Raw genomic sequence first — 57,671 nt, 5'->3', positions numbered from 1 at the left:
GTGTATTACGGACTGTCGCTTCAGATGCTGACGTATTTAGATGTGGCGCTCGAACACGCAGAGGATTGGCTCGGTGTCCATGCGGATCCGGCGGGCGTGCTCTATATGTATGTGCACAATCCGATGCTGCGCTTGACGAAAGAGCTCGCCGAGGATGCAGTGGAAAAAGAGTTGATGAAATCGTACAAAATGCAAGGGTATATCGTGGAAGATGCCGAAGTGGCGCTTGCAATGGATGACAATATTGAGAGTGAATCGCTCATTATCCCGGCACGGCTGAAAAAAGACGGCTCCTTTTATTCCACGTCGAAAGTGGTACCTACGGAAGACTTAAATATGATGCGTTCATTCGTCCGCAAACGGCATCAACAGGCGGGAGATGGCATGCTTGCAGGGGATACGCGAGTGTACCCGTACCGCCTGAAAGAGCATATGCCATGTCAATTTTGCTCGTATCAATCGATTTGCCAGTTTGATCGGACCGATCCGACACAGCCGGCACGAAACTATACGGCGTTTAAGCCTGAAGAATCATTAGATAAAATGCGGAAGGAGATAGGCTGCGATGAAAATTCCCGTTAAACCGCCACATGAGACGTTCACGGATGAACAGTGGAAAGCCATTTATGCATCCGGCAAAGACCTTCTCGTGTCAGCCGCGGCAGGTTCAGGAAAAACAAAAGTCCTCATTACGAGGATGATTGAAAAAGTGTTGAATACAGAACAGCCGATTGACGTCGACCAGCTGCTTGTCGTGACGTTCACGAATGCAGCTGCGGCAGAAATGCGTCATCGTATGGCCAGTGCGCTGGAAGAAGCTATTTTGAACGATCCAACTTCGGTGCATTTGCGCAGACAGTTGAATTTGCTGAATAAAGCTCAAATATCTTCGTTGCACTCCTTCTGCCTGCAAGTCGTCCGGCAATACTCCTACGTGCTCGACATCGATCCCGGATTCCGTATTGCAGATCCAACAGAAGCTGCGGTATTGCGTGATGATACGATTGCATTGGTGCTTGAGGATGCCTATGGCCAGCCGGACCCGGAAGCGATCTATCGACTGAGTGATAGTTTTACCGCGGACCGTAACGACCAGGCGATCGAGACATTGATTGACCGGTTATATGATTATTCACGCGTTCATCCGAATCCTGCTGAATGGCTCCAGATGATTCCGCAACAATATGAAATCGGAGATAACGCAACGATTGATGAATTATCATTTATCGAGCCGCTAAAATTGGCTATCCGACATACGTTGGAAGAAGCGAAGACAGTGGCGCAGGATTTGCAGCGACTTGCTGAGATGAATGACGGTCCGCTGCCGCTTCTTGACACGGCGAAAGCAGATGAGGCATGGATTGATGATGCACTGGAATACGTCATCAACGGTAATTGGGAAGATGTCTATGCCTATTTCCAGACACTTAAATGGATGAAAGCAGGGATGATCAAGAAAGATTCCTGCGATGAAGAACTGGCGAAGCGTGGTAAGGCGATGCGCGAGTCGGTCAAAAAAATTGTTAACGCATTGAAAGAGACCTATTTTACGCGGACACCGGAGAGATTGCTGGAAGAAATCCGTCTGATGGCTCCATTGATGCAAACACTCGTCGAGTTGGTCGAAGATTTTGCGGTTCGTTATCAGGCGCTGAAAGAAGAACGAGGGCTTGTGGATTTCTCTGACTTGGAACATTATGCGCTGCAAATCTTATCGGATGAAAAAGACGGAAAACTTGTACCTTCCGATATTGCGATGGATTATCAAAATCGCTTTGCTGAAGTATTGGTTGATGAGTATCAAGACGTGAATTTTTTGCAGGAAGCAATTCTTCAATTGATCAAGCAAGGCGGAGAAGCGGACGGCAATTTGTTTATGGTGGGCGATGTCAAACAGTCAATCTATCGATTCCGACTTGCAGAACCTGGTCTGTTCTTGGGCAAATACGAACGCTTTACGGCAGAACCGCTCGATCAAGGACTGAAAATTGATCTGAATGCGAATTTCCGGAGCCGTACGGAAGTGCTTAATGCGACGAACTTCATTTTCAAACAGATTATGGGTGTGCGTGTCGGGGAAATCGAATACGATGACGCAGCGGCATTGAAATATGGTGCGCAATATCCAGAGAAAGAAGTGGCGGCCGGGCTAACGATTCTTTATGAGAATGAAGAGGACGCGGATTTATCGGAAGAGCAGGAAGCACAGCAAGAGTTGAAGAAGTCACAGGCTGAAGCGCGTTTCATTGCACAGAAAATCAAGCAGTGGCAGGCTAATAAGGAGCAAGTGGCGGATGCATTCAGCGGCAAGAAACGGCCGCTTGAGTATCGCGATATTGTCATTTTGATGCGCTCGATGACGTGGTCCAGTGAGATAGCGGATGAATTGAAAGCAGCCGGCATTCCGGTCTATGTGGAATTGTCTTCCGGTTATTTCGATGCGATTGAAGTGATGATTATGCTCAACACATTGCGGGTCATCGATAATCCGTATCAAGACATTCCGCTCGTATCGGTTTTGCGTGCACCGTTTGTCGGTATGACCGAAAATGAACTGGCACAAATCCGCCTGGCGAAACCGAATGCTCCGTTTTACGAAGCGGTTCAAACGTTCATTCAGACAGGCGGGGCTGGCGTGGAGCCGGTAACACAGGAGAAGCTTCAGCGTTTCTTCCTGCGACTCGAGGACTGGCGTAATATGGCGCGCCATGGATCGCTGTCGGACTTGATTTGGAAAGTATATCAGGATACGTTTTATTATGAAATGGTCGGAATTCTGCCGAATGGTAAACAGCGTCAGGCCAATTTGCGTGCGCTGCATGATCGAGCGATGGCATATGAGAAGACGTCTTTCCGAGGATTGTTCCGATTCCTGCGTTTCATCGATCGCATGCAAAAACGAGGAGACGATCTCGGGGAAGCGCGTTTCATGAGTGAGAAAGAAAATGTCGTGCGAATTATGACAATTCATTCGTCGAAAGGTCTGGAATTCCCTTATGTATTTTTAGCTGGGATGGGACGTCCGTTCAATAAAATGGACTTTCATCAGCCGTATTTATTCGACCAGCATTTTGGGTTGGCCGTCAAAGCGATTGATCCCGAAAAACGCATCACTTTCACTTCGCTGCCGTTCCTAGCTGTGAAAGAGAAGAAGGAGCTGGAGATGCGGGCGGAAGAAATGCGGGTGCTCTACGTGGCGATGACGCGGGCGAAAGAGCATCTGGAATTGATCGCTTCTGTGAAGGATATCGAAAAGGCTGTCAGTCAATGGCAGGAAGCACAGCTGCTCGATCCATCTGCTCCGCTGCCTGAGTATAAGCGTTCCCGGGCGGCCGGTTATCTAGACTGGATTGGTCCTGCGATTGCACGCCATATCGATTTTGGCAAGTTCGGCAAGGCGGTTGGTGGTGAATTGATGGACGATCCGTCATCTTGGGACGTCAATGCCTATCCGTTTTCCGCATTTCACAGTTCAGATGCAGTAGAAGTCGATGACTGGATTCCGTTGGATAGTGAAGCTTCGTTTACTGCTGATTCACAGTTAGTGGAAACGATTCAACATCGGTTTGAGGCGCGTTATCCTTACGAGCATGCTGTAGAGATGCCTTCCAAGCAGTCTGTCAGTGAATTGAAACGGATTGCCCTACTGGAGTTAGAACGGGGAGATGCCGATCCGTTTGAAGAGAGATCACCTGAGATAACGAATAAACCGTCCTTCCTGCATGATCGACCGTCCTTTTTGCAGCAGCGTTCCTTGACGAAAGCGGAAGTCGGAACGGCCATGCATACCGTCATGCAGCATATTGATCTGAAGCGCCCTTTAAATGTAACGCAAGCTAGCGAGTTTGTAGAGGAACTAGAGAAACGTGAGTTGCTGACGAAAGAAGAGGTGGCTGCTGTTGATGCCGATGCAATTGTGCGGTTTTATGGAACATCTTTAGGCAAACGCCTGCAACAAGCCGATCAAGTATTGCGTGAAATGCCATTCACCTATGCGCTGCCTGCTGAACAAGGAGAGTTCCAACTCTTGCAAGGGATCGCGGATTGCTTGTTCCATGAAGATGGGGAATGGGTACTCGTCGATTATAAAACGGACCAAGTAAGCGGTTTTCATTCGGAAAAAGCTTTGTCGAATGAAATGCAGAAACGCTATGGTACGCAGTTGAATTTATATAAAAATGTACTGCAATCCATTTTGGCTATTGAAATAAAAGAAATGCTCCTCTACTTATTTGATGGAGCGAAAACAATTAGACTACAGGAGGAATTGGTTTGAAGTTGACTCCTACTTCCCTAACGGAGCGAGTTGAAGGACTCGATTTTCTAAGGGGAATTGCTTTATTAGGAATTATCATCGCAAATATGCTGCACTTTCATTCGCCTTATGCGTATATGGATCCCTATACATGGTTTTCAACGCCGGGTGAACAGTCGGCATTTCATTTTATTGATGTGTTTGTCGAAGCGAGTTTCTATCCGCTGTTTGCGATGCTGTTCGGTTACGGATTAAATATGCAGTATGAGAAATCGTTGAAGAACCATACACCGTTTGCACCGTTCATGGCACGCCGCATGAGTTGGCTGCTCTTATTCGGAATTCTGCATGCGTTGCTGATCTGGTTTGGAGATATTTTATTTACGTATGCCATCATGGGCTTTGTAATGATCGCTCTTGTTAGGATACCGAAGAAATGGCTGTTTTCATTGGCACTTGTCTTATATATCGTGCCTTCGGTGTTGGTGTATATCTTGCTCGTCTTCAGCCGGAAAATTAATCCGAATTCTTTGCTCGACGGCTTTGTGGATATCCATCAGATCGAGCTTGCCATCTCGGCTTATGCACACGGTTCATTTGGAGAAATCTTCATGTTTCGGCTGGGTGAATGGTTCACGTTCGGAGTAGTCGGTGTGTTCACGTCATTTTTCGCTGTTTTGCCGCTCATGATGCTCGGTGCTGCGTTTTCGAAGTGGAAAGTCGTCGAGAAGATGTATGCAATGAAAGGGAAATTGGTCGTCACCATGATCGTCGGTATTACATTGGGTGTTTTATTGAAGAATGTACCATACATCGACGGACCGAAATTTGAAAATATCATAATTGTACAGTCAACATTTGGCGGGCCGATTCTAGCGATAGGACACGCTGCTCTGTTGATGTTGTTATGGCAAATTCCATTCCTGAAAATCGTGACGAAACCGTTCGCAACGCTCGGGAGAATGGCATTCACGACGTATATCATGCAATCGATCATTGCGACGCTGATTTTCTATTCATACGGAGCTGGTCTCTATGGTAAAGTAGATATAGTGACAGGTACGTGGCTGGCGATCGGAATATTTGTGATCCAATTGATCGCAGCACAAATTTGGCTGTCGAAATTCCGCATCGGACCTCTTGAATATGTATGGAGAAAGTTGTCTTATGGGAAGAATTTTAGTAATAAAGAGGAAAAAGTATAGATTTTGTCGTAACATAGTAGTATGTGAATACACATGGAAAGGGTTGGGCATACACATGAAATTATTGTCATTCCGTTACGAAGGGCAAACTTTATTCGGACCGAAAGTGAAACGTGAGGAAGCAGTTTGGGATGTGCTCGCTATGGCGCAAGCACAGCAGCAAGCAGATTTTCCGAAGACGATGATCGAGGCCGTGTCCCTTGGCATGGATTTTGTGGAAATGGTTCGTAAATTAGTAGAGGAAACTGAAGCGGGTGAAAATGCGGCGCAATTTAAATATGCATTTACTGATGTTGAATGGCTATCACCGATTCCTCGTACGCCTAAGAATGTAATGTGCGTAGGCAAGAACTATGCAGAGCATGCGCAGGAAATGGGAGCAGAAGCACCGCCTGAAAAGGTCATGATATTTACAAAGGCTCCGACAGCAATTGCCGGAGATGAGCAGACGCTGCCAATTCATAGTGATGTGACAGATTCCCTAGATTACGAGGGAGAGCTTGCCGTCGTCATCAGTAAAACAGGGAAAAACATTCCAAAACAATTAGCGTATGACTATGTATTCGGCTACACGATCGGTAACGATATTACTGCACGAAATGTCCAAGCTGACCATAAACAATTTTTCCTTGGTAAGAGTCTAGACGGCACATGTCCAATGGGGCCTTATGTTGTAACGAAAGACGAGATTCCAAACCCACAGAATTTATCAGTCGTCACAAAAGTGAACGATGAAGTACGTCAAAATGGCAATACGTCATCCATGATGTTTAAAATTGATGAATTAATTGCAGAAATCTCCAAATATGTAACGCTTGAACCGGGTGATGTCATTTTAACAGGCACTCCAGCTGGCGTAGGGAAGGGCATGACGCCGCCTACTTTCTTAAAGCAAGGCGATACGGTGAAAGTTTCAATTGAAGGAATCGGGACATTGGTGAATCGTTTCGAATAAAATTTATTTACAGTTTCGATAATATGAGCAATAGAATAGTAGTCGATTGGAAAACATGGTAAAGTATCATTCGACTACATAATAAAATGAGGTGTCAGGATTGGGATTCTTAACAGATACGACCCACTTTCATATATTTACTTGGGTAGTGGGTATCATTCTCTTTCTAGCTTCAGCTAGTATGGCTGCAGGAACGAAAGGGAAAAAGATTACACATATGATTTTGCGTTTGTTTTATATTTTAATTATCGTGTCTGGTGCTGCATTGTTTTTCAAATACCAGACGAATGATTCGATGCTATACGGCATTAAATTCTTATTAGGTCTTTTGACGATCGGATTCATGGAGATGACATTGGTCCGAGGAAGCAAGGGGAAGAACACAGGTCTTATGTGGATTTTATTCGTTGTGTTCTTGCTGGCTACTCTATTCATCGGATTCAAACTGCCGCTCGGTTTCGACTTTTTTGCATAATACCGAACGATTAGAACAAAAGGAGATGGGCAAATGTCAACACAGACTGGATGGATCTTCTTAGCAGTAGTCCTCTTGTTGATGGCGCTGTTTGCAGTCTCCGTTTTCGTTAGTTCGCGTAAACAGCAAGATCCGGATTTTTTTTCGGAAGATGACAATTAAATGACCGGAAAGAGCTAACAGAGGAGGAATTCATAACATTCCACCCTCTGTTTTTTGTTTGATTGCACCTAGCTGCAATTCACAAGATTGCCGTATTTACAATGAGCATTCACCCTTTTATGAAGAAAGAATGGCGTCACCTTCAGCCGTTTGATAAACTAATAAAAGAGTTTGCGTAAGGAGGATTTACTACAGTGAAACGAATCACCGGACTACTGGCAGCATGCATGCTTGCCCTATCCATAGCACAACCGATCACATACGCTGATACGAAGCAATCCTTCAGTGATGAAAGTATCTATGATCTGCTCGTTGACCGTTTCAATAACGGCTTGGGATCGAATGATATAGAAGTCAATGCAAGGGACCCTCATGCTTTCAATGGCGGGGACTTTGCTGGGATCAGCAACAGATTGCAACATTTGCTCGATATGCATTTTACAATGATTTCCGTTGGCCCTGTTTTCAGCACAGCAACGTATGATGGGAATCAAGTACTCGATTATTCAGAGATCGAACCGCATTTCGGAACGAAAAAGGAATTTACTGAACTGATCAAAGAATTGCATGACAATAAATTGAAAGTCATGGCGGATTTTCCACTTGGAAACGTTAGTTCCGACCATGTCTGGGCAAGTCAGCTCCCGACAATCCCTGCTGAAGAAGGAACGATTGATTGGGATTTAAGTAAACCGAAAGCGCAAGATCAAATCATTAGTGCAGTTGTGCAATTTGTCGAGGATTATAAAATTGACGGAATCCGTCTGACGCATCTTGAGCAGGCAGACACAGAGTTTCTTGATAAGATGATCAATGCGCTGAAAGAGATGCGCGAAGGATTATACGTCATTACCAACGAGCCTAGCGAAGCCGCATTCGACAGTGTACCGGCTGAAGAGCGCAGTCAGGCAATTCAAAAGTCGTTTGTACAGGTGAATCCTGATTCTTCTGCATTGGATATTTTCACCAATGAGGATGCGGACAAACTTCTGCAATTTGATGATTTGACAGGACCGCGTTTCACTTATGAAATGGTGGAATTGCGCCAATTCCCGCCCACTCGTTGGAAGGTAGCAACAACTGCGCAATTCATGTTGCCGGGCGTTCCGTTAGTTCCGTATGCGACAGAAATTGCAGTGAACGGAAAAGAAGCACCAGAATCACATCCATTCTTTAACTTTAAGACAGATATGGAATTACATGAGTGGATTGGTGACCTTAACACGCTGCGTAATGATTCCGAAACATTGCGATCCGGTGATTTCAAGATTTTGCACAATAAAGATGGATTTATCGTGTTCGAACGTTCTTCTGAAAAGGAAAAATGGATCATCGCGATCAATAACACATCTGAAGTACAAAGCTTAGAGATTGATCCTTCAGAAATTGGGGAAAAGAAAAAGCTGCGTGGTGTATTAGGTCAAGATTTAGTCAAGGAAACGAAAGACAATAAATTTCACATCGTTCTGGACCGTGAATTAGCTGAAGTTTATATCGTAGAGGATGATAAAGGATTCAATACACCTTATCTGATTGCTTCGATATTAGTGTATGTCTTCTTCCTGGCATTCTTGTTTTCGGTGATTCGCAAGGGAAGACAGCGCAGGAGAGATGAAGCGTCGAAAGAAGAACAAGCGAAGGAATAACATAAGAACCGGAGTTGTCCAGGAAGTCATTTTTAACTGACTTTTCGGATGGCTCCTTTTTTATGTATGAAAATTATTCTAAATAATTGCCAGGGGAAGGAAAGGTGTGGTGAGCCGGCTGTTTGGATCGCTTGATGGCTGGTTTGGTGCGGTACTACTAGACTAATGTTTGGAGCCGAAGAGTTTTGGTTCGGTTTGTCGGCACTTTGGTTCGGTTTCCCGGTATTTTAGTGCGTACCCCTGATTCTACTCCCTGCTAACGAGAAAAAAGGCAATCACTGAAGGACGTTTTTGACTTCAGGATTGCCTATTTGCTATTGGTTAGGTAGAACTTACTTTATTAAGGAAGAAAAGTGCGATAGTTCCAGGTCCTGCATGGGAACCGATGACCGAGCCGATTTGGTGGATTTCGATTGCTTTTGGCTGGATTACTTCTTCGATCATCGCTTTGAATTCATTTGCGGTGGCCAGATCGTCTCCGTGGCTGATCGCAATGGTTTGTTCTTCTAAGTTACTGCCGCGTTCTTCCATTATTTCGATCATGCGCCGGAAGACTTTTTTACGGCCGCGGTGTTTTTCAATTGGTACCAGTTTTCCGCCTTCTACGTGCAGTAAAGGTTTGATATTGAGAAGGCCGCCGAAAAATGCGCTCGCTTTGGACACTCGACCACCCTTTGCTAAATAATCTAAGTCTTCTACTGTGAATAAGTGTTCCATATGAGAAGCCATAGCACGGATTTTTCGTTCAATTTCTCGAACATCCAGCCCTTCCTTGCGCAATCTAACAGCTTCCTTGACGAGCAGGCCGTAACCGAGCGAAGCGCAACGTGAGTCGATGAGTACTAAATTCATAGAAGGGTTGCCTTCTTTTACTTGGTCGCTGGCCATGACGGCTGTTTGGTAGGTGCCGGAAAGCTGGGAAGAGAAGGCGATGTAGATGCCGTCTTCTCCAGAGGCAGCCAAGTCTTTCCATGTTTTTATCATTGTGTCCAGCGAAACTTGAGATGTTTTTGGTTGCTGTCCTTTACGGATTGCATCGAATATTTCTTTCGAGTTAATTTCTACGATATCCTCGTATTCATTTCCATTCAGCAAGACGCTTAGCGGGAATAATTCAACTTCGTTTTCTTCAAAAAAGGATATAGGCAGATCACATGCACTGTCAGCAAAGATTTTCATTGGAATTCCCCCTGAACTTATATATTTACGATCAATTACTGCTGTTCGTCTTAAGTTTTACTTTCCCTAAAGAGAGCCGATCTTTCAGGATATGCGAGATGCCGTCTTCATTATTAGAGTCGGTTACTTCGTCTGCAATGGTTTTTAGGCGGTCGATGGCATTGCCCATTGCGACGCCCACTCCTGCGTAATCAATCATTTCCAGGTCGTTGTCTTCGTCGCCGAAAGCGATGATACGGTCTTGTGGGACATTCAGCCATTTTGAGACTGCATCTATGCCGACAGCTTTATTTAAACCGTGGCGTACAATTTCCACGATATTAAAAGGTGCGCCCCAGCGGCGATGGTCGATTACTTCCGCATGAATATCTTCAAGGTGCTGACGGATTGGATCCACTGTTTGTTCGTTTGCTTGGATCAATAAACTGGTCGGATCCGTTTTTAAGGATCTTCGGATATCGCCTTCTGTAATTCGTGGATTACCGAAGCTTAGGATATCCAAAAAGCGCTCATCATGATACTGAGCATACACATCGTCCATCACTTCTGCAACGATATTCTCAACCGGAAACTGCTGCATCGCTTCCACTACTTCGTTGACGATAGGAAGGGCAATCGTTTCGTGAATAGTCTTCCAGGAAGTATCTGATGGGTGATGGACGAAGGCGCCATTAAAATTGACGATCGGTGTAGTCAGTCCAAGCTGGCGGTAATACACTTCGCTAGCCCGGTATGGACGACCTGTCGCAATCATGACATAGTGCCCCTCAGAAGCCGCAAGTTGCAATGTTTCTTCAGTCTTTGGAGAAATTACTTTTTCATCAGTCAATAACGTTCCGTCTAAGTCTAAAACAATTAAATGTGGTTTCAACGTATCCTCTCCTACTATAGTGATATGATTAAGTCTACTCATTATATCTTCATAGTTTATCGTTAATGGAGCAAGTAAGTCAAAAAATCAAGGGCAAGGCGAAGTTTTTGTCTTCTATCGTAATTGTTGTTATCCTAAAATAACAGTACACATTTGTCAGAAAAGAGGAATTTGAATGATCATTCGTTCGGAACAGTGGCAACATATCCCTGTACTACATATCGTAGACCAATCCAAAGAGCAAGAACATATTCCTACGGTCATCTTTTTTCATGGATTCATGAGCGCTAAAGAGCATAACTTGCATTATGCTTACAATTTAGCGAAGCAAGGAATCCGGGTAATTTTGCCGGATGCGAAGTTGCATGGAGCACGTTCAGAATCGAACGATGAATTTCAACTGCAACTGCGGTTTTGGGAAATTGTCTTAACTTCAATTAAGGAAGCAGACGTGATTCATCAAGAGTTGAAAGCGAAAGATCTAATAGAGAACAGCACGTCAATCGGTGTCGGTGGTACGTCTATGGGCGGCATCACGACATTCGGCTGCCTCGCGAGCTATGACTGGATAGACGCAGCTTCCGTTATGATGGGTTCTCCAGCTTTTACACGACTTGCCAAAGGACAGATCGCTTACGCGGAACGAGCCGGCAAAGAATTACCGGTTACCCCAGCTGAACGCGAACAACTTTTCGCTGCATTGGAGCAAGTAGATTTGTCGAAAAATCCAAACAGACTGAATCGTCGCCCGCTTTTCATGTGGCACGGCGAGCAGGATACACTTGTGCCGTTTGAACTTACAAATGAATTTTATTCTGAAATTCAGCAAGACTATAAAGACCATCCGGAACGTTTGGGCTGGATGCCGGAAGAGGAATCAGGTCATGCTGTTTCGCGTCCCGGTATGCTCGCGTCAGTCGATTGGCTTGCACAGCATTTGATTGCAAGGTAGTATGTTGGTAAGATGAAGATAGCACACAACAGAGAGGAGTATTCCGATGAGCAAAGATGAAATCAAAGATTACCTGTTTGGCGCGTTGGAGAACGTCATTGACCCGGAGTTAGGTGTCGATATTGTCAACTTAGGGTTAGTGTATAACGCCGAGCTGCTCGATGAAGGTCTGGCAAAAATCACGATGACATTGACTTCCATGGGCTGTCCGATGGGGCCGCAAATCGTAGCCAACATCAAACAGGAGTTAATGGAACTTCCTGAAGTAAAAGATACAGAAGTTGACATTGTCTGGAACCCGCCATGGTCCCGAGATAATATGTCCCGTTACGCTAAGATGGCACTGGGCGTACGCTAATATGCATCACCGAACCATACTCTTTGTGGTATGGTTTTTTTGTGCTGTTTAAAATAAAAACAGACGGGGTGAGTGGAACGGGATTTACGCTTCAGACGGTATGCTTTCCGGGGGGCGTGGCCTTGAGCCTCCTCGTTCGCTACGCTTCCTGCGGGGTCTCAAGACGCACGCCCCACGGTAAGCGTCCACCCAGAGCGCAAATCCCCGGACCGCCATCCCTCGGACTACTCGCCCTGTAATCTTTTATTTCAGTCTATGAAAAAGAAGGAATTGCAAAATTTTGTCGAATATGAAGGATGTAGCGTTAAACAGTATCTATTAGGGGGAATAGGGAAATGTCAGTAAAAACAGCAGATTTATGCGATGACTTCATCGATGAACTACAAGTATGCACCGTGGAATTCAACTCGTATGGCAAACACAAACGATTCTCGGGGCCGATTTCCACAGTTAAAGTCTTCGAAGACAATGTCTTGGTAAAAGAAGCACTGCAAACGATTCCTGAAGGCAATGTACTCGTTGTTGACGGAGGAGGCTCAAAGCGCTGCGCATTAATGGGGGACATGCTTGGCGAAATTGCGCAAAATCGAAAACTGGCTGGCGTTATCATCTATGGATGTGCACGCGATACGGCAGATCTCGGCACACAAGAAATCGGAGTCATGGCAATCGGCAGCATGCCAGTGAAAAGTATTAAACGAGGCGAAGGTCAAATTGGAGAAGTCCTTCATTTCGGAAATGTCGAATGGATTCCCGGACACTATGTCTACGCAGATGAAGATGGGGTTGTCGTGGCGCCGCGGAAATTGGTGTAAAAATTATATTGGCCGTTTGCATAATGCAAACGGTTTTTTTATGGGAAATAACCACATAATAAAGTAACTCTTAACTAAGCAAATCAATTTACTTCTCGTAGAAAAGAGACTATAATTAAATTAATCAAAGATAGTCAAAGTCAAACAAACGAAAGGTGGATGTTTATGCGTATGGATGGTGTACAAGAAGACCAGCGCTCACCACTTGAGCAATTTGGTCGTAATCTTGTTGATGAAGTGAAAAATGGAAAAATGGATCCGGTCATTGGCCGGGATGAAGAAATACGAAATGTGATCCGAATTTTGTCTAGAAAAACAAAAAATAATCCTGTGCTAATCGGGGAACCAGGTGTTGGTAAAACTGCAATCGTTGAAGGGTTGGCACAGCGAATTGTCAAAGGTGACGTGCCGGAAGATTTGAAGGACCGTAAAATCTTTGAACTGGATATGAGTGCGCTCATTGCAGGTGCCAAGTATCGGGGAGAATTTGAAGAACGTCTTAAAGGTGTCCTCAAGCAGGTGAAAGACAGCGATGGCGAAATAATCTTATTTATTGATGAAATTCATACGATTGTCGGCGCGGGGAAAACGGAGGGCGCGATGGATGCAGGGAATATGCTGAAACCGATGCTTGCTAGAGGTGAGCTGTACTGTATCGGTGCGACAACGCTTGATGAGTATCGTATGTATATCGAGAAAGATCCAGCATTAGAACGTCGTTTCCAACAAGTGATGGTGCGCGAGCCATCTGTTGAAGATACCGTTTCAATTTTGCGAGGATTGAAAGAACGTTTTGAACTGCATCACGGTGTACGGATACATGACCGTGCTTTGGTCGCTGCCGCCACGTTATCGGATCGTTATTTAACCGAGCGTTTCATGCCCGACAAAGCGATCGATTTGATTGACGAAGCTAGCGCGATGATTCGGACAGAAATCGATTCGATGCCGCAAGAATTAGATGCAGTAACTCGCCGAATCATGCAACTCGAGATTGAAGAGCAGGCTTTGCGGAAAGAAAAAGATTCCATGAGTCAATCTCGATTGGTTACGCTGCGAGAAGAGTTGCAGCAACTGAAAGATTCATCTAAAGATATGCGTGAGCAGTGGGATTCTGAAAAAACAGCACTGAAGGAAGTTCAGAGCAAGCGGGAAGAACTCGATCGCTATCGAAGAGAACTGGAAGATGCGCAAGCTCGTTTTGATTTGAATAAAGCTGCTGAATTGCAGTATGGTAAAATTCCTGAATTGGAAAAAGAATTAAAAGCGCTTGAGAGTCCATTGGAAGGAAGTCAGGACCTTCGTTTGTTGCGTGAAGAAGTGACGGAAGAAGAAATTGCTTCCATCGTAGCCCGTTGGACAGGCATTCCTGTGACGAAACTTGTGGAAGGTGAGCGGGAGAAGTTACTTCGTTTGCATGAAACATTGAAAGAACGCGTTATTGGTCAAGATAACGCGGTGCAGCTCGTGACGGAAGCTGTTTGGCGTGCACGTGCAGGAATTCAAGATCCGAATAAGCCGATTGGATCGTTCTTATTCTTAGGTCCGACTGGTGTCGGGAAAACGGAATTGGCGAAGACGCTGGCTGCCACTTTATTTGATTCTGAAGATCATTTCGTCCGGATCGACATGTCTGAATATATGGAGAAGCATAGTGTGTCACGTCTTGTTGGGGCACCTCCAGGATATATCGGCTACGAAGAAGGCGGTCAATTAACGGAGGCTGTTCGACGAAACCCGTATGCTGTCGTGCTGCTGGATGAAATCGAGAAGGCGCATCCAGATGTGGCGAACATTTTGCTGCAGATTTTGGATGACGGTCGGATAACAGACAGTCAAGGGCGGTTGGTCAACTTTACGAATACCGTTGTGATTATGACATCCAATATCGGCTCTGCTTATTTATTAGAAGGCAACTTAGAAGACGGAGATCATGCAAAAGAAGACTTGATTATGGCAGAGTTACGCCGCCATTTTAAACCCGAGTTGTTGAACCGGATGGATGACATCATTATCTTTCACTCGTTAACGGCGGACTCGTTCAAGTCGATTACCCGCAAAATGTTGGGTGATTTAGTGGAACGTTTGGCAATGCAGGATGCGACGTTAAGCTACGATGAAGACGTCGTGAACTGGATTGTGGCGGAAGGTGCAGATGCGGATTTTGGTGCACGGCCGTTGAAGCGATTTATTCAGCGTCATGTGGAAACGAAGGTCGCTAAAGAAGTGATTAGAGGTAGTCTGCAGGAAGACGAACAAATTCAATTGTCGATGGAAGATGGACAATTAGTTGTTCAGCTCATCAAGAAAGATTAATCTGTGAAATTTTAAAAAGCGTAAGAACTGTCAATAGTTCTTACGCTTTTTATGTGTTATACGTCTGCTGGAGCTTCATCAGGGATAATTGCTGTGATAATAAGTACAACAACAGCCATAACGATAGAGACGATTACACCTGTCATGAAGTCAAATGGTGCCTCGACAATTGAACCTGCAACATAGTTCAACATGGCAACTAATAGGAATGACCAAACAAATGTCATAATATATTGCATGATTTTCACCTCGACTAGTCTATTTCAAACTTCATCATACCATAGCCGATCAAAACGATGAAATAATAAATAAATTTAATTTTGACGAAAAAGTGTCCTTGTATTGAAAAGTGAGCGATTTTCTTCTATAATTAACACCAGGTACTAATAATAGATGATAAGAAACGGGGTAGATGAAATGAGAGCAGGGCTGCTGGGTATGGGGAAATACAACCCGCCACATGTTTTGACGAATGAAGATTTGGAAAAACGAATAGATACTTCAGATGAATGGATTCGTACACGCACAGGTATCGAAGAACGCAGGATTGCAGATGATGATACGAATACATCAGACATGGCTTTTGAAGCGGCGAAAGAAGCGCTCGCATCGGCAGAAATTCGCCCTGATCAGATAGGTCTTATCCTAGTGGCGACAGTGACACCGGATTATACGTTTCCTTCCGTTTCAACAATGATTCAAGAACGTTTGGGTGCAAAAAATGCGGCTGCAATGGATGTTTCGGCAGCATGTGCAGGATTTATATATGGTGTGGTGACTGCAAAGCAATTTGTCGAAGCAGGCACGTACGATTATGTCTTAGTTGTCGGGGTGGAAAAGCTGTCTAAAATTACAGACTGGGAAGATCGCAACACAGCTGTTTTGTTTGGAGATGGTGCAGGTGCTACAGTTGTAGGGAAAGTGAGTGAAGGAAGAGGAATTCTTTCATTTGAACTAGGTGCGGATGGTTCTGGAGGTAAACACCTATGCCATAGAGAGTTCATCGAAATGAACGGTCGCGAAGTATTTAAGTTCGCAGTCCGTCAGATGGGCGAATCTGCGCTCTCAGTCACTGAAAAAGCAGGACTTACTAAAGATGATGTGGATTATCTGGTTCCTCATCAAGCAAATATACGCATTATGGAGGCTTCGCGTGAGCGCTTAGGATTGCCGATTGAAAAGATGTCGAAGTCCGTTCATAAATACGGCAATACTTCCGCAGCTTCTATTCCAATTTCATTGACGGATGATTTAGCGGAAGGTCGCGTCAAAGATGATGACGTGATTGTATTGGTTGGATTTGGTGGCGGCTTGACATGGGGCGCCTTATGTATAAAATGGGGTAAGTAAAACATTAAAAAGAACGAACAAGTTGATCTTTATTCAGCAGAAAACTCTCACCTTTACAGTTGGTCACATGAATACGATTTTGTTTCCTGTTCAGTGGCTGTTCAAACGCCTGCTGAACAAAAATCATGCCTCCGGCGGATGTCACAGATTTTGAGAGGAGTGAATTGTGCATGCACAATTCAAAATCTGGACGCAATTACGCCAAGGCGTAATTGATTATAGAAAGGAAGTTTAGAATTGGAAAAACGACGTGTAGTGATTACGGGAATCGGTGGCGTTTCACCAGTAGGAAATACCGCAGAAGACTCATGGAAAGCAGTTGTGGAAGGAAAATCCGGCATTGATATTATGACGCGACTGGATCAGGAAAAATTCCCGGTCCGTGTGATGGCGGAAGTTAAAGATTTCGATATCGAACAATTTGTTTCACGTAAAGACGCACGTAAGATGGATCGTTTCACACACTATGCCGTCGCTTCTGCCATGATGGCAATGAAGGATGCGGATCTTGAGCTGGATGATGAACTGGCGCTTCGCACAGGCGTGTGGATCGGGTCGGGGATCGGCGGTATGGAATCGCATGAAACCCAATTCAATACATTCCTTGAAAAAGGCTATCGACGTGTCAGTCCATTTTTTGTCCCCATGATGATACCGGATATGGCGGCAGGACAAGTATCAATTTTCACTGGAGCAAAAGGCATCAACTCCTGTTCGGTAACAGCTTGTGCTTCCGGCACGAACTCGATCGGAGATGCGTTTGAAGTTATACTTCGCGGAGATGCAGACGTCATGATCACTGGAGGAACAGAAGCGCCGATTACGTCACTTGCAGTAGCAGGTTTCATTGCAAGCACGGCACTCTCCTTGAATGAAGACCCTGAAAAAGCATCTCGTCCGTTCGATAAGAATCGTGATGGATTCGTAATGGGAGAGGGAGCAGGAATTCTGATCTTGGAAGAGTATGAACATGCGGTCAAACGTGGCGCAAAAATTTATGCGGAAATCGTCGGCTATGGTTCTACTGGAGATGCACACCATATCACGGCTCCAGCACCAGGCGGAGAAGGTGGCGCACGTGCAATGGTACAGGCGCTGGAAAAAGCGGAGATTGATCCTACGCAAATTGATTATATTAACGCGCATGGGACGAGTACGCCGTATAATGATTTATTCGAAACGATGGCTGCCAAAACAGTGTTTGGTGAACATGCCTATAAGTTGGCAATGAGTTCGACAAAATCCATGACGGGCCATTTACTCGGCGCGGCTGGCGGTATTGAAGCGATCTTTACCGTAAAGGCTTTGCAGGAGGGCATCATTCCTCCGACAATGAATTACGAAACTCCGGATCCAGAATGTGATTTAGATTACGTGGTCAATGAAGCACGTAAAGCAAACATCACCTATGCAATGAGCAACTCTCTAGGCTTCGGCGGTCACAACGCTTCGCTGGTATTTAAGAAAATATAATGAAAAAGGAAAGAGCACAGTAGCTCTTTCCTTTTTTTGACTTTTAATAAACGATGAAATGATAAAGTGAATTAACGTTGGAGGGGAAAGCTCGGATAGGGCACATGGGCTTGTGGTCGCTCTGTTCATTCTCTTCATGATCCATGCATCTACTCTTAATACTTTCCGTGCAAGCAAGTTGAAAGTACTCGTCTAAAAGGCATGTACTTATACATAAGATGAAAGAAAACGATAAAGGGCGAGGATCCGTTTGACGCGTTTTCTAGTTTTCCTATTCAGCTATTCTATTATCGTCATCTGTGTTGCCAATTTACTCTTCTACTTGAACTACGCAGCACTCGGTTACGATTATAAGCAAATTACTTTGTTTATGTTGCAGTCGACAGACTTTACAATGCTCGTCATAGCCATTATTTCGTTAGTGTTTACCGTCTGCGTCCCAAGCCCATCGCGGCCTCCATCTTCTTGAGAGTGGTGGAAGCGATGGCATTTGCTTTTTCAGCGCCTTGGTCCAGAATAGAATCCAATTCAGGTGAATCAATTAATTCATGATAACGCTGCTGGATTCCTGCTAAATGATTGTTGACCGTTTCAGCTACGCCAGCTTTAAAGGCGCCATAGCCAAGCCCCTCATATTTTGTCTCCAGTTCTGAGATGGACAATCCGCCTAATGAAGATTCGATGATCAATAAATTTGAGACACCAGGTTTGTTTTCAACATCGAATTTCACAACGCCTTCTGAATCTGTAACAGCACTTTTGATTTTCTTTTCAATTTCTTTCGGCGTATCCAGAATGGAGATCGTCGCTTTTTTATTTGGATCGGATTTACTCATTTTCTTTAAAGGATCTTGTAAAGATTTTATTCGGGCGCCGTTTTTTGGAATACGAACGGCAGGAATGGTCAATACTTTGCCATAGCGGCTATTGAAACGTTCCGCCAAATCTCTTGTCAGCTCCAAATGTTGCTTTTGGTCTTCACCGACAGGGACGATATCTGTGTTGTACAGTAAAATATCTGCAGCCATTAATGGAGGGTAAGTCAACAGCGCTGCAGAGACACCTTCAGCACCTTCAGATTTGTCTTTGAACTGTGTCATGCGTTCTAGTTCGCCGATGTAAGAGACGCATTGCATAATCCATCCTGCTTGTGCGTGAGCGGGAACTTCCGATTGAATAAAGAGTGTAGATTTTTCTGGATCGATGCCGCTCGCGATATAGGTGGCGGCAAGGGATCGGATAGCTTGTTTTAAGTCGTCAGGATTTTGCTGCACGGTAATAGCGTGTTGGTCAACGATGCAAAAGATGCAGTCCTCTTCATTTTGCAACTCTACAAATTGGCGGAAAGCGCCAATATAATTTCCTAATGTGATGACACCTGTTGGTTGAACACCTGAGAATATAGTTTTCATTGTATTTCCTCCTTTATAAATTGGCATAAAAAAACACCAGCCATCCCTATAAAAAGGGACGATTGATGAAAAGTAACCGTGGTACCACCCGAATTGCTTCGTTAAAAGCCGCTCTATTCCCTTAACGCGGGATACGTGTCGGACTACTGTTGTTCGTCCGTCAAGCTCGGGAGCCCATTCTTTTTGTACGATTTTGCCTGCTTCCACCATAGACAGGCTCTCTGAGAAAATCGCGTCAAAAATACTTTTTCCTTCTTCGCCATTTACTTATTGCTCTAAAGTATATCGATTTCGATTGGAAAATGCAACTTTCAGAAAAAAATAAGGATTAAATTGAAACCTTTCAGTACATCTGTACGTACTATAGAGGAGAGAGAAAAAGATAGAACGACTTTCTAAATGAGAATACCATTTCTTTCTTTTTAGTAGGTTTAAATCAATTCATTACTGGGTATAAAAAGAGAAGATGTTCAATTACCGCATAAAACAGCATCATTCTGCACAGATTTGTAGGAACTAAAGAATGTCGAAATTCTGTATAATTTTTTTGGAAAAACTATATTAATTGAGAATGATTATGTGTATAATGAGTAGTATGAAGACAAATTATAATAATTCTAAATTGAAATCTAAACATATCAAATCTAAATGAGCGTAAGCCGTGGGAAAGGACGTGTCAATACATGGGTGTTACACTTTATACATCACCTAGTTGTACATCTTGTAGGAAAGCAAAAGCATGGTTGGAGGAACATGAGATTCCTTATACCGAGCGTAATATCTTCTCTGAGCCATTGAACATTCAAGAAATCAAACAAATTCTTCGCATGACAGAAGACGGTACAGATGAAATTATCTCCACGCGTTCCAAGATTTTTCAAAAGTTGAATGTTGACGTAGAGAGTCTGCCGCTTCAAAGGTTATATGAATTAATTCAAGAACATCCGGGCCTTTTAAGAAGACCAATCATTCTAGATGAAAAAAGACTCCAAGTAGGGTACAATGAAGATGAGATTCGTCGTTTCCTACCGAGAAAAGTTAGAGCCTATCAGCTGCTCGAAGCGCGGCGAATGGTGAACTAATCTGAATACAAAAGCTGATAGGGATGACACACTGGATACATTTGTGCCTATCAGCTTTTTTGAATTGAAATTCCCTTGTATTCCTCTAGGATTTTCGCTTCAATGCTTAGGCAATTGAAATAAACCCTTTCGAAATCGGTTTGGTCGACATATAGTAAGAGTAAGCATTGCAAGTGAGTTTAAATTATAAAACAGGGGAAGGCCTGTTTGACAGAAGGGAGAGATAAGGGATGGAAATAGAGCGCATTAACGAAAATACGGTAAAGTTTTATCTTTCTTATGGAGATATTGAAGATCGCGGCTTTAGCAAAGAAGATGTTTGGTATAACCGCGATAAAAGTGAAGAGCTTTTTTGGGATATGATGGATGAACTTGGCGATGATACAGAGTTCGAAGTAGAAGGACCGCTTTGGATTCAAGTCAATGCTATGAATGAGGGAATTGAAGTGATTGTGACAAGAGCACATCTTCCGAAGAACGCTGAATCTTCACAATTTCCTTTTGGCATTGAAGACCCTGAAGAATTATTCGATCCGATTTTTGACGCGATCAATGAAACGGAAGAGGATAGTGAAGAAGAAGTGCAAGTCAATGATAAGTTGTTTGTATTCAGAGATTTTGATGAGCTGATTCCATTGGCATCTCAAATGGCTTCACTCGAAGACCCTTTTGAAACTCAGCTGTATGCATTTGAGGGTCGTTATTATCTCAACTTGCGGTTTGATTACACTCTTATAGATACGAAACGCGCCAAGGACATTATCAGTATGATCACAGAATACGGCATTCTATCTAAGATGTCGATTCATCGTATTGAGGAATATGGCACAGCCGTTATGGAGTCCGACGCTTTCGCTCAAATAGATAAATATTTTTCATAATCCACTGGAAAGCTACCAATAATTTGGTAGCTTTTTTTGTATGCGCCCTTAGTTAAAGTATGGCTTTTTATCAATCGTGAGGCGGCAGGCAAAGGAAGTGTCGTCACTGAACTCACTTCGGCGCTTGCGGATGGCTCCCGCGATGAGCCAGTCAGGAAGGGCCCCTGTCTGTCTCATCACTCCGCCTACCGCTTGTAAGGCGCCTACGTTTAGTGTGGGGAGAGCATTCTTTGCAAACTACAAAGCGGACACTGAAATATCTTCTATTTTAAACACCGCACTCTTTAATTTGTACGTAAAAGCGAAGCCGCAACTGCAGGGTCGGCCGAAGCCATGAGGCAGCTAGCGTTCTTTGCTAGGTGGCTCATGGCGGGAGGCAATCCCCCAGCGGCGAAGCGGCGACAATGTACACCCCTGTACCTATCTTGGACACATTAAAAATTCGAGCAACGAGATGATGATATATTACTTCTTTAAACACCACACTCAAGTACTTCCTGACACCAACAAAGGGGTCAGCCGAAGCCAGGAGACAACCCCAGCGGCGAAGCGATGACAATGCACAACCTCTGCCCCTTGCCATAACCCACTATGAGTCAAGCGACGAGACAACAAAATATCAAAAAACAATAACCTCATACAATAGTTCAGCAAAACAAAACGTCACAAGCTTTTAGTATGTAAAAAGACTTGCAAAATAATCAGTTAATTCGTAGAATATAGCTGGAAGGAGAGTGAACAACTTGTTGACAGCTCGTACAACTGGCGGGGAACTGGTGATCTTGACTAAACAATATTCCCTAGAACACTTAAGAAAATGGCGTGAAGACGAAACGTTCTATTGTCCCCAATGCAAAGAAAAGCTGATTTTGAAAGTCGGCGACGTTATGATACCACACTTTGCGCACCGTCAGCAGACCAACTGCCGAGACAGCTTCTCAGAAGGAGAATCTCCAACTCATCTGCTTGGTAAAACTCAACTATACGAATTGTTTTCCCGCCACGCCCTCAACGTCAACTTAGAACCTTTTTTAGTAGACGTGCGACAAAGGCCGGACCTTCTCGTTACTTGGCAGGATACTGCGGTCCCTATCGAGTTCCAATGTAGTGTCATTCCACTTTCGCTTGTCCAGCAAAGAAACGCTGGCTACCACATGCTAAACATGCTGCCGATCTGGATTGTCTTAACCCCTCAAACGATCCATGCCACTTCTGCAGCCACACTCTCTATTCGTATCTCTCAGTTCCATCATTTTTTTATTCGGCAAATCAATGACCGGATCACCATCCTTCTTACATACCATCCGCTTAGCGAACAATTTCATTACCTCAGCCATATGATTCATCTGCATGGTTCTACTTATGCCGTTCGCCATTTGATTTTGCGCATAGATAAACAAACGGTTCCTTTTGCTACGCCCGCAGCACCGAACCCGACAGATATAGAGGAGCTGACTCGTCACTATCAATCAGCCCGGCGAAAGTATCTTCGTTCTGTGATCGGTTACAATCCACTAGGAATTCATAATCGTTTTTTACGTGCGTGCTATGAAATGCGAATTCAACCGATTCAACTGCCTTCATGGGTTGGCGTGCCGACGGCGGGACAGGAGGCATTCAAACAGCCTGACTGTGAATGGCAACTGTTGCTTGTTGCAGCAATGCGGGAAACTAGAAAAATGCCTAATCAGCTTAATTCATCATTTTTTCGAACGTTTATTAAAAGATTTGAAGGAGAGACGGAAGATCAATTAAAAGCATGCAGAGTGTATACGGATTTTTTACGCCAAGAGCGCATAGATATCTACAGAATGGATAAATTTATTGGAGGTAATTTCGTGCAGGAAATTCTGGCAGGGCGATTTCTTGCAATGCATGCGAAGAATTGAGAAAATATAGTGGATTCGAATTACGGTGAAATGGCTGAAGGAGGAATTTGATTGACAACCGATCAAAAAGTTTTAACACGTGACGAAGTAGCTGAAGAAGAAACTTGGCGTCTGGAAGATATTTTTGTTTCCGATGAAGCATGGGATAAAGAATATCAAAAAGTTGAAGAGATGGTCAATGAAGCTGAGCAGTATAAAGGGACGCTCGGCAACGGAGCAAGACAACTTTTTGAGGCATTGACGTACCGTGATAAATTGGCAGAGCGTTTACGCAGATTGTATACGTATGCACATCTTAAAACTGATCAGGATACGACGAATGGTTTTTATCAAACAATGGATGGCCGTATCAAGTCACTAGTAGTAAAGGTGTCCACAGCATTGTCTTACTTTACGCCCGAGCTGCTTTCTATAGACGAAGAGCAATTAAACCAAACGATTGAATCGCATGAAGGTTTGCGTTTGTATAAACAAGAGTTTAAGGAATTGAATGCAGAACGTGCGCATATTCTATCAACTGAACAAGAGGCATTACTCGCTCAGTTGTCCGAAGTAACTGGAAATCCGGCTGAAACGTTCAGCATGTTGAATAATGCTGATCTAACCTTCGGATTAGTTAAGGATGAAGAAGGAAATGAAATCCAACTAACACATGGCCGGTATTCTCGTTTTTTAGAGAGTAAAGACCCTAAGGTGAGAGAAGCTGCATTTAAGGAAATGTATGCAAAATATGGAGAGTTCAAAAATACATTTGCATCCACACTTAGCGGGAATGTCAAGGCACATAATGTAAATGCGAGAATCAGGAATTATACTTCTGCAAGAAATGCAGCATTATCCAGCAATCATATTCCTGAACAAGTATATGAGAATCTCGTTTCTACGATCAATAAGAACTTAGACTCGCTGCATCGCTATGTTGCTTTGCGTAAGAAAGTACTGCAACTTGATACACTTCATATGTGGGATATGTACACGCCGTTAGTGGAAGACACAGAAATTAAATACACTTATGAAGAAGCGAAAGAGACGATGCTGGAAAGTTTTCATCCGCTAGGCGAAGATTATACCTCGATCGTAAAAGAAGGACTTGAGAATCGTTGGGTCGATGTCCGTGAAAACAAAGGAAAGCGTTCAGGTGCTTATTCTTCTGGTTCATATGGAACAAATCCGTATATCTTAATGAATTGGCAAGATAATGTGAATAACTTATTCACGTTGGCGCATGAATTCGGCCATAGTGTCCATAGCTATTATTCTCGGCAAAATCAACCGTTTATTTACAGTGGCTATTCAATTTTCGTTGCAGAAGTAGCATCTACAGTGAATGAAGCATTACTCAATGATCATTTATTGAAGGTAACTACAGATGAAGACAAACGAATTTATTTGCTGAACCATTGGTTGGATGGATTCCGTGCAACTGTATTCCGCCAGACGATGTTTGCTGAATTTGAGCATCTCATCCATAAGTTGGATCAAGAAGGAACGCCATTGACAGCTGAAAAATTAACAGAAGAGTACTATGCATTGAATCAAAAATATTATGGTGAAGCAATCGTCAGCGATGAAGAAATTGGTTTGGAATGGGCGCGTATTCCACATTTCTACTATAATTATTATGTCTATCAGTATGCGACAGGGTATAGTGCAGCAGTAGCGCTAAGTAAACAGATTCTCGAAGAAGGGGAGCCGGCAGTCGACCGATACATTTCCAACTTCCTGAAAGCTGGATCTTCTGATTATCCGATTGAGGTGCTGAAAAAGGCAGGAGTCGATATGACATCTGAAAAACCGATTGAAGAAGCGTGCCGTGTTTTTGAAGAGCGATTAAATGAACTCGAGCAGCTTTTGGCGAAGAGAGGATAAGCGATAGCTATAAATCTCTAGGTATGTTGTCGGAGTATGTGACATAAGGATGAAAGCGAGTATAATTTGTTGAAGTCATAAGTTAGATATGGTATGTTATGTACGTGGAATAAATCACATACCAAACATACACCCCTTTTGTTTGAACGTGAACATTTCTCCCATTCCCTTTGAAAAAGAGTATTCACTCCCCCCCAGGAGAGAATGCTCTTTTCTTTTTTTGTATAAAGAAATCCGAAGTGATCATTTTCTTGATCACCTCGGATATGAATAAGTACTATTTAATTAGAGAGCAATTTGGTTGTTTTTTACGCCAAAGCGTTCGATCTTGGAAAGGAATTCGTTCGATTTGCTGCTTGAGCAGGCGCTTCTTCAATTCGCGTTCTGCTTCTTTTTCTGAAATATGATAGATTTCGGCAACTTCTTTAGTGGTTAGTAAATCAAAACGATTGAACAATGAGCTAATGGATGGCGGAATATCGGGTAAGATCTGTTCGCCAATCAATTCCTCTAAGATTTGTTCGTAAATCCCATAATCATAGAGACCGCTCACTTTCAAACCTTCATCTTCAATATTGCTATTGAAAAATACGAAAGTCGGTGCTTCATCTACTTCCATTTCATTTCCTAGAAACATATCGACTTGCAAGGCGCGTATTGCTTCTTCCGACGTGAAGTCGACAATGAATTCATCTACATCTAGATTGATCCGTGCGGCAATTTCAACTAGCACAGAAAAAGATGTGACATCACGCTTCTTTAAAAACGAATACTCAAATAAGCAAGATAGGTAACGGAAGCCAGCCCGTTTCCCTTGAAATTCAGCAGCTTTCACCGCGAGGCTCGGGAAACATGGGTTTGATCGCTTTGTCGGCTGGGGGTCTTGTCTCTCCGTTAAGCAGTTCCTATTTAGTTTATTTATAGGTGTACGCAACGCAACTCTCAACGTAAAATAATGATCATATTCTACTTGAAGTTTACGTAGGAGCGGTTGGAGTGACCAGCAGTCCTTGCAGTATGGATCCAAAAATACATAAAGTTCAATTGGTTTTGCTGAAGTAGAATAGTGTAACGTATCATCAATAACAGTTAGATAGTTCACTGGTCTTCCTCCTCGTTCCTATTTACCATATGGTTGGCTGTTAAGACAAGGCGTTGATAATAGACATTCCGAAGCGGTCCCTCCAGTCCCACTTCATCCATTGCTTCTTCCATGCATGCAAGCCACGCTTTCGCGCGAGTAGGCGTAATTGGGAACGGCATGTGCCGTGCCTTCATCATGGGATGGCCGTGTTCTTCCGTATATAGGTTAGGGCCTCCTAAATATTGTGTCTGAAATTGTTTTTGTTTCCGAATTGTTTCGGTTAAATCTTCAGGAAATATTGGAATAAGGTCCGGGTGCACAGCCACTTTATCATAGAAGCGTTCAATTAGTTCATGTAACCTTTTCTCGCCAATCTCCTCAAAAGGGATGACAGGTTTTCGGGTCATTACATTCACACCCCTTCGTTCATCTGTGACTTTATTCTATCAACGAATTATTTTGTATACAAATAAAACAGCTTATTTCTAATTATTGTTATATAGCAGGCAATTGCTGGTTGGATGTAAATAGGGATTCCGAGAACCGTTGATTTGCGCTACAGGCGTGACGCTTTCCGCGGGGCGTGCGGTGAGCCGCTTCCTTCGCTTCGCTCAGTCCAGGGTCTCACCTGTCACGCTAATCCCGCTGGAGTCGCCCGCCTTTCACTCCAATCAACTAGCGTGTTCCTTAGAAAATAGTGAAGGAAACATCAAAACATCAAACTTTAAAACATATCTATGCTACGCCATCTGCCCGTAGTAATTCATGACTTTTTTGACGTATTGTTGTGTTTCTTTGAAGGGAGGAATTCCACCATATTTTTTTACGTTCCCTGGTCCTGCATTATATGCGGCCAGTGCGGTTTCTATTTTTCCGAATTGATCTAGCATTTTTCGCAAGTATTTGGCGCCGCCCATGATGTTCTGTTGCGGGTCAAAGCGGTCTGTGACACCGATGAATTTAGCTGTTCCGGGCATTAATTGCATTAAGCCGGCTGCTCCTGCGTGGCTCGTGACATTATTATTAAAGTTGGACTCTTGCTTGATGACAGCGGCAATCAGATTTTGCGGCAATTGGTATTTGTCAGCAGCTTGCTTGATGATGTCTCCATACGGACCTTGGTAGGTTGCACCGGATGATGGTGCAGCTATTGTTGGAGAGGAGTTCTGTAACTGGAATGCTGGAATATGGGCTGGCATGTATACTGGATTGGCGCCTTGGTAAAGCAGGCCGTCAGCAGCAGTGCCATTCACTGTATTCGATGAACTTACTGACCCTAATGTACTTTCTGTCATTAACTGCGTCAGCATCGATTGGAATTCGTTAGAGCTGCCTGAAGAGTTCGTGCTGAAGGACTGAACTGCTCCGAGCGTTTGCAGCGCGTTGATTTCTAGGAGTAACCTTAGATTTTGTAGGTCTAGGCTCATACTTTCTCCCCCTATCTATGATTTTTCTATTAGTTTTTCATTGGTCGATTATATCCATTATACCAACTTTTGTACCCGAATGTACAATAACAAAATGCAACTATGTGTGTCATATGGTAGACTGAACGTAAAGACTTGTATTAAGGAAGTGATCATATTGGATATCAAAAATAAAATAATAAAAGTGAGTCAGCAAGGGAATGAAATACACTTTATTTTGGATCCGGAAGCAGAGTGGCCTTTAGATAGTGTCCCTACAGGAAAAATGCTGACAGACACAGACCGACAATCATTTGTTTATGTATTTGATCATGATTCGGGCTATCAGTATGCATATTTTCCACAAGAAAGCTGGTACGGCCTTGTAGATTTGCTGTTGAATGAGATGGAACCTTTTCTAATTTGGGTAGATCAGAAAATACCTCTAGAAAACGCGGCAGAGGAACTACAGGCACTGGTATTGAATATCGAAGGCAATGATAATTATGGTGAAGCATTCAGTGCAGCTGTTGAGAAAGTCTTCCAATCTGTATTAGAACAGGAAAACTAAGCGGTATACGAAGAAACAAAATAGAAAGGAAGTGGCGTAATGAAATTCACAATTCAGTCTCGAAACGACGAACTTTCGAATAAGTTAATGAAAGAAGCGCGAGTATATTTACGAGATTTCGGTTTAAAGTATGATGAGGAAGAACCGGACATTGTATTGTCAATTGGTGGAGATGGCACATTACTGCATGCTTTTCATAAATACATACATCGACTCGACAAGACGTCATTCGTCGGTATCCATACAGGTCATCTAGGATTTTATGCTGATTGGAAACCTTCTGAAGTAGAAAAATTAGTGATTTTGATTGCTAGACAGGAATACGAAGTCATTGAGTATCCATTAATTGAAGTGACGATTAATTACCGCCACTCAGAAAAAAGTGCATCCTATTTGGCACTTAATGAATCAACAGTGAAATCACCTGAAGTGACATTAGTTATGGACGTTGAGTTAAATGGGGAACATTTTGAACGCTTTAGAGGAGACGGCTTATGTATGTCAACGCCATCTGGCTCAACTGCCTATAGTAAGTCACTTGGTGGAGCGATCATTCATCCATCTTTACCTTCGATGCAACTGACGGAAATGGCATCGATCAATAACCGCGTCTTCCGAACAGTTGGTTCTCCTCTTATTTTGCCCGATCACCATATCTGTACGTTGACTCCTGTAAAAGGGCCTGATTTCATGGTGACAGTGGATCACTTGCAATTGCTTCATAAAGACGTAAAGTCTATTGAGTACAAAGTTTCCAATGAAAAAATGGGCTTTGCGCGGTTTAGACCTTTCCCATTTTGGAAGCGAGTGAATGAATCTTTTATAGCGAGTGATTTAAGATTTGAACGTGAAGACAATGAACAGGATAGCTAATCATTTGTTTCAATTAGACTATGAAGTGGAAGAACAACTGATACTGCGAGATTTTTTAGCGAGGAAAGATATTTCCAAAACCACATTGACCGCCATTAAATATCAAGGCGGGGATATCTTGGTGAATGGTCATGCACAAAATGTTCGTTATATTTTACGGCCAGGTGATCAAGTTACCGTAGTGTTCCCTCCTGAACAGATGAGCGAAGGGTTGAAGCCAGAATTGGGTCCATTGTCTGTTTTATATGAGGACAAGACGATTTTATTACTTGATAAACCTGCAGGTCAGAGTACAATCCCTTCACGTAATCATCCGTCCGGAACACTTGCGAATTTTGTCTGTGGGAAGTTTGAAGAAGAGGGCATACTATCGACAGCTCATATCGTGACGAGGCTGGATACAGATACGTCAGGAGTAATTTGCGTGGCGAAAAATCGACACATTCATCACTTATTAAGTAAGCAGATGAATGAGCAGCTCTTTCATCGGCGCTATACGGCATTCGCGGAAGGTCACATCAATACTCCTTTGATTAGGATCGAACAACCAATCGATAGAAAAGAAGGAAGCATAATTGAGCGGAAGGTAAGTGCAGAGGGACAATACGCAAAAACAGATGTAACTCTTCTGGGTAATTATGTCAATGACGTTCAGGCTTTTTCTGTAGTCGAGCTGAAACTGCATACGGGAAGAACTCATCAAATACGTGTTCATATGCAATGGTTAGGCCATCCTTTAGTTGGCGATGATTTGTATGGTGCTTCGAGTCACCAATTTGCGCGTCAGGCATTGCATTGTTCATCTATCAGTTTTCTTCACCCGCTTACGAAGGAAAGAATGATATTTGATAGTCCGTTGCCAAGTGACATGAAGTACTACTTAAAGCAAAGTAAGACAGTCGAAATAAGGAGTATGTAATAATTTCCCGGGGAATAACAGAAGGATTTGATATGAACCGTAACTGCAGAAGGGAAGGTGTATAATCATGAACAATCAACCAGAGGAATTAAAAAATGAAGTCATCTATGATGAAGATAGCTTGCGTGAGTTGCTCGTAAACGAAGATATCCATTCATTTAGACAAGAATATTTAACCCTTCATCCATATGATCGAGCGATTTTTTATGAAAAAGTTGATCCGAAACTCCGAGAATTGATGTATTTCTATTTATCACCAAAAGAACTTGCTGAAATTTTTGAGACGAGCGAAATTGATGAAGATGAATACAAAGAGTTCCTTGAGGAGATGGACGCGACATATGCTGCAGAGATGATATCTTACATGTTTGTGGATAATGCGGTAGATGTCCTGAAAGAACTTGATAAAAAGCAAGTAGTCAGCTATTTGACATTAATGGATAAAGACGCTGCTGTTCAGATCAAAGCTTTGCTACACTATGAAGAGTACACAGCAGGATCCATCATGACCACTGAATTTGTTACGGTTCCCGAAAATTCAACCGTCCGTTCTGCGATGACTATACTGCGTAATGAAGCTCCGAGTGCCGAAACAATTTACTATGTCTTCGTCGTGGATGATCACCAGCGTTTGACTGGTGTCGTTTCTTTACGTGATCTTATTATTGCGGATGAAGATACGTTGATTCGTGAAATCATGAGTGATCGCATTGTCAGCGTGTCTGTTTCAGATGACCAGGAAGATGTTGCGCGAACAATCCAGGATTATAATTTTTTAGCCGTTCCTGTTGTCGACTTTCAACAACACATTTTAGGAATTATTACAGTCGATGATATTATTGATGTTCTTGATGAAGAAGCTTCAGATGATTATTCAAAGCTTGCCGGTGTTTCTACAATGGACACATTCGACAAGAACTCCTTTTCTGCCGCGAAGAAGAGGATACCCTGGTTGATCACATTGATTGTTCTCGGTATGCTCACTGCTAATTTAATTGATTTATTTACAGAAACGATTTCTCAGGTTGCTTTACTCGCTGTATTTATACCGTTAATTGCAGGAACTGCGGGAAATAGTGGTACCCAATCATTAGCCGTTGCCGTTCGGGGTATTGCGACACGTGATATTGAGGATGAAAGTAAGTTCAAATTGTTAGTGAGAGAAGCGGGTACCGGATTGATCACCGGATTAGTCTGCGCAATATTCGTTGTTCTGCTGATATTTATCTGGAAACATGAATTGGTCATTGCACTTTTAGTGGGTACAGCTACCCTTGTATCGATTTTTGTCGCTACCATTTCAGGGTCGTTCATCCCTTTATTCATGCATAAGATCAAGGTGGACCCCGCAGTAGCCTCCGGACCATTTATCACGACGTTAAATGACGTCATCAGTATTATTATTTATCTAGGACTAGCAACAGCATTTATTAGCTCCTTGTGAGGTGTAAATGCTGTTTTTTCTATTTGAACATTTGAAAACGTATAGAAAATTGAAGATAAACTGGAACTCGGAACGTTAGGCTTTTTGTTTACATATGCTAAACAAAAAGGATGTGAGAGGTATGCGTAATGCAGAGCCGTTATTGTTTATTAAGAGCCCGGTGATTCGGAAATTCATGTATACGCCAACTGTTGAAGAAGAGAGTACTTCTGTTTTTGAAATGGAGCATACTCGAGAAGCGGAACGAGTCATTGAATTGCCTCAATTAGTCGTATCGGATGAAGAAGTTTCAGTGGAAATAAATCCGCATATTCTGAGGAACTTGGATTATTTGGTTCATCCTTTCCGAAAAGAATTGTATCAGCCGATTGAAATTGTGACAGAGGAGAGAGTGGTAATGGGGAAACTTGAGGAACTGAAAGATGAAGTACTTTGGATGAAGGAAGGCGAAGATCTTACTTCAATCGCCATCCACGATATTAGAGACATAAAGTGGAAACAGCAATCATTTTCTATATAAATAGTAAAAGGCGAACCCGTAATTTCGGGTTCGCCCTTTTTTCGCATTGCAAGCGTTAATTCTAATTAAATTTTAGTCCTCATCGCAGAAGTCGATATACACATCGTCGATGCATTGGATACCGCAGAAACAGCTTAAATCAACAGTCAAGCACGTATCGGTGGCTCCGAAACCGTTTACTTGACAAATTTTTTCTACGCAGATTTTTCCGTTATTTGTAATATCGAAAGGCCTGCCATCTTTCAATGGTTGTAATACTTGAAGCGTTGCACAGCAAGAGTCAAATACTTTCTGTACGCGGAAGAATACGGAAACGCAGCTTGTTGATGGTGCTGGACCTGGTCCTGGTCCGGGTCTTCTGCCACTTATTTCATCTTCAGTTGCTCTCGGTTGCGGGCGAGGTCTATGATTCCTTTTCCCACCGCGGAATACGGCCTTGAAGTAGTCCCCATCGTCTGTTAACAAACTGAATACACGAGTATTCACACGACCGCGCGCCGGAAGAGTTAAACTGCCGAGCGGAGCCATGAAGCAATCCGTATCACATTCAACACAATCCACCTCTGGACTCGTGCTTTGGACACGTTTAATAAAACGCACTACCTCACAAATACAATTGGACTTGTTACAGCAACCATAATTCTCTCTTCCACTATCTGTTCTTTCACATCCCACTACTGTCCACCTCCTGTTTGTCTTTCCCTATACCTTATGCGGTGTGAGAAAAGACGTCAGGGCGTTTGCACCGGTATGCATAAATCGCTTAGGAATATTCCATACTATTTACAAGGAGGGAGATACTCTTGAAAAGAATAGGTTTGCTGTTTACTTTGCTCATTCTATTGACTGGCTGCAGTGAAAAAGGAACCAAGATCGAAAATACAACGGCTTATAATGAAGATAAGTTGGAAGAAGTTTTGGATCAAAACGGTCATGTCAAATTAGCGATAGCACTTCTTCATGAAAAGGACTTGATAACGGGCATTCGTGTGAATACATTTTCTCGCTTTCAAAAGAAAAAGATTGCATCGGAAATTAAAAAGAAATTAGAAAAAGCTTATCCAGATTTGACGGTTACTGTTTCTGCTGACAGTAAAGTGTTGTTGGAAACAAAGAAATTGATAGATAAAGAAAAACAAGATGAATACCAAAAGAAAATAGATAAAATTAAATCCATTGAAAAGGAGCAAACCTAATGGAACAAGAAAAGTATGCCCATTTGGAGAAAGAATTATCGCCTAAACCTCCCATTCTAAAAAATGTCATTAAAGCGTTCTTGGTAGGTGGTCTCATTTGCCTAATTGGACAGTTTATCGCACTTTTCTATATAACGTTCTTTGATTTTACGGAACGTACAGCGAGCAATCCAACAGTTGCCACGATGATTTTCCTTTCAATGTTGCTAACGGGTTTTGGTCTGTATAAAAAGATTGCTCAGTTTGGGGGAGCGGGTGCAGCAGTTCCTATCACAGGTTTTGGTAATGCGGTTGTTTCATCTGCAATTGAGCATAAATCAGAAGGATATGTGCTCGGTGTCGGGGGGAATATGTTCAAACTTGCAGGCTCTGTTATTTTATTTGGCGTATTTTCTGCATTTGTTGTGGCACTCATCAAGACAATTCTTGTGAAATTCGGTGTTGTTTCATGGTGAAGAATGGAATCCTGACCTTCAATTCTATGCCAAGTATTCATTCAGCCGGAGTTACTGCAGGACCTCTAGAAAAGAAGAAAAGTGTTTTTGCCCAGAGTTTTGACAAATTATATGAAGACGAGCGATGTGATTTGCCGACAAATGAGGATGGCCACAAACAGTTGATGTATGATGCTGTGATGGTTGCTCTCAGTAAAGCTAAAAAAGATGTCGAAAAAATTGATTTCTTTTTAACGGGCGACTTGGTGAATCAAATGACGCCATCTAATTTCACAGCCCAGGCTTTAGGAATTCCTTACTTAGGAATGTTTTCAGCTTGCGCAACATCCGTTTCTTCTATGATTACAGCCGCGCTGCTTGCAGAAGCTAAACAAGCAAATTGGCTCATCGCCGGCTCGTCTAGTCAACATAACGCAGTTGAACGGCAATTTCGTTATCCGCTCGAGTACGGTACTCAAAAAGCAGCTACTGCACAATGGACAGTGACAGCAGCAGGGGCTGTTTTGATTGGACAGAATAAGCCGGGAACTCCTTCGATATCTTGCGCCACGATTGGCAAAGTAGTGGACATGGGAATGACGGATCCTCTGAATATGGGAGCTGCTATGGCGCCTGCTGCGATGTCCACTTTATCTAGCCATTTAAACGGTCACAGTAAAACGGTTGATGATTATGACACGATTATCACGGGTGATCTGGGGAGCAGTGGATTTAAGCTTTTAAAAGCTCTTGCAAATGAACAAGGGCTACCCCATACGAAGAATTTTCGAGATGCAGGAGAAGAGTTCTATGGGATGGATCCTTCATTTTTTGCTGGTGCCAGTGGAGCTGGCTGTTCAGCCGCCGTGTTCTTTTCGGATGTATACCAGAAGTTGCAAAAAGGTGAATATCAACGTGTGCTGCTGATCGCAACAGGTGCATTGCTATCCCCATTGTCCTATCAGCAAGGAGATACCATTCCTTGTATCGCACATGCAATAGAAATTTCGATAAATGAGGTGAGTATGATATGATTTCCATTTATATTACTTCGTTTATTGTTGGTGGTCTGATCTGTGTCATTGGACAACTTTTGATGGATGTTGCAAAACTGACCCCGGCGCATACTTTATGTTCACTTGTAGTTGCTGGATCGGTATTGGATGGGATCGGTTGGTACGAGCCATTGATTGATTTTGCAGGCGCTGGTGCTACGATTCCAATCACTTCATTTGGGAATTCATTGACACATGGGGCTTTAGCAGAAGCGGAAAAACATGGCTTGATCGGCGTAGTGACAGGAATGTTTGAAGTGACGAGTTCTGGTATCAGTGCAGCCATTGTTTTCGGTTTGATTGGAGCACTTCTTTTTACTTCGAAAGGAAATGTGTGAAAATATATTAACCGCCCTCTCCATTTTGTTCTTCTCTGCATACGATAGAGAAGAAGGAAGGAGGGGTTTTTATGTTTGGATGTTATCCGTCTTACGGTCAAGGTGGATTTGGATATGGCGGCGGAGGCTGTGGAGAAAGATATGGCGGTTCTTCTTTCGTTTTAATTGTGGTCCTGTTTATTTTGCTGATCATTGTAGGCAGAAGCTATTTTTAAGGAGGAGATCTGAAGATGAATGATTCATTCTTTCGAAAAATAGAATCCAAGACAGGCGTCCCGATGGAAGAAGTTTTTGCCTTAGCCAACGCGATTCAGTTTGCCGATTTTAAAGATGAACGTCAAGTTAGAAAGATTGTACAAAAGGTGAGTCAGTTGGCTAGAAAAGACGTACCACAACACGTAGAAGATGAATTGGTCAATTCGATCATTCAAAGTGGAAAAGGGCTTAACTTAAACGATATTAATCACATGCTTGATGGGAATTAATTAAATATTTAAAAAAGATGTTTAAAAGTTTCTACTAATGGGTATACTAGATAGAAAGCACAGAATCTAAGGAGGTGCACGTCATGGGATATATTTTACCGATCCAACCACTTCAGGCTCAACAATACGCAGAGCGAATGAATAACGAACGTCATAATTTTGCTTATATTGGCCGAGTAAGCCCAGTACGTCTAGAAAATGAGGAATCTAGTTATTGGGAAGATATCTTGGAGGACGAGAATCGGCAACAAGTAGAGCAAATGGAAGAACGGAACATGAAGCGTGCACCGCTTCCTTTAGTCAAAAGGGGTCCGGTAGCTCCGAACCCAACGCAATTATCTCCCGAGATAGCGGCAGTAGTAGGAAAAGGTCTAGCGGTTAACACATATGTGTGAGAACTCTAAAAATACCCCTGTCAGCTAAACAAAGCTGACAGGGGTATTTGATTGGGCACAGCATTATGATTCATCTAGTAAGCTCTTTTCCATCGCTCGATGCGGAATGTCTGCATCCATAAACTCTGGTGAAGTGACTACGTATCCTAATTTTTCATAGAAAGGCACGGCGTATGCCTGAGCATTCAACAGAAGTTTTTTCATAGAACTTTTTCTCGCATGTTCCTCTAATGTATGCATAATCATATTGCCAAAATGCTTGCCTCGATGTTCAGGTAAAACGCAGATTCTTTCGATTTTTCCGTGCGCGTTGACTAATCCTCTCATTCGACCGGCGCCGATTGGATTGTCTTCGCTGTCATAAACGACAAAATGTGTAGCGTCTTGATCATATTCATCCAATTCCAAATGCAGAGGTACTCCCTGTTCTTCTACAAAAACTTTCTTGCGAACAGAGAATGCATCCTCCCTACCCTTATCATCTGTGACGATCTTCACTGTCATCAGCAAATCAAGACTCCTGGTCAAGACGAAATGTTTCGTACACTGTCCACGAACCATCTTCTAGTTGGTACAGTAAATGGATGCGGTCGATGAGTTCAGAATGGTCGACACCTACCATTTTCAATTGGCTGATTATATCGTCATGTTCTCCTGATGTCAGGTTTTGGGCAATTGTGATGTGCGGTGCAAACGCATAATTGGATTCTGCTTCATAAAAATTCGAATTCAAATCTTTGTGTAGTTCGAGCAATTCATCGTTCGGTGTAACCTTGAAGTAAATTGTATTCGTAGTTGGAGCGAATGTGCTTACTTTTGTGGCATTCAACTCAAAAGGACTGTTCTTGATCGTAATTTCTTTTAACGCTTTTGCTACTTCTTCAATTTCCTTATCGTTCGCTTCAAACGGATCTTTAAGAGTCATATGCGGTGTGATCAGCGAGTAATGCGGATCATATCTCTTACGATAGCCATTTGCCAAGTCTTGGAGTTTCTTTGAAGGGAATGCAACAATACCGTATTTCATTTAAGATTACCTCCTCGTGAATTGAGTGAATTTTAGTTCATCCACTTCAGTATATCAGAAAATAGTCGGACTTGTCTTTTATTATCCCTATAAGTTGTTAATTTGTAGGAGAGCCCGTCGGATATCGGGTTGCCATGATTTCCATGTATGATCTCCGTCTAGCTCTTCATAAAAATATGGGAAACCTTTTTCTTTAATCAATTCATGCAGCTCACGGTTGGGCGTTAAAAAGTCTAGTCTGCCATCAGCGGTTGTTGGGACTGCTGTTTCTTGTTGACCGATCACCTGGTAAATGGACAAGGCAGCTGGATCTTGAATGGACTTTACAGCTTCCATGACATGTTCATTGACAAAAGGAGAATGCAGGACGACTTTTCCGAAACAATTCGGGTATTTCGCTGCCGTCAGTAATGATATGGAAGCAGCTAGAGAATCTCCAATTAACATACGACTTGAGCCCATTTGGTATGTTGGATAGGTTTCATCAATATACTGGATTAATTCATGAGCTAGAAAACGAATATACGCTTGGTGGCGGTCGCCTTCAGGATGATACATACGTCTGCGCTCAGGAACTGTTTTGTACGGAATGCCAACGATGATGACAGGGTCGATCAATTCTTCTTCCATCAACCCTTCTGCAACACGACCGATTCGGCCTAGTTGAAAATAATCTTTTCCGTCTGATGCCAGCACGACGTTATGCTTGTATAAAGGAGAGTAATGGGAAGGTAAATAAAGCAATAGTTCCATTTCTTCTTGCAGTTCATTGCTGTAAAAACGAATTTCTTCAATCTTGCCTGGGTTCATTTTGTAGGACCTCCATAAATAATGTACACTTAGAAGATATCATACCGGTAAGTAATGGGGAAAAGCCAGTGAAAAACTATCTGGTATGAGGAGAGAGAGGGGAAATAATATGGTAGCAGGTAAAAATATTGTTCATTCCGATGTAGTGACGGCAGCTGCAAAAGATGCATTGCTTCGCCGTGGAGTAAAAATTGAAGATATCGCGAAAATCGTTTATGAGATGCAGGTACCTTACAACAAGGGCTTGTCTCTAGATCAATGTATCGACTCTGTAGAAAATGTCTTGCGTAAGCGGGAATTGCAGCATGCGATCTTAGTTGGTGTGGAATTGGATGAAATTGCGGAAAGAGGTCAGCTTTCAGCTCCGCTTCAGCAAATTGTCGAGTCGGATGAAGGATTATTTGGTGTGGATGAAACAATTGCGTTAGGAGCAGTTTACACGTACGGTTCCATCGCAGTTACGACATTCGGTCATTTGGATAAAAACAAAATTGGCATTATCAATGATTTGGATACAAAAAAGGGCATAGGCATTCATACATTCTTGGATGACTTAGTCGCTAGTGTGGCAGCCTGTGCTGCATCTCGAATCGCCCATAGAACACGCGACTTACAAGAAGCGGGCCTGACGTTTGAAGATGTACGGAATGGGAACAGCGAATAAATCAAAATAAACGCACAAATACTTTACTCATAGTATTTGTGCGTTTTGTTTGTAGATTGAGGAAGGAATAAATGAGAACCGGAAACCTTCTTATCTCAGTCTAGGCTCATGCTGGTCTACCTGGAGTCAAACGTCCTCCGCTCAAATGCTGTATAGCAGGAAAAAGGAAAGGAAATCTTCTATCCTTTTTTCTCTTTTTGACCCTTCATAAAATTCTCCACAGTGCTTTATCGATTTTATTTTCTAATACACCATTTCGAAGATCCAACATATTTACCTGGTTCAAATAGGGGTGTGAAATGAGTAGGTTTCCTTATATGAATTCTAAGATACTAGCATCCATTCTAATATGAAAAATATATAGTACAAACCATTGTCTTGGCCCGCACTACTAATATTAGTATGTTTCCGAAAGGCGCAGCTGAGCTACCTCAACTGAAAGTATATACTGCTTACGCTTCGATAATGCTTGGGAAAGCCATTCTTTGTGGTGGCTTTTCCTGTAGTGTTTAACGCGAATGATGAGACACGATGCTGAGCGAAGTGAGGAAAGCGGCTAATGTGCCTCGCGGAGAGCATCCCCTTAGCTGTAAACTAAAGCGTACTAATACCGCTAGAACAGCGTACAGGTATTTTTAGAAGTAGCAAGCATTTAAGTACAGTACTATTTAATTATTGCTAAGTGTTCGACTTGCCGGTTTGTTTTGAAAATCATTGACACACTAAAGCGCTTTCATGGTAGAATGGAAATGTCTATGACTATATTAGAAAAGGGGAGAAAGACACATGAAGAAAAAATCACTTCGCCTATTGGCGCTAGTTTCCATGCTTGCTCTTCTTGTTCTGGCTGCTTGCGGAACCGACAATGCAACAGACGGAGACAAGGATGCAGGGGATGGAAACAAAGAAGACGATAAGCAAGGTCAAGATTACAAGTTCTTGAGCTTATTAACTGGTGGAACGCAAGGAACATACTATCCGCTAGGTGGTTCTTTCGCAGAATTCATCGGTGAAGAAACCGGCATCAAAACGACTGCAGAAGTATCACAAGCATCTGCTGCCAATATGACAGCATTAAAAGATGGAGATGCACAAATCGCATTTGTACAAACAGATATTGCATATTATGCATCTAAAGGTGAAATGATGTTTGACGGAGAAGTAATCGACGAGGTATCCGCTGTCGGTAACTTATACCCTGAAACCGTTCAATTGGTTACATTGAAGAAAAATAATATTACAACGTTTGAAGATTTAAAAGGTAAAAGCGTTTCAGTAGGTGCTCCAGGTTCAGGTACGTATGCGAATGCTGAGCAGTTACTTGAGATTCACGGTCTTACAATGGACGATATTAAGCCACAAAACCTAGACTTCGGAGAGTCACAAGAAAGCCTACAAGCAGGGCAAATTGATGCGGCATTCATTACTGCAGGTACTCCAACAGGTGCTGTAGAAGGCTTGAACGCGGTAGCTGAAGTATTCATCGTTCCTGTAGAAGATGCAAAAGCAGATGAACTAATTGAGAAATATCCATACTATGCAAAAGAAATTATTCCAGCTGGAACATATGGTTCTGAAGAAGATACACCGGCAGTTTCTGTAGGTGCAATGCTTGTTATGCAAAATGACATTTCTGAAGAGCTTGGCTACCAAATCACGAAAGCAATTTATGAAAACGCTTCAAAAATCCAACATGCTAAAGGTGCATTGATCAAGGCTGAAAACGGCTTGGATGGGATTGGTATCCCTGTACACCCAGGTGCACAGAAGTATTTTGACGAAGTAAACAAATAAAAATAAGAAGTTTGAAATGATGAAGAGGGACGGTGAAGCGTTTAGCTTTATCCGTCCCATTCTTAATTGTTCATAAAAGGAAGGAAAAGGCGGATGAAATTCGGAAAAGTCATTCTTCTGCTGATATTTCTAATTACTAGTTCGGTACTTATACTACTCTTTTATCCCTATAAACAAGTGATCGTACTTGAAGAAGTGCGGAGCGAACAACCGAAATTGTATTATCTTCCATTACATACTGATCGTCATTTTCAAGTAAATTATATTCATTCGATTCACTTATCTAATGTGAAGGAACAATATGAAATTACCGATAACGAGAAGCTCCGTTTCGAATTTATGCAGTATGAAGACGTAGCCATCGGATTGCCGGGTTACGCGGATGAAGGCGAAATTTTGAAGGTGGAAGATGGTGTTTATACGCTTACATTCGAAAATCGTGTGATCGACTCATTTGTTCTGTATGTAGGTAGAGTAGATACCGGGTTATCTTTGCGATATGAAAACAAAGATTATAATTTGAAAGATTTTCTTCAGAAAGGTCATTCGTATAGTTTTCATATAACTAAGATATCGAATTTTGAGTTGTTGAGAGGAGTTGGAATTGATGGCAAAAAATAAGGATAATAATGAAGAGATCCCACGTTTATCTGATGAAGAAATGGGGACGCTGACTGAACAAGAGCAGCTCGAAATTCTTCAAAAATATGACCCTGAGTCCAATACAAGAAATTTGAAGGGCATTTTAAGCAAGATTGTGTTTTTCGGTTTATTGGCATTTTCTATTTTCCAGTTATATACAGCGATAGGTAAACCATTCACCGCGCAAATACAGCGTTCCATTCACTTAGGATTCGCGCTATCTCTTATTTTCTTATTGTTCCCAGCTAGAAAGAAAATTGGAATCCGTCGTGATAAAGTACCGTTTTATGATATTATCTTAGCTTTGTTGGCGATCGTAGTTGGCTTATATTGGCCGCTTTTTATGGATGATCTTATATATCGTGTTGGCCGGGTTTCGGATATCGACTTGATTGTCGGTATATTAGCCGTTCTATTGACACTAGAGGCGGCGAGACGGGCTGTTGGTTTGCCGATCACGATCATTTCCATTGTGTTTTTAATCTATGCTTTTTTCGGGCCATACTTCCCTGGGTTTCTGGCGCACCGAGGACAAAGCGTAGAAAACCTTGTCCAACTGATGTTCTTCACAACGGACGGTATTTTAGGTACGCCAATTAGTGTATCTGCCACCTTTATATTCGTCTTCCTATTATTCGGCGCGTTTTTGGTGAAAACAGGAGTAGGAAATTATTTTAATGACTTAGCCGTTGTATTGGCTGGCCGCTTGACTGGCGGTCCTGCTAAAGTAGCAATATTCTCTAGTGCTTTGCAGGGCACGATTTCAGGTAGTTCTGTAGCAAACGTAGTAGGGTCAGGTTCGTATACAATCCCTATGATGAAAAAGTTAGGTTATAGAAAAGAGTTTGCCGGAGGGGTAGAGGCCGCGGCTTCGACTGGCGGACAGATTATGCCGCCGATCATGGGAGCGGCAGCGTTCCTGATGGTAGAGTTTATCGGAGGCGTGACGTATTGGGAGATTGCCAAAGCAGCTGCCATTCCTGCATTACTCTATTTTACAGGTATTTGGATCATGACGCATTTCGAAGCGAAGCGTGTTGGTTTGCAAGGAATGGATGCATCCCAAATACCGAATCGTAAAGAAACATTAAAGAAAATTTACTTGCTTCTTCCGATTCTTGGGATTATCGTCTTCTTGTTGGTCGGAATTCCGACAATGAAAGCAGCACTATTAGGTATCGTGTTAACAATTGTTGTCAGTGCGATCAGTAAAGATACGAGAATTGGTATCCGGGATATGATTCATGCACTGGTAGACGGTGCACGAACTGCATTGGCTGTTGCGGCAGCGACAGCGTGCGCGGGTATTATCGTTGGAGTTGTAGTGAAGACCGGGCTGGGATTAAGTTTAGCGACAGGCTTGATTTCAGCTGCAGGCGGTAACATCTTCTTAACATTGTTCTTTACTATGTTAGCAGCGATCATTTTAGGTATGGGATCGCCAACTACAGCGAACTATGTTATTACATCTACAATTGCAGCGCCAGCCATTATTACATTGTTGATGCTGGATGCGCCTCCAGGGGCAGCTGTGCCGATTGTAGTCGCCGTTTCTGCACATTTATTCGTATTCTATTTCGGAATTATTGCGGATATCACTCCGCCGGTTGCACTTGCTGCTTTTGCTGCCTCCGGAATTTCAGGCGGGGATCCCATTAAGACAGGTGTCACCTCTGCTAAATTGGCGATCGCGGCCTTCATTATTCCGTATATGTTTGTATTCAATCCAGCGATGTTAATGTTAGATTCCAGCATACTGGAGATTGTCTGGGTAACGTTTACCGCCATTGTCGGTATGGTAGCAATCGGCGCAGGAATGATCGGTTATTGGTATCTTAAATTGAACTGGATCATGCGAATCCTGACGGTAGGAACTGGTTTGTTGTTGATTTATCCAGAAACTATGACGGATATGGTCGGTTTAGGGATGTTCGTGGTTTTATTGGTGCTTCAATTGATTTCTAAGAAAAAGATTGATTCATCACAACTTGCTTCAAATTAATCTAGTAAGACTTGTCTACTCCTGTAAAACTGGGCAGACAAGTCTTTTTATTTCTTAATAATAGTAGTCATTCATATTGAAGAGGTTGTGTGGAAAGTACTATTACTTTAGAAAAATTGAACTGCCGATAATCTAGTAATGACGTGTTGCTAGATAGAATGATTAGTCCGATTCATGTGTGTGTTAAAATGTCAAGACTCCAAAGGTCTATAATATAAAGAATTGATTTTGGACTAATTACGCAGTTTTGCCAAGGACGGTTATGTCTATACTACATATAAGCAAATCAATCACAAATGTTGATGTACATACAACGATTATGGATTTTGACTAAAACGTAAAAGGAGTGGAAATACTATGCAATCACAAGATATTTGGTTTGAAAATTTATTTGAGGGACACTTGGCACATGGATTCAATAAGGAACGTATCGGTGAACTTGATCATGAAGAATTTCTGTATTTTGATAACGATCAAGTGGAAGAATCAGTAAATCAAATGCAGTAGATGGAAGGAGAGTCTCAACTGGCCATTTTAAAAGTGTTCCACAAAAATCGGTAATTTTTCTTCTTGATAAGAAAAATTACCGATTTTAAATTTTCCTATTTACAATATGCGAAGATGATGCTATTATAATATTTGTGCTTATCCAAGAGAACTTATTTGCGATAGTATGCACATCTTAGTTCTATTCGATTCCTTAGCTCAGCTGGGAGAGCGCCACCTTGACAGGGTGGAGGTCGCTGGTTCGAGCCCAGTAGGAATCATAGGTGCCAAACCTAAGTTAAAGTCCGTCGGAACACGGTTCTTTAACACCAAGAGACCCTATTAGGCCGGATGCCTAGGGGTCTTTTTTGTGTTTAAATCGATTTAAAATAGGTTTACTTTATTTTTCTTTAATACAGTAACAGCTTGAACGTACAAGTCCAGAGACCGTGGTGTATTATTTACATACTAGAACCTAATTAGATGAGTAGGAGGTATTTTTTGTTGAAAAGAAAACCAGAAGCATTTAGCAAAACGGAATATACTGTTCAGGAACAGATCGAGTTATTGCCATTTTTATTGAAAGTACTGTCAAAAACCAGTCGTAATTCGGTTAAATCGATTCTAACCCGTGGCCAAGTTATGGTGGATGGGCAAATGATGAGGCAACATAATTACTCATTGCAAATTGGTCAGAAGGTTGAAATTCAAAGTAACCAAGTGGCTCTAAACATCTCGAAATTAGTAGGCGTAACAATTTTACATGAAGATGAAGATATAATAGTGATCAATAAAGAAGCGGGTATCCTTTCTGTTGCTTCCAAACGAGAAAGGGAGATGACTGCATATCGACAAGTTACGGACTATGTCCGAAGCAGTGATGTTAGAAATAGAATTTTTGTAGTGCATAGACTTGATAAAGATACATCAGGTGTCATGATGTTTGCCAAAAATGAAAAAACACAACAAACTCTGCAAAATACATGGAGTGAGTCAGTAAAAGAGCGCATGTACACTGCGCTTGTACAAGGAAAGGTGAAAAGTGAATCGGGTACCATCACATCCTGGTTGACTGAAAATAGCGCGTTCAAAGTATATTCAAGTCCGATTGATAATGGTGGTCAGCATGCAATTACACATTATAAAAGAATTCAGTCGAACAAAAAGTGTTCGTTGTTGGAAGTTCTCCTTGAAACGGGGCGAAAAAATCAAATCCGCGTGCATATGGAGGAATTAGGTCACCCTGTTCTTGGTGACAAAAAGTATGGCTCTACAAGTAATCCGCTACGCAGACTGGGGCTTCATGCGACAGCATTGTCCTTTCTACACCCGCGAACCGGTGAATTGGTACGATTTGAAGCAGAAGTACCTGCGATGTTTATCACACGATCTAAGTAAGATCAGTAGGAATTATAGGAGTCAAACCTGCGTTAAAGACCTTCAGAACACTATTCTATAACACATAGAGATCCTAATGGCGGATGCCTAAGGGTCTCTTTTTTTATGTTTAGTGACCCATTTTAAAGCAAACCATTGAACGTATCCCTCGCCCTTCATTAACCTTCTTATTTTTGAAGTATGAAGCGAAAAAAAACCGTTTGGATAATCCAAACGGTGATTTAAAATATAGAAATTAGCGGAAGGTTAAAGTGCGGTTCTCACGCCAAAACTTGCTAAGAGTACACCGGTTGACTTTTGAAAAGCCGTAAGAAACTTAGAATTACCTAACCACTTTCTAGAGAGATCTATTAGATGAATAATAACTAAAAACCATACCACTGCGATTACGGTAGCGATCAACCCTAAAACGATTAGTTGTTGATTTACGCTTCCTGTTAAATCAATAAATTGAGGCATGATTGTAATATAAACTAAAACTGTTTTCGGATTAAAAATATTGCTTAGTAGTGCTTGCGTAAAGGAATCTTTGTAATGTTGATTAGAAGATTTCATTAAAGAGTCAGATGGGTTTTCTTGAATAGCTTCTAAAGAAATTGAGTTTTTGGAGAAAAAACTTCTTACTCCTAAAAACAATAAATAGGCGGCGCCTAAATATTTGATGGCAGTGAAAATAACCGCTGACTGTGCGATAGCCATGGATAATCCAAGGACAGCAATGAGAGTCCAGAAAGAAAGTCCCATAGCCATTCCGAGTACAGTATAAAGTCCAGCTTTTTTTCCGTGACTAATTGTGTTTTTTACAAGAAGTATCATATCAGGACCAGGTATGAAAACCATTACTGCGATCATTATGATATATGTAATTATATTATCCATGTATTACCTCCAAACAATAAATTATATATCACTATATACCATTTAGGTTGAAATAGAAATATCTAATTAATAAGTTAATTGGATTATTATCTGAACTTGAAAGACGGTAGTATAGTTGAAGCTTGGTATGATGTGATGCTTGCCATCATTTCTTTTTTTCAGGCACGTAAGATACTTAAGTACCTTTTGGTTATATCGTTCAAACTGGTGCTTGATTGAATTGACAAAAGTTATTGGATTGAATATACTGAAAGTAATCAATCAAACGGGTGATTGAATGATAATGCAGATAGATTACTCTGAATTTTGGGAAGGACTGATCACATGGCTACTGAGAAAAACGTCTACCGTCTGCAAGGGCTTTCATGCACAAGTTGTGCCGCGAAATTCGAAAAAAATATTAGGCAAATCGATACAGTGGAAGACGTGCAGTTGAACTTTGGGGCATCTAAGCTAACGGTGGATGGCGATGTTTCGATCTTGCAACTGGAAAAAGCGGGTGCATTTGATGGCATAAAAGTCTTTCCTGAAAAACAAAGAAACACGAAGCAACATATTCCTTTCTGGCTTAAACGTGAAAACCAGACGACATTGGTCTCGCTGGTATTGTTACTGGCGGGCTATGGCGTTTCAGCAGCCAATGGACAGAATAACTGGTTATCCATTGTCTTATTCGCATTGGCTATTTTGATTGGCGGTTACAGTTTAATGAAAGAAGGACTGCTAAATCTTTCAAAATTGGAATTTGACATGTCGACATTAATGACCATCGCGGTCATCGGGGCTGCGTTGATTGGAGATTGGGCGGAAGGTGCCGTTGTCGTGTTTTTGTTTTCTGTCAGCGAAGCGCTGGAAAGCTATTCGATTGATAAAGCGAGAAACTCCATTAGTTCATTAATGGAAATCGCTCCTACCACAGCGACTGTATTGCGAAATGGCGTAGAGTATGAAGTAGAAGTTGAAGAATTAATGATCAATGATGTGATCTTAATCAAACCGGGACAAAAGATTGCGATGGATGGGGAAGTGATTCAAGGAAATTCTTCCGTCAATCAGTCGGCCATCACAGGTGAATCGGTACCTGTTCATAAAGTGCTCGGTGATGAAGTCTTCGCTGGAACGCTAAATGAAGAAGGTTCGATGCAAGTACGTGTCACGAAGCTTGCTGAAGATACAACGATCGCAAAAATCATTCATTTGGTAGAAGAAGCACAGGCAGAAAAAGCACCTACCCAGCAGTTCGTGGACCGATTTGCGAAATATTATACCCCGGCTATTCTCGCGATTTCCGTGCTAATTATGGTGATCCCGCCCCTTGCTATGGGTGGTTTATGGAGTGACTGGTTTTATAAAGGGTTAGTAGTTCTTGTTGTCGGTTGTCCGTGTGCGTTGGTGATCTCGACTCCTATTGCAATTGTCACAGCGATAGGGAATGCAGCGCGGAATGGTGTCTTGATTAAAGGCGGCATTCATTTAGAAGAAACTGGACAAATTAAAGTGATTGCATTTGATAAAACAGGTACTTTGACGGAAGGCCGCCCGGAAGTGACAGATGTTATTTCAGTATCTGCAGTCACTGAAGCTGAATTACTGAAACAGGCTGCATCGATCGAACGATTCTCTCAGCATCCGCTTGCAACAGCTATCATGAGAGCAGCAGGGAAGTTGTCGAATGATTTATTGGAAGTGGAGGATTTCCAATCGATCACAGGTAAGGGAGCGAAAGGATTGCTCGGCGGTAGATTAGTTTATGTTGGCAGTCCGAATCTGTATAAAGAGATGGATCGTTTAGAAGAGTCTTTTGAACAACGAATACTCGAATTGCAACGGCAAGGAAAAACGGTCATGCTCGTTTGGTCCGAAGCAGGCCTAGACGGTATGATTGCTGTAGCAGATCAAGTCCGCAAAAGCAGCTTATCGGTCATTCAGAAACTTCATCAAATGGGGATAAGAAAGACGGTCATGCTTACCGGTGATAATCAATCCACTGCGTCGGCGATCGGCCAGCAACTAGGTTTATCAGAAGTGAAGGCAGAATTGCTGCCTCATGAAAAAGTGGCAATGATTAAATCGATGAGACAATATGGGAAAGTCGCTATGATTGGCGATGGAGTGAACGACGCGCCTGCTTTGGCGAGTGCGAACATCGGAATTGCGATGGGCGGTGCGGGTACAGATACAGCGCTTGAAACTGCGGATATCGCGTTAATGGCAGATGATTTGGAAAAACTGCCGTACACAATCAACTTGAGTATGCGTACAAAGCAAATCATTCTTCAAAACATCTCCATTGCACTAGGTTTGAAAGTGATCGCACTGCTATTAATTATTCCAGGTTGGTTAACGTTGTGGATGGCAGTTATGGCCGACATGGGTGCGACAGTGATTGTCGTTTTGAACTCTTTGCGATTAATGAGAAGTCGCGTATAAAGATAAACTCCGAATCTTCAATCGTTCGGAGTTTTTTCTTTTGGATAAACTGATAGAATGGAAGGAGGTAGGAAAAAGAGGAGCGTGAGTGTTGTGAATTTTTCAGGTAATGAGTTAGAAATCATCATGAGCAAACAGAAGACGTATTACGTATCGGGTGTGACACGCAGTATTTCATTCCGAAAAATGATGTTGGAAAAATTATATGACGCCATTCAGCACTATGAAAAAGAAATTATTGAAGCGTTGCGTAAAGACTTGCGGAAGCATCCGTTTGAATCCTATGTGACGGAAATTGGATTTGTTTTATCAAGCATTACACATACAATGGACCATTTAGAGGAATGGATGACTCCAGAGAAAGTGAAAACACCGATCCATTTGCAACCGGCATCCAGTTTTATTGTTAAAGAGCCATACGGCAGTGTGTTGGTCATCGGACCTTTTAATTATCCATTTCAGCTATTGCTCGATCCTTTGGTAGGTTCCATAGCAGCAGGGAACTGTACAGTGATAAAACCTTCTGAAGATACACCTCATACAGCGGATGTCATGAAGAGAATGATTACCGGCATCTTTACGCCAGAATATGTCTCGATTTTGCAAGGTGGGAAGGAAGAAACCCAGCTTCTTTTGCATGCACCATTTGACTATGTATTTTTCACAGGCAGTGCGGCTGTAGGAAAAATCGTCATGAAAGCTTGTGCGGAACGACTAACACCATTTACGCTAGAACTTGGTGGTAAGAGTCCTGTAGTCGTGGATCAGACGGCAGATTTAAAGAAAGCGGCAGAAAAGATCGTCTGGGGAAAATTCTTGAATAATGGACAGACTTGCGTTGCCCCTGATTATGTAGTGGCTCATATATCGATCTATGACCAATTACTTGATGAATTAAAGCGCGCTATTAAGAAATTCTACGGAAAAAATGTACAGAAAAGTCCGGACTACGGCCGAATCATTAATGAACGTCATTTTCAGCGATTGGCGAACATCTTAGAACACGATCAAACGTATATCGTAGAAGGTGGAGAGTTGGATCAGGATGACTTGTTTATTGAGCCGACGATATTGGCACTAGGTAATTGGAATGGTGCAAGTATGCAGGAAGAGATTTTCGGTCCGATACTTCCGCTTCTCACTTATGAGAATTTAGGAACAGTTATTCAGCAAATTAACACCATGCCCAAGCCGCTCGCTGCTTATTTTTTTACAGAAAACGACAATGCCGCAGAATATTTCATAGAGACACTGCCGTTTGGCGGGGGATGTATAAATGACACAATCTCGCATGTGGGAAATATTCATCTGCCTTTCGGCGGAGTTGGACCTTCAGGGATGAATCAGTATCACGGCAAGGCGAGTTTCGATACGTTCTCTCATTCAAAATCGATGATGAAAAAGAGTACGTCCGTATCGGTACCAATCGGTTATCCGCCTTATAAAGGGAAACTTCCATTAGTGAAGCGAATCATTCGATAATGGCAAGTGAATAATAACTTTTGTCCAGGCGCCTTGGAGACTTTCGACCTCCAGGGTGCCTTTATGATCGACAATGATTTTCTTGGAAATCAGCATTCCGAGACCTGTGCCGTGTTCTTTTGTAGAAAAGAAAGGCTGGTAGATCGCTGCTAGTGTCGGTTCATCCATTCCGTTTCCATCGTCTTGGATAAAAATACAAAGTGTTTCATCGGTCAAACTGAAAGTAATGTCGATTTGACCGTTATGATCGATTGCCTCACAGCTATTTGTTAAAATATTAAAGAATACTTGTTTTAACGATGCTTTATTCCCAAGGAGTACTGGGTTTTGATTGATTCTATGAAGATGGCATGTAATCTCCCGTTTATTAAATTTGCCACAAAATTCATCGATAACTTCCTGAATCGTCTCGATAACTGAGAAGGAAGAGGATTGATGGAGTGTAGGTTTAGACAAAACTAAGAAATCTGTTACGATTTGATTGATATTCGTGATTTCACTTTCCATGATCTGTGTGAAAGGTGAATACGGATTCGCGGAATCGTTATTCATCATTTGGACGAAGCCTGTTATAGCAGTCATTGGATTTCGAATTTCATGTGCCACGACGGCAGCAATATTACTTGTAGTCCGAAGTCGTTCGATCTCCAAAGCATATGCCTCCGCTTGTAAACGTAAGGTGATGTCCCTCGTTATATTCGAAATGGCAACTACTTCGTTGTGTTCATTGAAGATAGGAGCCATTGTGATTTCAGCATGAAAGCAAGTTCCATCTTTGCGTTTTTCAATGACTTGGACAGAGTTAAGACTTTCTCCTTTCTTTAGTAACTCGCAGCGGGCTCGAACACTTTCTAACTCAGTATCGGGATAAAAGCGAATCACTTTACCTAAACATTCCTCAAGTTTCCAACCGTAAAGTTCTTCAAATGCGGGATTGATTGTCACGATTTTGTCGTCCAGATCAAATACGGAAATGGGATCTTGGGATTGTTGGAAAAAAAGATCAAGGTAATTATAATAACGAGTAGTGTCCCTCTGTTGTATAGGTATTTTAAACACCCCCTAATAAGCTACTGGCCAAGCGATCATCTAAGGTGGATGTGACAAGGAAATACGAGTATGATGATAGTATTCGGCTAAATATATTTTACTTCATTTTTGAAAAATTCAAAGACATTTTGAATGAAATTTATTTATCTTTATTCAGCAGAAGACTTTCACCTCTAAAGTTGATGAGATGAAAACGAATTTACTTACTGCTCAACGGGTGTCAAAACGCTTGCTGAACAAAGATAAAGCCTCCGGCGGATGTCACAGATTTTGAGAGGAGCTTTAAAAGATGAAGTTAGCCAAAACTCGCCGCGTCCTGCGGCAAAGGCTAACTGACCTGCGTCACGCAGGCCTAAGCACAATTCGAAATCTGGACGCAAATACACCGAGGCGTATTTGATTTATGACATTTTTCAGTATTTTAAACTATCCATTGGAGGAAACCATATGAATACGAAAGAACTTTTATCGGTGCTGCCTGTTAAAACGATAATAGGGACTGTGCCTGAAACGATCACAGACTTAGCGGTAGACTCAAGAGCAGTCCAAGATGGAGGAGCGTTTGTGTGCTTGAAAGGTTACACGGTAAATGGCCACCAGTTTGTTAAAAGCGCTTTAATGAGCGGGGCACGTCTACTTATCGCTTCAGAACCTATCACGGTGGATGAAGAGCGGGTGGCGGTGGTCTATGTAGAAGATACGGCGAAAGCAATCCAGCAATTGGCTTCAAAGTTTTACGGCTATCCTTCCAAACGAATGACGATGATCGGGGTGACTGGTACAAACGGAAAAACAAGTGTCGGCAACATTATCCATGATATGCTGCGGCAATCCGGAGAGCAGACGGCGGTGTCGGGAACGATTGGTTTTAAGTTAAATGATACATTGTATGAAACAGAGAATACGACGACGGATGTATTGACAACACAACAAATGATTGCACAAGCAGCAAATGAAGGCTGCCAATCCATGACGATGGAAGTATCCTCTCATGGTCTGGTGGAAGGACGACTCTCCGGAACGGAATTCGATATTGCCATTTTTACGAATTTGACGCATGATCATTTGGATTACCATAAAACAATGGAAAATTACAGTGCTGCAAAAGGCTTATTATTTGCACAGCTTGGTCAACAATTGGACCAGAAAAAAATTGCGATTATTAATACGGATGATCCTTGGAGCAGCAAAATGGCGGAGATGACGGCGTTTCCTGTTTTAACGTATGGCATCCGCTTAAAAGCCACATTTCAAGCAACTGCGATTCAGATGTTCTCAAATCGTACGGAATTTCAATTGCAGGGACCGGATGGTACATACCGAGTCACAATGCCCTTAATTGGGGAATTTAATGTTTATAATGCACTGGCGGCGGTTGCCGCACTATATGCGAAAGGTATGACGATCGAAGAAATTCTACCACTGCTTGCCAATGTATCTACGGTGAAAGGTCGTTTAGAAAAAGTGGAGACAGCATTACCGTTGACGATTTTCATTGATTACGCACATTCTCCCGATGCGATTGAAAAAGCGATCGACACTGTGCAACCTTTAAAAAAAGAAGGCAATCGCTTGTTGTTCCTTATAGGCACAGGCGGTAATCGTGATCGTTTGAAGCGTCCCATCATGGGAGAAAAAGCTGCAGCAGCGGATTATGTAGTCTTCACAACGGATGATCCAAGAGATGAACCAAACGAATCGATCTTGTCTGAATTAAGCGCCAGCATGCCTCATGATCAATATGCATGTATTGGAGACAGAGAAGAAGCCGTTCGTCATACAATTGCCATGGCGAATGAAGGAGATATCATTATTTTTGCAGGAAAAGGGCATGAAGATTTCCAAATCATCGGCAATACAAAATACCCTCATTCAGATGCGGAAATCGCGTTGGATGAGGCCAGAAAAAAATTCGGTGGAACTTCAGTTAATTCCTAAGGAAAGAGCGTATAGTTTTTTTGGCAAATCAATGAAAAAGCATTGAAATGCCTCTCCATACTCTCTATGATAGAAAACGTAAACAAAAGGAGAGTACCCGTGATGGAAAAGAAGATTCATGATGAAATAAATTCACGGCGAACGTTTGCGATTATTTCGCATCCGGATGCCGGTAAAACTACAATAACTGAAAAACTGCTGTATTTTGGTGGAGCGATTCGAGATGCAGGAACTGTAAAAGGTAAGAAGTCTGGCAAATTTGCGACTTCGGACTGGATGGAAATCGAGAAACAACGTGGGATTTCTGTTACGTCATCGGTATTGCAATTTGATTACGCAGGAAAGCGCGTCAATATATTGGATACACCAGGCCACGAAGATTTCAGTGAAGATACGTATCGTACGTTAATGGCAGTTGATGCAGCAGTCATGATGGTGGATTCTGCAAAAGGTATTGAACCGCAAACGATCAAGTTGTTTAAAGTTTGCCGTATGCGCGGTATCCCTATTTTCACTTTTATCAATAAAATGGACCGACAAGGTAAAGAGCCTTTAGAGTTAATGGAAGAATTGGAAGAAGTGCTGGGGATTCAGTCCTACGCAATGAACTGGCCGATCGGTATGGGAAAAGAGTTCCTCGGGATTTACGATCGTTACAACGATCGTGTTGAACTGGCACGTCCTGAAGGAGACGAGCGTTTCCTGCCAATCACTGAAGAAGGCGGACTGGCCGTCGAGCATTCAATGACAGCCACTTCGTATTATCAGCAAGCCTTGGAAGACGTCATGCTGCTCAATGAAGCAGGTAATGAATTCGATGAAGAACGTGTTGCAAAAGGAGATTTAACTCCTGTGTTCTTCGGTAGTGCACTGACGAATTTCGGTGTGCAGACGTTTTTAGAAACCTTTTTACAATTCGCCCCGCCACCGCAACCGAGAAAGAGCCGAGATGGGGAAGAAGTGGAACCTGAGTCAGAAATATTCTCAGGATTTATTTTCAAAATTCAAGCGAATATGAACCCGGCACACCGTGATCGTATTGCTTTCGTGCGAATTGTCTCAGGGGAATTTGAACGCGGCATGACCGTGAATGTGCCGAGATTATCGAAGAACTTTAAACTCTCCCAAACCACTCAGTTTTTAGCGGATGACCGTGAAACCGTAAACGAGGCAGTGGCGGGCGACATTATTGGGTTGTATGACACGGGGAATTATCAAATTGGCGACACGGTTGTCGGCGGGAAAAGTAATTTCCAATTTGAAGCACTGCCACAATTTACTCCTGAATTATTTGTCAGAGTGGCTGCTAAAAATGTCATGAAATCGAAACAGTTCCATAAGGGGATTTTACAGCTCGTGCAAGAAGGAGCTATTCAGTATTATAAGACATTGCATACTGAAGAGGTTATCTTAGGAGCAGTAGGTCAGCTTCAATTTGAAGTGTTCGAACACCGCATGAGAGCGGAATATCATGTCGAAGTGCAGATGGAAACAATGGGCTCAAAAGTGGCGCGTTGGATTGAGAACGAAGAAGACGTCAAAGAATCTATGGCTGGACAGCGTGCATTGTTAGTGAAAGATCGATATGATCGAAAAGTATTCTTATTTGAAAACGACTTTGCTATGCGCTGGTTCCAAGACAAGTTTCCGGATATTCGTCTTTACAATCTCCTTTAATATATAACTCCTTACAGACCCGGCTGGATTAATTGATATCCAGCTGGGTCTTTTGCTAAAATTATTGTTATTGTAAGAAGGAGTTTCAATTGTCTATGATGAAAGAAATATGGACAAATGGTATGGTAAGAAGATAGAAATTCTTTTGATTGGTACAGAGAGGAATAGATCAATGAAGATTAGCAGCTTTTCGGTAAAACGACCTGTTTTTACATTAGTTACAATGTTTTTAGTCATTATTTTAGGGGCGGTATCCTTTTTCAAGATTCCGATGACGCTAATTCCTGACTTGAATCCGCCTGTTGCTGTAGTCGTTACGAATTATCCTGGTGCCTCTCCAACAGAAGTAAGTGAGAAAATTACGAAACCTTTAGAAGAGAGCTTGTCCACAGCACCCGGTTTGAAGTCCATGCAATCTTCTTCTCAGGAAGGTGCGAACTTAATCTTCCTGCAATTTGATTGGAATTCTACTATTGACGACGTGCAAATGGATATACTTCAACGGATTGACCAAGTGGCGATTCCGGAAGAGGCGAATAAGCCGAGATTCATGAAATTCGATCCATCTCAATTTCCTGTCATCCAATTATCCCTAAGAACAGTCGATGAAGGGGCTGACATCAGAAGTATTGCTGATGATTTGGAAAAGGAATTGCGACGTATTGAAGGCGTAGCCAGCGTCAATGTGTCCGGAAAAATCATTGAAGATGTTCAAGTGATCCTAAATCCTGAAAAATTAAAAGAATATGGTCTTGTACAGTCGGATGTCGTTCAGATGATTCAGGCGAGCAATGTCTCCATGCCTGGTGATCCAATCGATACAAATGATGGAAGGCAATTGACAACGAGAATCATCAGTCCACTACAGAGTATTTCAGACATCCGGGACATTCAGCTTGGGACAAACCCGTTAACTGGAGACAAAATTAAAGTCTCAGATGTGGCGGATGTTGCATTGCTTGAGCCGAAAGCACAGTCGGAGACAAGAGCTAATGATAAGCAGGCTGTCCTAATGTCCGTGCTTCAGGAATCTGGAGCGAATACGGCCACTGTATCAAAGGAATTCAAGAAATCTTTGGATGAATTATTAGAAAAAGACGCGTATAAAGGTATTGAATCCGATATTCTCTTTGACCAAGGGGACTATGTTCAGCTTGCAATCGGCAATATTGGCCAATCGCTCATTCTTGGTGGCTTGTTCGCAATGCTTGTACTATTCTTCTTCCTGCGTGGCATCAAGAGTCCGATTATTATCGGCGTGGCTATACCTTATTCGGTTATCGTGACATTTGTTTTGATGTATTTTGCAGACTTCTCGTTGAATATCATGACGCTTGGGGCATTAGCGTTAGGGATCGGAATGCTCGTTGATAACGCGATTGTAGTAATTGAAAATATTGAGCGGCATTTGGCGATGGGGAAAGACCCGGAGGAGGCTGCGAAAGACGGTTCGAAGGAAGTTGGCGGTGCAATTACAGCCTCTACACTGACGACGCTTGCCGTATTCGTACCCGTTATTTTTATTAGTGGTTTAATCGGACAAATTTTCACCGAATTTGCTTTGACGATTTCCTTTAGTTTATTTGCGTCATTGGTTGTTGCATTGACGGTCGTTCCGATGCTTGCTAGCCGTATGCTGAAGGCGCCTAATAAAAACCGGGAGGCAAGAAAACGTCGTTCAAAGAAATGGCAGACTTTTGAAAAGTCGGTTAAGTGGGCATTAGGTCACCGTGCTATTGTCTTGCTGTTGACGACGGTTTTATTAGCCGCAAGCGGTTATGGTTTGTTTAAAGTCGGCACGGAATTTCTCCCGGCGACAGACGAAGGCTTTTTCAGCATCAACGTCAAACTTCCGAATGGCTCTTCTTTGGATTCGACCAATAAAGTTGTGAAGCGAATCGAGGATAAAATTAAGAAAGAAAAAGACGTGGAAGTATACGTTAGTTTAGTTGGCGGCACACAGCAGAGCATGGCGCAAGGCGGTTCTGAAGGGAATATGGCCGAGATGTATGTGAAATTGCTGCCGCTCGATGAACGAGATCGCTCTGTATTTGAGTTCGTCGATGAAGTGCAACCTGGAATCTTGGATACGATTGGCGAGGATGCAGAAGTTAGTTTCAATATGCAGACCGCGGCAGGATCCAGCCCGAATACATTAACTTTCTCATTGAATGATACGGATGAAGAGCGGTTAAATAAAGCCGTAACTATGCTGGATGAAAAGTTACGTGAATTGGATTCTGTTACAGAAGTTGATAATGACTTAATTGATACAGTAGAAGAGGTCAAAATTGAAGTGAATCGCGAGAAAGCTTCAGACGTAGGATTAGCACCGTATCAAATTGCCCAAACAGTTAGCGATGTTACACGCGGTGTATTTGCTACACAAGTCGTCTGGAAAACAGGTGAAGTAGTCGGAGTGAATGTGAGCTACGATGAAACGTTCAGAGATGGAGTAGATAAATTGAAGGAGTTAGAATTGAAAACTCCGTTCGAAGCCTACGTAAAATTGAAAGATGTAGCAGACGTCAAGATTGCGGAAGGTCCTGTCGCGATTAAACGCGTGGACCAGGCGCATTCCGTTACCTTCACTCTAAAGTATCTGTCCAGCGAATCACTTGGAGACATGACAAAGCGCGTAAATGATCTGGTAGATGATCTGAGCTTGCCGGATGAAGTGGAACTTTCGTACGGCGGAGACCGCGAGTTATTCGAAGGTGCGATCAACGATATGCTGATGGCAATTATCCTGGCTGTCGTGTTAGTTTATATCGTCATGGCAGCACAGTTCGAATCCTTTAAATATCCATTCGTTATCATGTTCTCAGTTCCATTGATGATCATTGGGGTATCGCTAGGATTGCTGGCAACGAATACGCCAATCAGCGTTACGGCTGTCATCGGAATTCTCATCTTGGTAGGGATTGTCGTCAACAACGGTATCGTATTGGTCGATTATATCAACCAAAGAAAAGCAGCTGGACTCAGCTCATACGATGCGATTGTTACCTCTGTCCGGGACCGGGTACGCCCGATCCTCATGACAGCCTTAACGACAATCCTCGGATTGCTGCCACTGGCTCTAGGACTTGGCGAAGGAACGGAAATGAACCAACCGATGGGAATAGCGGTAATCGGAGGTCTAATAAGCTCTACGTTCCTAACGCTCTATATCGTTCCGGTAATTTACAGTCTGTTCGATCGTGAAACAAGACGGCGAGCGAAAGAAGTAAAAGTTAAATAAAATTTATGTAAGGCCGGCAAGGGTCTCCACTTGCCGGTCTTTTTTGATGTTTGAAGGGGATTTTGAATAAATTACAATGGAGGTAAGTACACTGTAAGGAGATCAATGAGGGAGTCCTGAAGACATTTCTCGGAGCATACATAGCATGAGGGTGTCGTCACTGAACTCACTTCGGCGCTTGCGGATGGCTCCCGCAATGAGCCAGTCAGGAAGAGCGCCTGTCTGTCTCATTGCTCCGCCTACCGCTTGTATGGATTGTCAACACTAAACTGAACAAAACTTA

The 57,671-nt window shown here is 42.5% G+C and carries 53 protein-coding genes, 1 tRNA gene and 1 other annotated feature (1 of these 55 running past the window's edge); of the genes, 41 read left to right on the top strand and 13 right to left on the bottom strand.

The window, feature by feature from the left end:
- The 7 genes from addB to H7J92_RS04810 all read left to right on the top strand — a co-directional run.
- A protein-coding gene (addB, locus tag H7J92_RS04835; protein WP_221835640.1) for a helicase-exonuclease AddAB subunit AddB crosses the window boundary here: on the top strand, nt 1-582 show its 3' end. It extends 2,910 nt beyond the left edge of the window; the window shows 582 of its 3,492 coding nt (coding positions 2,911-3,492); the start codon falls outside the window, past its left edge; the stop codon is at nt 580-582.
- Complete coding sequence (addA, locus tag H7J92_RS04830; protein WP_221835638.1) at nt 566-4,276, top strand: helicase-exonuclease AddAB subunit AddA; 3,711 nt, start codon at nt 566-568, stop codon at nt 4,274-4,276. The genes addB and addA overlap by 17 nt, the downstream gene beginning before the upstream one ends.
- Nucleotides 4,273-5,460, top strand: a complete 1,188-nt coding sequence (locus H7J92_RS04825; RefSeq protein WP_221835637.1) for a DUF418 domain-containing protein — start codon at nt 4,273-4,275, stop codon at nt 5,458-5,460. The genes addA and H7J92_RS04825 overlap by 4 nt, the downstream gene beginning before the upstream one ends.
- A gap of 55 nt (nt 5,461-5,515) precedes the next feature.
- The gene (locus tag H7J92_RS04820; RefSeq protein WP_040758326.1) at nt 5,516-6,415 is read left to right on the top strand and encodes a fumarylacetoacetate hydrolase family protein; all 900 of its coding nucleotides are present in this window, start codon (nt 5,516-5,518) and stop codon (nt 6,413-6,415) included.
- Between the two features lie 100 nt (nt 6,416-6,515).
- Nucleotides 6,516-6,890, top strand: coding sequence for a YisL family protein (locus H7J92_RS04815; protein WP_078817328.1), 375 nt, complete (start codon nt 6,516-6,518; stop codon nt 6,888-6,890).
- 33 nt (nt 6,891-6,923) lie between these two features.
- The gene (locus H7J92_RS17830) at nt 6,924-7,052 is read left to right on the top strand and encodes a hypothetical protein (RefSeq protein ID WP_281250648.1); all 129 of its coding nucleotides are present in this window, start codon (nt 6,924-6,926) and stop codon (nt 7,050-7,052) included.
- 194 nt (nt 7,053-7,246) lie between these two features.
- Entirely contained in the window at nt 7,247-8,698 is a 1,452-nt protein-coding gene (locus H7J92_RS04810) for an alpha-amylase family glycosyl hydrolase (protein WP_078817329.1), read from the top strand.
- Nucleotides 8,699-9,019: 321 nt separating this feature from the next.
- Here the strand turns inward: H7J92_RS04810 and H7J92_RS04805 are convergent, their stop codons facing one another.
- The gene (locus tag H7J92_RS04805; protein ID WP_009765732.1) at nt 9,020-9,877 is read right to left on the bottom strand and encodes a DegV family protein; all 858 of its coding nucleotides are present in this window, start codon (nt 9,875-9,877) and stop codon (nt 9,020-9,022) included.
- Between the two features lie 31 nt (nt 9,878-9,908).
- Nucleotides 9,909-10,748: a Cof-type HAD-IIB family hydrolase gene (locus H7J92_RS04800; protein WP_040758322.1), complete on the bottom strand. Its 840-nt coding sequence runs from the start codon at nt 10,746-10,748 to the stop codon at nt 9,909-9,911.
- 175 nt (nt 10,749-10,923) lie between these two features.
- On the opposite strand from H7J92_RS04800, the gene H7J92_RS04795 reads away from it, so the two are divergent.
- The 4 genes from H7J92_RS04795 to H7J92_RS04780 all read left to right on the top strand — a co-directional run bounded on the left by H7J92_RS04795 (nt 10,924) and on the right by H7J92_RS04780 (nt 15,189).
- Nucleotides 10,924-11,700 carry a prolyl oligopeptidase family serine peptidase gene (locus tag H7J92_RS04795; protein ID WP_078817330.1) on the top strand — a complete coding sequence of 259 codons (777 nt, stop codon included), beginning with the start codon at nt 10,924-10,926 and terminating at the stop codon, nt 11,698-11,700.
- A gap of 46 nt (nt 11,701-11,746) precedes the next feature.
- Nucleotides 11,747-12,058 (top strand): metal-sulfur cluster assembly factor, encoded by a 312-nt coding sequence (locus tag H7J92_RS04790; RefSeq protein ID WP_009765729.1) that lies wholly within the window; start codon nt 11,747-11,749, stop codon nt 12,056-12,058.
- Nucleotides 12,059-12,393: 335 nt separating this feature from the next.
- Nucleotides 12,394-12,873 carry a ribonuclease E activity regulator RraA gene (gene rraA, locus H7J92_RS04785; protein WP_078817331.1) on the top strand — a complete coding sequence of 160 codons (480 nt, stop codon included), beginning with the start codon at nt 12,394-12,396 and terminating at the stop codon, nt 12,871-12,873.
- A gap of 165 nt (nt 12,874-13,038) precedes the next feature.
- Nucleotides 13,039-15,189, top strand: coding sequence for an ATP-dependent Clp protease ATP-binding subunit (locus H7J92_RS04780; RefSeq protein WP_425516844.1), 2,151 nt, complete (start codon nt 13,039-13,041; stop codon nt 15,187-15,189).
- Between the two features lie 56 nt (nt 15,190-15,245).
- On the opposite strand, the gene H7J92_RS04775 is transcribed toward H7J92_RS04780, so the two are convergent.
- Nucleotides 15,246-15,428 (bottom strand): YjzD family protein, encoded by a 183-nt coding sequence (locus H7J92_RS04775; protein ID WP_009765726.1) that lies wholly within the window; start codon nt 15,426-15,428, stop codon nt 15,246-15,248.
- Nucleotides 15,429-15,606: 178 nt separating this feature from the next.
- On the opposite strand from H7J92_RS04775, the gene H7J92_RS04770 reads away from it, so the two are divergent.
- Together H7J92_RS04770 and fabF are read left to right on the top strand one after the other, a co-directional pair.
- On the top strand, nt 15,607-16,539 hold the full coding sequence (locus H7J92_RS04770; protein WP_078817333.1) for a beta-ketoacyl-ACP synthase III: 933 nt from the start codon (nt 15,607-15,609) through the stop codon (nt 16,537-16,539).
- Nucleotides 16,540-16,776: 237 nt separating this feature from the next.
- Entirely contained in the window at nt 16,777-18,012 is a 1,236-nt protein-coding gene (gene fabF / locus H7J92_RS04765; RefSeq protein WP_078817334.1) for a beta-ketoacyl-ACP synthase II, read from the top strand.
- A 425-nt stretch (nt 18,013-18,437) separates the two neighbouring features.
- On the opposite strand, the gene trpS is transcribed toward fabF, so the two are convergent.
- Nucleotides 18,438-19,424 carry a tryptophan--tRNA ligase gene (trpS, locus tag H7J92_RS04760; RefSeq protein WP_078817375.1) on the bottom strand — a complete coding sequence of 329 codons (987 nt, stop codon included), beginning with the start codon at nt 19,422-19,424 and terminating at the stop codon, nt 18,438-18,440.
- Nucleotides 19,425-19,475: 51 nt separating this feature from the next.
- Nucleotides 19,476-19,690 (bottom strand) — a binding site (T-box leader).
- 417 nt (nt 19,691-20,107) lie between these two features.
- On the opposite strand from trpS, the gene spxA reads away from it, so the two are divergent.
- From spxA to pepF, 4 genes are all read left to right on the top strand, one after another.
- Nucleotides 20,108-20,506 (top strand): transcriptional regulator SpxA, encoded by a 399-nt coding sequence (gene spxA, locus H7J92_RS04755; RefSeq protein WP_009765721.1) that lies wholly within the window; start codon nt 20,108-20,110, stop codon nt 20,504-20,506.
- A gap of 230 nt (nt 20,507-20,736) precedes the next feature.
- Nucleotides 20,737-21,387 carry an adaptor protein MecA gene (gene mecA, locus H7J92_RS04750; protein WP_078817335.1) on the top strand — a complete coding sequence of 217 codons (651 nt, stop codon included), beginning with the start codon at nt 20,737-20,739 and terminating at the stop codon, nt 21,385-21,387.
- A gap of 743 nt (nt 21,388-22,130) precedes the next feature.
- On the top strand, nt 22,131-23,276 hold the full coding sequence (locus H7J92_RS04745; protein WP_221835633.1) for a competence protein CoiA: 1,146 nt from the start codon (nt 22,131-22,133) through the stop codon (nt 23,274-23,276).
- A 51-nt stretch (nt 23,277-23,327) separates the two neighbouring features.
- Nucleotides 23,328-25,145 carry an oligoendopeptidase F gene (pepF, locus tag H7J92_RS04740; protein WP_009765717.1) on the top strand — a complete coding sequence of 606 codons (1,818 nt, stop codon included), beginning with the start codon at nt 23,328-23,330 and terminating at the stop codon, nt 25,143-25,145.
- Between the two features lie 277 nt (nt 25,146-25,422).
- Here the strand turns inward: pepF and H7J92_RS04735 are convergent, their stop codons facing one another.
- From H7J92_RS04735 to H7J92_RS04725, 3 genes are all read right to left on the bottom strand, one after another.
- The gene (locus H7J92_RS04735; RefSeq protein WP_009765716.1) at nt 25,423-26,247 is read right to left on the bottom strand and encodes a DsbA family protein; all 825 of its coding nucleotides are present in this window, start codon (nt 26,245-26,247) and stop codon (nt 25,423-25,425) included.
- Nucleotides 26,244-26,636 (bottom strand): globin domain-containing protein, encoded by a 393-nt coding sequence (locus H7J92_RS04730; protein ID WP_009765715.1) that lies wholly within the window; start codon nt 26,634-26,636, stop codon nt 26,244-26,246. Before H7J92_RS04730 ends, H7J92_RS04735 begins: the two co-directional genes overlap by 4 nt.
- Nucleotides 26,637-26,969: 333 nt before the next feature.
- A complete protein-coding gene (locus H7J92_RS04725) occupies nt 26,970-27,656 on the bottom strand; it encodes a lytic transglycosylase domain-containing protein (protein ID WP_009765714.1) in 687 nt (228 codons plus the stop codon).
- A gap of 157 nt (nt 27,657-27,813) precedes the next feature.
- On the opposite strand from H7J92_RS04725, the gene H7J92_RS04720 reads away from it, so the two are divergent.
- From H7J92_RS04720 to H7J92_RS04700, 5 genes are all read left to right on the top strand, one after another.
- Complete coding sequence (locus H7J92_RS04720) at nt 27,814-28,206, top strand: UPF0738 family protein (RefSeq protein WP_078817338.1); 393 nt, start codon at nt 27,814-27,816, stop codon at nt 28,204-28,206.
- A 39-nt stretch (nt 28,207-28,245) separates the two neighbouring features.
- Nucleotides 28,246-29,079, top strand: coding sequence for an NAD kinase (locus H7J92_RS04715; RefSeq protein WP_009765712.1), 834 nt, complete (start codon nt 28,246-28,248; stop codon nt 29,077-29,079).
- On the top strand, nt 29,063-29,998 hold the full coding sequence (locus H7J92_RS04710) for an RluA family pseudouridine synthase (RefSeq protein WP_078817339.1): 936 nt from the start codon (nt 29,063-29,065) through the stop codon (nt 29,996-29,998). The genes H7J92_RS04715 and H7J92_RS04710 overlap by 17 nt, the downstream gene beginning before the upstream one ends.
- A gap of 67 nt (nt 29,999-30,065) precedes the next feature.
- Nucleotides 30,066-31,442 (top strand): magnesium transporter, encoded by a 1,377-nt coding sequence (gene mgtE / locus H7J92_RS04705; protein WP_009765710.1) that lies wholly within the window; start codon nt 30,066-30,068, stop codon nt 31,440-31,442.
- A gap of 121 nt (nt 31,443-31,563) precedes the next feature.
- Entirely contained in the window at nt 31,564-31,962 is a 399-nt protein-coding gene (locus H7J92_RS04700; RefSeq protein WP_078817340.1) for a hypothetical protein, read from the top strand.
- 72 nt (nt 31,963-32,034) lie between these two features.
- Here the strand turns inward: H7J92_RS04700 and H7J92_RS04695 are convergent, their stop codons facing one another.
- Nucleotides 32,035-32,637: a CotY/CotZ family spore coat protein gene (locus tag H7J92_RS04695; RefSeq protein ID WP_078817341.1), complete on the bottom strand. Its 603-nt coding sequence runs from the start codon at nt 32,635-32,637 to the stop codon at nt 32,035-32,037.
- Between the two features lie 128 nt (nt 32,638-32,765).
- On the opposite strand from H7J92_RS04695, the gene H7J92_RS04690 reads away from it, so the two are divergent.
- The 7 genes from H7J92_RS04690 to H7J92_RS04660 all read left to right on the top strand — a co-directional run bounded on the left by H7J92_RS04690 (nt 32,766) and on the right by H7J92_RS04660 (nt 35,865).
- Nucleotides 32,766-33,158 (top strand): hypothetical protein, encoded by a 393-nt coding sequence (locus H7J92_RS04690; protein WP_078817342.1) that lies wholly within the window; start codon nt 32,766-32,768, stop codon nt 33,156-33,158.
- The gene (gene spoVAC, locus H7J92_RS04685) at nt 33,158-33,613 is read left to right on the top strand and encodes a stage V sporulation protein AC (protein ID WP_078817343.1); all 456 of its coding nucleotides are present in this window, start codon (nt 33,158-33,160) and stop codon (nt 33,611-33,613) included. The genes H7J92_RS04690 and spoVAC overlap by 1 nt, the downstream gene beginning before the upstream one ends.
- Nucleotides 33,607-34,626: a beta-ketoacyl-[acyl-carrier-protein] synthase family protein gene (locus tag H7J92_RS04680; RefSeq protein ID WP_078817344.1), complete on the top strand. Its 1,020-nt coding sequence runs from the start codon at nt 33,607-33,609 to the stop codon at nt 34,624-34,626. Before spoVAC ends, H7J92_RS04680 begins: the two co-directional genes overlap by 7 nt.
- Nucleotides 34,623-34,985 (top strand): stage V sporulation protein AE, encoded by a 363-nt coding sequence (spoVAE, locus tag H7J92_RS04675; protein WP_009765704.1) that lies wholly within the window; start codon nt 34,623-34,625, stop codon nt 34,983-34,985. The genes H7J92_RS04680 and spoVAE overlap by 4 nt, the downstream gene beginning before the upstream one ends.
- Before the next feature lie 71 nt (nt 34,986-35,056).
- On the top strand, nt 35,057-35,200 hold the full coding sequence (locus tag H7J92_RS17825; protein WP_078817345.1) for a YjcZ family sporulation protein: 144 nt from the start codon (nt 35,057-35,059) through the stop codon (nt 35,198-35,200).
- A 15-nt stretch (nt 35,201-35,215) separates the two neighbouring features.
- A complete protein-coding gene (locus tag H7J92_RS04665; RefSeq protein WP_009765702.1) occupies nt 35,216-35,470 on the top strand; it encodes a stage VI sporulation protein F in 255 nt (84 codons plus the stop codon).
- 83 nt (nt 35,471-35,553) lie between these two features.
- Nucleotides 35,554-35,865 (top strand): hypothetical protein, encoded by a 312-nt coding sequence (locus H7J92_RS04660; protein ID WP_078817346.1) that lies wholly within the window; start codon nt 35,554-35,556, stop codon nt 35,863-35,865.
- 63 nt (nt 35,866-35,928) lie between these two features.
- Here the strand turns inward: H7J92_RS04660 and H7J92_RS04655 are convergent, their stop codons facing one another.
- From H7J92_RS04655 to H7J92_RS04645, 3 genes are all read right to left on the bottom strand, one after another.
- Complete coding sequence (locus tag H7J92_RS04655) at nt 35,929-36,369, bottom strand: GNAT family N-acetyltransferase (RefSeq protein ID WP_009765700.1); 441 nt, start codon at nt 36,367-36,369, stop codon at nt 35,929-35,931.
- A 7-nt stretch (nt 36,370-36,376) separates the two neighbouring features.
- Nucleotides 36,377-36,892, bottom strand: coding sequence for a YjcG family protein (locus H7J92_RS04650; protein ID WP_078817347.1), 516 nt, complete (start codon nt 36,890-36,892; stop codon nt 36,377-36,379).
- Nucleotides 36,893-36,979: 87 nt separating this feature from the next.
- Nucleotides 36,980-37,702, bottom strand: a complete 723-nt coding sequence (locus H7J92_RS04645; RefSeq protein ID WP_221835632.1) for an esterase family protein — start codon at nt 37,700-37,702, stop codon at nt 36,980-36,982.
- A 109-nt stretch (nt 37,703-37,811) separates the two neighbouring features.
- Between H7J92_RS04645 and H7J92_RS04640 the strand changes: the two genes are divergently transcribed.
- From H7J92_RS04640 to H7J92_RS04610, 7 genes are all read left to right on the top strand, one after another.
- Nucleotides 37,812-38,366 (top strand): phosphatidylglycerophosphatase A family protein, encoded by a 555-nt coding sequence (locus H7J92_RS04640; protein ID WP_040758313.1) that lies wholly within the window; start codon nt 37,812-37,814, stop codon nt 38,364-38,366.
- Between the two features lie 786 nt (nt 38,367-39,152).
- Nucleotides 39,153-40,160 carry a TAXI family TRAP transporter solute-binding subunit gene (locus H7J92_RS04635; protein ID WP_009765696.1) on the top strand — a complete coding sequence of 336 codons (1,008 nt, stop codon included), beginning with the start codon at nt 39,153-39,155 and terminating at the stop codon, nt 40,158-40,160.
- A gap of 93 nt (nt 40,161-40,253) precedes the next feature.
- Complete coding sequence (locus H7J92_RS04630; RefSeq protein WP_009765695.1) at nt 40,254-40,781, top strand: DUF1850 domain-containing protein; 528 nt, start codon at nt 40,254-40,256, stop codon at nt 40,779-40,781.
- 40 nt (nt 40,782-40,821) lie between these two features.
- The gene (locus H7J92_RS04625; RefSeq protein WP_245799473.1) at nt 40,822-42,804 is read left to right on the top strand and encodes a TRAP transporter permease; all 1,983 of its coding nucleotides are present in this window, start codon (nt 40,822-40,824) and stop codon (nt 42,802-42,804) included.
- Between the two features lie 357 nt (nt 42,805-43,161).
- On the top strand, nt 43,162-43,311 hold the full coding sequence (locus tag H7J92_RS04620; protein WP_009765693.1) for a hypothetical protein: 150 nt from the start codon (nt 43,162-43,164) through the stop codon (nt 43,309-43,311).
- A 187-nt stretch (nt 43,312-43,498) separates the two neighbouring features.
- Nucleotides 43,499-43,571: transfer RNA gene (locus tag H7J92_RS04615), tRNA-Val, on the top strand.
- Between the two features lie 202 nt (nt 43,572-43,773).
- On the top strand, nt 43,774-44,688 hold the full coding sequence (locus H7J92_RS04610; RefSeq protein WP_009765692.1) for an RluA family pseudouridine synthase: 915 nt from the start codon (nt 43,774-43,776) through the stop codon (nt 44,686-44,688).
- Nucleotides 44,689-44,934: 246 nt separating this feature from the next.
- On the opposite strand, the gene H7J92_RS04605 is transcribed toward H7J92_RS04610, so the two are convergent.
- Nucleotides 44,935-45,567: a LysE family translocator gene (locus H7J92_RS04605; protein WP_009765691.1), complete on the bottom strand. Its 633-nt coding sequence runs from the start codon at nt 45,565-45,567 to the stop codon at nt 44,935-44,937.
- 324 nt (nt 45,568-45,891) lie between these two features.
- On the opposite strand from H7J92_RS04605, the gene H7J92_RS04600 reads away from it, so the two are divergent.
- Nucleotides 45,892-47,997 (top strand): heavy metal translocating P-type ATPase, encoded by a 2,106-nt coding sequence (locus H7J92_RS04600; protein ID WP_078817349.1) that lies wholly within the window; start codon nt 45,892-45,894, stop codon nt 47,995-47,997.
- Between the two features lie 93 nt (nt 47,998-48,090).
- On the top strand, nt 48,091-49,479 hold the full coding sequence (locus tag H7J92_RS04595; protein WP_078817376.1) for an aldehyde dehydrogenase: 1,389 nt from the start codon (nt 48,091-48,093) through the stop codon (nt 49,477-49,479).
- On the opposite strand, the gene H7J92_RS17925 is transcribed toward H7J92_RS04595, so the two are convergent.
- Nucleotides 49,456-50,538, bottom strand: coding sequence for a two-component system sensor histidine kinase NtrB (locus H7J92_RS17925; RefSeq protein WP_078817350.1), 1,083 nt, complete (start codon nt 50,536-50,538; stop codon nt 49,456-49,458). The genes H7J92_RS04595 and H7J92_RS17925 overlap by 24 nt on opposite strands.
- Nucleotides 50,539-50,976: 438 nt before the next feature.
- Between H7J92_RS17925 and H7J92_RS04585 the strand changes: the two genes are divergently transcribed.
- From H7J92_RS04585 to H7J92_RS04575, 3 genes are all read left to right on the top strand, one after another.
- Nucleotides 50,977-52,467 (top strand): UDP-N-acetylmuramoyl-L-alanyl-D-glutamate--2,6-diaminopimelate ligase, encoded by a 1,491-nt coding sequence (locus H7J92_RS04585; RefSeq protein WP_078817351.1) that lies wholly within the window; start codon nt 50,977-50,979, stop codon nt 52,465-52,467.
- A 102-nt stretch (nt 52,468-52,569) separates the two neighbouring features.
- Entirely contained in the window at nt 52,570-54,144 is a 1,575-nt protein-coding gene (locus H7J92_RS04580; protein ID WP_040758311.1) for a peptide chain release factor 3, read from the top strand.
- Nucleotides 54,145-54,316: 172 nt separating this feature from the next.
- A complete protein-coding gene (locus H7J92_RS04575) occupies nt 54,317-57,388 on the top strand; it encodes an efflux RND transporter permease subunit (RefSeq protein ID WP_078817352.1) in 3,072 nt (1,023 codons plus the stop codon).
- Nucleotides 57,389-57,671: the final 283 nt, after the last annotated feature.

It is taken from the genome of Sporosarcina aquimarina, assembly GCF_019748715.1.
GTDB classification, from domain to species: domain Bacteria; phylum Bacillota; class Bacilli; order Bacillales_A; family Planococcaceae; genus Sporosarcina; species Sporosarcina newyorkensis.
Note: the sequence above shows the minus strand (reverse complement) of the source record. Positions and strands in the feature narration are given on the sequence as shown.

Excerpts from the sequence above, each read along its gene's own strand:
- addA (WP_221835638.1), top strand. The coding sequence starts at position 566 with ATGAAAATTCCCGTTAAACCGCCACATGAGACGTTCACGGATGAACAG.
- H7J92_RS04820 (WP_040758326.1), top strand. The coding sequence starts at position 5,516 with ATGAAATTATTGTCATTCCGTTACGAAGGGCAAACTTTATTCGGACCG.
- H7J92_RS17830 (WP_281250648.1), top strand. The coding sequence starts at position 6,924 with ATGTCAACACAGACTGGATGGATCTTCTTAGCAGTAGTCCTCTTGTTG.
- H7J92_RS04805 (WP_009765732.1), bottom strand. The coding sequence starts at position 9,877 with ATGAAAATCTTTGCTGACAGTGCATGTGATCTGCCTATATCCTTTTTT.
- H7J92_RS04795 (WP_078817330.1), top strand. The coding sequence starts at position 10,924 with ATGATCATTCGTTCGGAACAGTGGCAACATATCCCTGTACTACATATC.
- H7J92_RS04790 (WP_009765729.1), top strand. The coding sequence starts at position 11,747 with ATGAGCAAAGATGAAATCAAAGATTACCTGTTTGGCGCGTTGGAGAAC.
- rraA (WP_078817331.1), top strand. The coding sequence starts at position 12,394 with ATGTCAGTAAAAACAGCAGATTTATGCGATGACTTCATCGATGAACTA.
- H7J92_RS04780 (WP_425516844.1), top strand. The coding sequence starts at position 13,039 with ATGCGTATGGATGGTGTACAAGAAGACCAGCGCTCACCACTTGAGCAA.
- H7J92_RS04775 (WP_009765726.1), bottom strand. The coding sequence starts at position 15,428 with ATGCAATATATTATGACATTTGTTTGGTCATTCCTATTAGTTGCCATG.
- H7J92_RS04770 (WP_078817333.1), top strand. The coding sequence starts at position 15,607 with ATGAGAGCAGGGCTGCTGGGTATGGGGAAATACAACCCGCCACATGTT.
- trpS (WP_078817375.1), bottom strand. The coding sequence starts at position 19,424 with ATGAAAACTATATTCTCAGGTGTTCAACCAACAGGTGTCATCACATTA.
- spxA (WP_009765721.1), top strand. The coding sequence starts at position 20,108 with ATGGGTGTTACACTTTATACATCACCTAGTTGTACATCTTGTAGGAAA.
- mecA (WP_078817335.1), top strand. The coding sequence starts at position 20,737 with ATGGAAATAGAGCGCATTAACGAAAATACGGTAAAGTTTTATCTTTCT.
- H7J92_RS04730 (WP_009765715.1), bottom strand. The coding sequence starts at position 26,636 with ATGACCCGAAAACCTGTCATCCCTTTTGAGGAGATTGGCGAGAAAAGG.
- H7J92_RS04725 (WP_009765714.1), bottom strand. The coding sequence starts at position 27,656 with ATGAGCCTAGACCTACAAAATCTAAGGTTACTCCTAGAAATCAACGCG.
- H7J92_RS04715 (WP_009765712.1), top strand. The coding sequence starts at position 28,246 with ATGAAATTCACAATTCAGTCTCGAAACGACGAACTTTCGAATAAGTTA.
- H7J92_RS04710 (WP_078817339.1), top strand. The coding sequence starts at position 29,063 with ATGAACAGGATAGCTAATCATTTGTTTCAATTAGACTATGAAGTGGAA.
- mgtE (WP_009765710.1), top strand. The coding sequence starts at position 30,066 with ATGAACAATCAACCAGAGGAATTAAAAAATGAAGTCATCTATGATGAA.
- H7J92_RS04700 (WP_078817340.1), top strand. The coding sequence starts at position 31,564 with ATGCGTAATGCAGAGCCGTTATTGTTTATTAAGAGCCCGGTGATTCGG.
- spoVAC (WP_078817343.1), top strand. The coding sequence starts at position 33,158 with ATGGAACAAGAAAAGTATGCCCATTTGGAGAAAGAATTATCGCCTAAA.
- H7J92_RS04680 (WP_078817344.1), top strand. The coding sequence starts at position 33,607 with ATGGTGAAGAATGGAATCCTGACCTTCAATTCTATGCCAAGTATTCAT.
- spoVAE (WP_009765704.1), top strand. The coding sequence starts at position 34,623 with ATGATTTCCATTTATATTACTTCGTTTATTGTTGGTGGTCTGATCTGT.
- H7J92_RS17825 (WP_078817345.1), top strand. The coding sequence starts at position 35,057 with ATGTTTGGATGTTATCCGTCTTACGGTCAAGGTGGATTTGGATATGGC.
- H7J92_RS04665 (WP_009765702.1), top strand. The coding sequence starts at position 35,216 with ATGAATGATTCATTCTTTCGAAAAATAGAATCCAAGACAGGCGTCCCG.
- H7J92_RS04660 (WP_078817346.1), top strand. The coding sequence starts at position 35,554 with ATGGGATATATTTTACCGATCCAACCACTTCAGGCTCAACAATACGCA.
- H7J92_RS04655 (WP_009765700.1), bottom strand. The coding sequence starts at position 36,369 with ATGACAGTGAAGATCGTCACAGATGATAAGGGTAGGGAGGATGCATTC.
- H7J92_RS04650 (WP_078817347.1), bottom strand. The coding sequence starts at position 36,892 with ATGAAATACGGTATTGTTGCATTCCCTTCAAAGAAACTCCAAGACTTG.
- H7J92_RS04645 (WP_221835632.1), bottom strand. The coding sequence starts at position 37,702 with ATGAACCCAGGCAAGATTGAAGAAATTCGTTTTTACAGCAATGAACTG.
- H7J92_RS04640 (WP_040758313.1), top strand. The coding sequence starts at position 37,812 with ATGGTAGCAGGTAAAAATATTGTTCATTCCGATGTAGTGACGGCAGCT.
- H7J92_RS04635 (WP_009765696.1), top strand. The coding sequence starts at position 39,153 with ATGAAGAAAAAATCACTTCGCCTATTGGCGCTAGTTTCCATGCTTGCT.
- H7J92_RS04630 (WP_009765695.1), top strand. The coding sequence starts at position 40,254 with ATGAAATTCGGAAAAGTCATTCTTCTGCTGATATTTCTAATTACTAGT.
- H7J92_RS04625 (WP_245799473.1), top strand. The coding sequence starts at position 40,822 with ATGGGGACGCTGACTGAACAAGAGCAGCTCGAAATTCTTCAAAAATAT.
- H7J92_RS04620 (WP_009765693.1), top strand. The coding sequence starts at position 43,162 with ATGCAATCACAAGATATTTGGTTTGAAAATTTATTTGAGGGACACTTG.
- H7J92_RS04610 (WP_009765692.1), top strand. The coding sequence starts at position 43,774 with ATGAGTAGGAGGTATTTTTTGTTGAAAAGAAAACCAGAAGCATTTAGC.
- H7J92_RS04605 (WP_009765691.1), bottom strand. The coding sequence starts at position 45,567 with ATGGATAATATAATTACATATATCATAATGATCGCAGTAATGGTTTTC.
- H7J92_RS04600 (WP_078817349.1), top strand. The coding sequence starts at position 45,892 with ATGGCTACTGAGAAAAACGTCTACCGTCTGCAAGGGCTTTCATGCACA.
- H7J92_RS04585 (WP_078817351.1), top strand. The coding sequence starts at position 50,977 with ATGAATACGAAAGAACTTTTATCGGTGCTGCCTGTTAAAACGATAATA.
- H7J92_RS04580 (WP_040758311.1), top strand. The coding sequence starts at position 52,570 with ATGGAAAAGAAGATTCATGATGAAATAAATTCACGGCGAACGTTTGCG.
- H7J92_RS04575 (WP_078817352.1), top strand. The coding sequence starts at position 54,317 with ATGAAGATTAGCAGCTTTTCGGTAAAACGACCTGTTTTTACATTAGTT.